Source organism: uncultured Azohydromonas sp. (genome assembly GCF_937926365.1).
Taxonomy (GTDB): domain Bacteria; phylum Pseudomonadota; class Gammaproteobacteria; order Burkholderiales; family Burkholderiaceae_C; genus Azohydromonas.
The window spans coordinates 1-51,180 of the sequence record NZ_CALAOH010000203.1 but is presented as its reverse complement, the minus strand read 5'-3'; the positions used below and the strand labels follow the sequence as shown (position 1 = coordinate 51,180).

41 protein-coding genes are annotated in these 51,180 nt (G+C 70.7%); 23 read left to right on the top strand and 18 right to left on the bottom strand.

All coding sequences use genetic code 11. The features are described from left to right. The coding region (locus tag Q0741_RS21770; RefSeq protein ID WP_298235285.1) for an AMP-binding protein at positions 1-957 on the top strand (957 nt) is incomplete at its 5' end. Positions 958-1,036: 79 nt separating this feature from the next. On the opposite strand, the gene Q0741_RS21765 is transcribed toward Q0741_RS21770, so the two are convergent. The 4 genes from Q0741_RS21765 to Q0741_RS21750 form a co-directional block, all read right to left on the bottom strand. Continuing rightward, positions 1,037-2,113, bottom strand: a complete 1,077-nt coding sequence (locus Q0741_RS21765; RefSeq protein WP_298235284.1) for an ornithine cyclodeaminase — start codon at positions 2,111-2,113, stop codon at positions 1,037-1,039. A 130-nt stretch (positions 2,114-2,243) separates the two neighbouring features. Next, the gene (locus tag Q0741_RS21760) at positions 2,244-3,320 is read right to left on the bottom strand and encodes a hypothetical protein (protein ID WP_298235283.1); all 1,077 of its coding nucleotides are present in this window, start codon (positions 3,318-3,320) and stop codon (positions 2,244-2,246) included. Beyond that, the gene (locus tag Q0741_RS21755; RefSeq protein ID WP_298235282.1) at positions 3,317-4,570 is read right to left on the bottom strand and encodes an MFS transporter; all 1,254 of its coding nucleotides are present in this window, start codon (positions 4,568-4,570) and stop codon (positions 3,317-3,319) included. The genes Q0741_RS21760 and Q0741_RS21755 overlap by 4 nt, the downstream gene beginning before the upstream one ends. Before the next feature lie 272 nt (positions 4,571-4,842). Beyond that, complete coding sequence (locus tag Q0741_RS21750) at positions 4,843-6,228, bottom strand: replication initiation protein (protein WP_298235281.1); 1,386 nt, start codon at positions 6,226-6,228, stop codon at positions 4,843-4,845. A gap of 566 nt (positions 6,229-6,794) precedes the next feature. Between Q0741_RS21750 and Q0741_RS21745 the strand changes: the two genes are divergently transcribed. Together Q0741_RS21745 and Q0741_RS21740 are read left to right on the top strand one after the other, a co-directional pair. Then, positions 6,795-8,048, top strand: coding sequence for an AAA family ATPase (locus tag Q0741_RS21745; RefSeq protein WP_298235280.1), 1,254 nt, complete (start codon positions 6,795-6,797; stop codon positions 8,046-8,048). A 66-nt stretch (positions 8,049-8,114) separates the two neighbouring features. Beyond that, complete coding sequence (locus Q0741_RS21740; protein ID WP_298235279.1) at positions 8,115-9,116, top strand: ParB/RepB/Spo0J family partition protein; 1,002 nt, start codon at positions 8,115-8,117, stop codon at positions 9,114-9,116. A gap of 1,371 nt (positions 9,117-10,487) precedes the next feature. Here Q0741_RS21740 and Q0741_RS21735 read toward each other — a convergent pair. Further along, a complete protein-coding gene (locus Q0741_RS21735) occupies positions 10,488-12,284 on the bottom strand; it encodes a tyrosine-type recombinase/integrase (protein ID WP_298235278.1) in 1,797 nt (598 codons plus the stop codon). An 85-nt stretch (positions 12,285-12,369) separates the two neighbouring features. Then, complete coding sequence (locus Q0741_RS21730) at positions 12,370-13,647, bottom strand: phosphatidylserine/phosphatidylglycerophosphate/cardiolipin synthase family protein (RefSeq protein WP_298235277.1); 1,278 nt, start codon at positions 13,645-13,647, stop codon at positions 12,370-12,372. A 192-nt stretch (positions 13,648-13,839) separates the two neighbouring features. Between Q0741_RS21730 and Q0741_RS21725 the strand changes: the two genes are divergently transcribed. From Q0741_RS21725 to Q0741_RS21675, 11 genes are all read left to right on the top strand, one after another. Beyond that, positions 13,840-14,319, top strand: a complete 480-nt coding sequence (locus tag Q0741_RS21725; protein WP_298235276.1) for a hypothetical protein — start codon at positions 13,840-13,842, stop codon at positions 14,317-14,319. Between the two features lie 116 nt (positions 14,320-14,435). Next, complete coding sequence (locus Q0741_RS21720; protein ID WP_298235275.1) at positions 14,436-15,497, top strand: AI-2E family transporter; 1,062 nt, start codon at positions 14,436-14,438, stop codon at positions 15,495-15,497. Between the two features lie 196 nt (positions 15,498-15,693). After that, positions 15,694-17,247 (top strand): PAS domain-containing methyl-accepting chemotaxis protein, encoded by a 1,554-nt coding sequence (locus Q0741_RS21715; protein ID WP_298235274.1) that lies wholly within the window; start codon positions 15,694-15,696, stop codon positions 17,245-17,247. 243 nt (positions 17,248-17,490) lie between these two features. Then, positions 17,491-18,738 carry a nucleoside recognition domain-containing protein gene (locus Q0741_RS21710; protein WP_298235287.1) on the top strand — a complete coding sequence of 416 codons (1,248 nt, stop codon included), beginning with the start codon at positions 17,491-17,493 and terminating at the stop codon, positions 18,736-18,738. A gap of 130 nt (positions 18,739-18,868) precedes the next feature. Beyond that, complete coding sequence (gene glgB / locus Q0741_RS21705; protein ID WP_298235273.1) at positions 18,869-21,064, top strand: 1,4-alpha-glucan branching protein GlgB; 2,196 nt, start codon at positions 18,869-18,871, stop codon at positions 21,062-21,064. Next, a complete protein-coding gene (glgX, locus tag Q0741_RS21700; protein WP_298235272.1) occupies positions 21,061-23,121 on the top strand; it encodes a glycogen debranching protein GlgX in 2,061 nt (686 codons plus the stop codon). Before glgB ends, glgX begins: the two co-directional genes overlap by 4 nt. Positions 23,122-23,325: 204 nt before the next feature. Next, positions 23,326-24,573, top strand: a complete 1,248-nt coding sequence (gene glgC, locus Q0741_RS21695; protein ID WP_298235271.1) for a glucose-1-phosphate adenylyltransferase — start codon at positions 23,326-23,328, stop codon at positions 24,571-24,573. After that, the gene (gene glgA, locus Q0741_RS21690; RefSeq protein WP_298235270.1) at positions 24,573-26,024 is read left to right on the top strand and encodes a glycogen synthase GlgA; all 1,452 of its coding nucleotides are present in this window, start codon (positions 24,573-24,575) and stop codon (positions 26,022-26,024) included. The genes glgC and glgA overlap by 1 nt, the downstream gene beginning before the upstream one ends. 47 nt (positions 26,025-26,071) lie before the next feature. After that, positions 26,072-28,555 (top strand): glycogen/starch/alpha-glucan phosphorylase, encoded by a 2,484-nt coding sequence (locus Q0741_RS21685; RefSeq protein ID WP_298235269.1) that lies wholly within the window; start codon positions 26,072-26,074, stop codon positions 28,553-28,555. A gap of 316 nt (positions 28,556-28,871) precedes the next feature. Then, complete coding sequence (gene malQ, locus Q0741_RS21680) at positions 28,872-30,392, top strand: 4-alpha-glucanotransferase (protein ID WP_298235268.1); 1,521 nt, start codon at positions 28,872-28,874, stop codon at positions 30,390-30,392. Between the two features lie 196 nt (positions 30,393-30,588). Beyond that, complete coding sequence (locus tag Q0741_RS21675; RefSeq protein WP_298235267.1) at positions 30,589-31,056, top strand: hypothetical protein; 468 nt, start codon at positions 30,589-30,591, stop codon at positions 31,054-31,056. Between the two features lie 80 nt (positions 31,057-31,136). Here the strand turns inward: Q0741_RS21675 and Q0741_RS21670 are convergent, their stop codons facing one another. Together Q0741_RS21670 and Q0741_RS21665 are read right to left on the bottom strand one after the other, a co-directional pair. Next, a complete protein-coding gene (locus Q0741_RS21670; protein ID WP_298235266.1) occupies positions 31,137-32,495 on the bottom strand; it encodes a class II 3-deoxy-7-phosphoheptulonate synthase in 1,359 nt (452 codons plus the stop codon). Positions 32,496-32,666: 171 nt separating this feature from the next. Beyond that, positions 32,667-34,025 (bottom strand): LysR family transcriptional regulator, encoded by a 1,359-nt coding sequence (locus Q0741_RS21665; RefSeq protein WP_298235265.1) that lies wholly within the window; start codon positions 34,023-34,025, stop codon positions 32,667-32,669. 358 nt (positions 34,026-34,383) lie between these two features. Between Q0741_RS21665 and Q0741_RS21660 the strand changes: the two genes are divergently transcribed. Continuing rightward, on the top strand, positions 34,384-34,860 hold the full coding sequence (locus Q0741_RS21660; RefSeq protein ID WP_298235264.1) for an OsmC family protein: 477 nt from the start codon (positions 34,384-34,386) through the stop codon (positions 34,858-34,860). Positions 34,861-34,868: 8 nt separating this feature from the next. Here the strand turns inward: Q0741_RS21660 and Q0741_RS21655 are convergent, their stop codons facing one another. Together Q0741_RS21655 and Q0741_RS21650 are read right to left on the bottom strand one after the other, a co-directional pair. After that, the gene (locus tag Q0741_RS21655) at positions 34,869-35,735 is read right to left on the bottom strand and encodes a shikimate dehydrogenase (protein ID WP_298235263.1); all 867 of its coding nucleotides are present in this window, start codon (positions 35,733-35,735) and stop codon (positions 34,869-34,871) included. Between the two features lie 116 nt (positions 35,736-35,851). Then, positions 35,852-37,150, bottom strand: coding sequence for a gallate dioxygenase (locus Q0741_RS21650; protein WP_298235262.1), 1,299 nt, complete (start codon positions 37,148-37,150; stop codon positions 35,852-35,854). 165 nt (positions 37,151-37,315) lie between these two features. Here Q0741_RS21650 and Q0741_RS21645 point away from each other — a divergent pair, with 165 nt between their 5' ends. Continuing rightward, complete coding sequence (locus Q0741_RS21645) at positions 37,316-38,227, top strand: LysR family transcriptional regulator (protein WP_298235261.1); 912 nt, start codon at positions 37,316-37,318, stop codon at positions 38,225-38,227. Positions 38,228-38,438: 211 nt separating this feature from the next. On the opposite strand, the gene Q0741_RS21640 is transcribed toward Q0741_RS21645, so the two are convergent. Then, on the bottom strand, positions 38,439-39,422 hold the full coding sequence (locus Q0741_RS21640) for a tripartite tricarboxylate transporter substrate binding protein (RefSeq protein ID WP_298235260.1): 984 nt from the start codon (positions 39,420-39,422) through the stop codon (positions 38,439-38,441). A gap of 401 nt (positions 39,423-39,823) precedes the next feature. On the opposite strand from Q0741_RS21640, the gene Q0741_RS21635 reads away from it, so the two are divergent. Further along, complete coding sequence (locus Q0741_RS21635) at positions 39,824-40,285, top strand: MarR family transcriptional regulator (protein ID WP_298235286.1); 462 nt, start codon at positions 39,824-39,826, stop codon at positions 40,283-40,285. A gap of 24 nt (positions 40,286-40,309) precedes the next feature. Here the strand turns inward: Q0741_RS21635 and Q0741_RS21630 are convergent, their stop codons facing one another. After that, a complete protein-coding gene (locus Q0741_RS21630) occupies positions 40,310-41,041 on the bottom strand; it encodes a class II aldolase/adducin family protein (RefSeq protein ID WP_298235259.1) in 732 nt (243 codons plus the stop codon). Between the two features lie 5 nt (positions 41,042-41,046). Beyond that, complete coding sequence (locus Q0741_RS21625; protein WP_298235258.1) at positions 41,047-42,009, bottom strand: tripartite tricarboxylate transporter substrate binding protein; 963 nt, start codon at positions 42,007-42,009, stop codon at positions 41,047-41,049. A gap of 166 nt (positions 42,010-42,175) precedes the next feature. Between Q0741_RS21625 and Q0741_RS21620 the strand changes: the two genes are divergently transcribed. Both Q0741_RS21620 and Q0741_RS21615 read left to right on the top strand, forming a co-directional pair. Next, positions 42,176-42,793, top strand: coding sequence for a fused MFS/spermidine synthase (locus Q0741_RS21620; protein ID WP_298235257.1), 618 nt, complete (start codon positions 42,176-42,178; stop codon positions 42,791-42,793). Beyond that, positions 42,777-43,670 carry a spermidine synthase gene (locus Q0741_RS21615; RefSeq protein ID WP_298235256.1) on the top strand — a complete coding sequence of 298 codons (894 nt, stop codon included), beginning with the start codon at positions 42,777-42,779 and terminating at the stop codon, positions 43,668-43,670. The genes Q0741_RS21620 and Q0741_RS21615 overlap by 17 nt, the downstream gene beginning before the upstream one ends. A gap of 29 nt (positions 43,671-43,699) precedes the next feature. Here Q0741_RS21615 and maiA read toward each other — a convergent pair whose 3' ends face one another. The 5 genes from maiA to Q0741_RS21590 form a co-directional block, all read right to left on the bottom strand. Continuing rightward, positions 43,700-44,338 (bottom strand): maleylacetoacetate isomerase, encoded by a 639-nt coding sequence (gene maiA / locus Q0741_RS21610; protein ID WP_298235255.1) that lies wholly within the window; start codon positions 44,336-44,338, stop codon positions 43,700-43,702. Between the two features lie 16 nt (positions 44,339-44,354). Next, positions 44,355-45,062, bottom strand: coding sequence for a fumarylacetoacetate hydrolase family protein (locus Q0741_RS21605; RefSeq protein ID WP_298235254.1), 708 nt, complete (start codon positions 45,060-45,062; stop codon positions 44,355-44,357). Positions 45,063-45,148: 86 nt separating this feature from the next. Next, positions 45,149-46,186: a cupin domain-containing protein gene (locus tag Q0741_RS21600; RefSeq protein ID WP_298235253.1), complete on the bottom strand. Its 1,038-nt coding sequence runs from the start codon at positions 46,184-46,186 to the stop codon at positions 45,149-45,151. 33 nt (positions 46,187-46,219) lie between these two features. Beyond that, a complete protein-coding gene (locus Q0741_RS21595) occupies positions 46,220-47,422 on the bottom strand; it encodes a 3-hydroxybenzoate 6-monooxygenase (protein ID WP_298235252.1) in 1,203 nt (400 codons plus the stop codon). Positions 47,423-47,581: 159 nt separating this feature from the next. Then, on the bottom strand, positions 47,582-48,070 hold the full coding sequence (locus Q0741_RS21590) for a MarR family winged helix-turn-helix transcriptional regulator (RefSeq protein WP_298235251.1): 489 nt from the start codon (positions 48,068-48,070) through the stop codon (positions 47,582-47,584). Positions 48,071-48,208: 138 nt separating this feature from the next. Here Q0741_RS21590 and Q0741_RS21585 point away from each other — a divergent pair, with 138 nt between their 5' ends. From Q0741_RS21585 to Q0741_RS21570, 4 genes are all read left to right on the top strand, one after another. Next, complete coding sequence (locus tag Q0741_RS21585) at positions 48,209-49,201, top strand: tripartite tricarboxylate transporter substrate binding protein (RefSeq protein ID WP_298235250.1); 993 nt, start codon at positions 48,209-48,211, stop codon at positions 49,199-49,201. A 309-nt stretch (positions 49,202-49,510) separates the two neighbouring features. Further along, complete coding sequence (locus Q0741_RS21580; protein ID WP_298235249.1) at positions 49,511-49,702, top strand: heavy-metal-associated domain-containing protein; 192 nt, start codon at positions 49,511-49,513, stop codon at positions 49,700-49,702. Between the two features lie 96 nt (positions 49,703-49,798). Then, the gene (locus tag Q0741_RS21575; protein WP_298235248.1) at positions 49,799-50,275 is read left to right on the top strand and encodes a hypothetical protein; all 477 of its coding nucleotides are present in this window, start codon (positions 49,799-49,801) and stop codon (positions 50,273-50,275) included. A 134-nt stretch (positions 50,276-50,409) separates the two neighbouring features. Continuing rightward, a partial coding sequence (locus tag Q0741_RS21570; protein ID WP_298235247.1) for a TolC family protein occupies positions 50,410-51,180 on the top strand: 771 nt, incomplete at its 3' end.

Sequence of the window (51,180 nt, the reverse complement as noted above, 5' to 3'; positions counted from 1 at the left end):
CTGTGGACGCTGCCGATGTTCCACTGCAACGGCTGGTGCTTCCCGTGGACGCTGGCGCTGGTGGCGGGCACGAGCGTGTGCCTGCGCAAGGTCGATCCGGCGCTGATCTACCCGCTCATCCGCGAGCACCACGTCACGCACATGTGCGGCGCGCCCATCGTGTACGGGCTGCTGATCCATGCCCCGGCGGCGCTGCGCGAGGGCATCAGGCACGAGATCAAGGGCCTGATCGCCGGCGCGGCGCCGCCGGCGGCGGTGATCGAGGGTTGCGAGCGCATCGGCATCGCCATCACGCACGTGTACGGCCTGACCGAGGTGTACGGCCCGGCGGCGTTGTGCGCGCAACAGGAGGAGTGGAAATCGCTGCCGCTGGCCGAGCGCGCGCGGCTCAACGCGCGCCAGGGCGTGCCCTATCCGCTGCAGCAGGCCGTGACGGTGCTGGACACCGCCACCATGCAGCCCGTGCCCGCGGACGGGCAGACGCTGGGCGAGGTGTGCTTCCGCGGCAACGCGGTGATGAAGGGCTACCTGAAGAACCCGGCGGCCACGCAGGAGGCCTTCGAGGGCGGGTGGTTCCGCACCGGCGACCTGGCGGTGCTGCACCCGGACGGCTACGTGAAGATCACCGACCGCAGCAAGGACGTGATCATCTCCGGCGGCGAGAACATCAGCTCGCTGGAGGTGGAGGACGTGCTGCACCGCCATCCGGACGTGATGCTGGCGGCGGTGGTGGCGCAACCCGATCCGAAGTGGGGCGAGGTGCCCTGCGCCTTCGTGGAGCTGAAGTTGGGCTCCGCGGTGACGGAGGAGGAGCTCATCGAGTTCTGCCGCGCCCACCTGGCGCGCTTCAAGGCGCCCAAGCGCATCGTCTTCGGCGAGCTGCCCAAGACCTCCACCGGCAAGATCCAGAAGTTCATGCTGCGCCAGGCGCTGAAGTCGGCGAGCGCGATCGGGTGAGCGGGTGGGCCGGCGGTGAAGCCGGCCATGAAAAAAAAGCGCGCCGTCGGCGCGCTCTCGGATGAGGCGGAGCCGGCTGTCAGGCCACAACCGCCTTCACCTTCTCCTGCCGCAGCAACCCGAACAAATCCTTCGGATCCTCCTGCGCCGGCACCAGGTCGATGCGCTGGCCGATGCCCTGGGCCAGCGCGGCGTCGTGCACGAAGCACAGCGCCGAGTAGTCCTCCAGCGCGAAGCCGACCGAGTCGAAGAGCGTGACCTCGCCGGCCGAGCGGCGCCCGGCCCGGCGGCCGGCCAGCACCTGCCACAGCTCGGTGACGGGGAAGTCGGCCGGCAGCTGCTGGATCTCGCCCTCCACGCGCGTCTGCGGCTCGAACTCCACGAACACCGAGGCGCGTTCCAGCACGCCGCGGTGCAGCTCCGTCTTGCCGGGGCAGTCGCCGCCCACGGCGTTGAGGTGCATGCCGGGCTCGATCATGTCCGGCGTGAGGATCGTGGCGTTGGTCTTGTCGGCGGTGGCGGTGGTGACGACATCGGCACCCTTCACCGCCTCGGCCGTGCTGGCGCAGACGGTGATGTCGAAGCCTTCACCCTCCAGGTTGGCCACCAGCTTGGCGGTGGCGGCGGGGTCCACGTCGAACAGGCGCAGCTCGCGGATGCCCAGCAGGTCGCGGAAGGCCAGCGCCTGGAACTCGGCCTGCGCGCCGTTGCCGATGAGCGCCATGCGCCGGCTGTCGGGCCGCGCCAGCGCGCGGGCGGCCAGCGCCGAAGTGGCGGCGGTGCGGATGGCGGTGGTGAACGTGAGTTCGCTCAGCAGCCGCGGCGCGCCGGTGGACACGTCGGCCAGCACGCCGAAGGCCATCACGGTGGGCAGGCCCTCGCGGGTGTTCTTCGGGTGGCCGTTGACGTACTTGAAGGCGAAGCGCGCGGCATCGGCCACGGGCATGAGCTCGATCACGCCGTCACGCGAGTGGCTGGCCACGCGCGGCGTCTTCTCGAACGCCTCCCAGCGCAGGAAGTCGCGCCCGATGCGCTCGGCCACGCCGGCGATGCAGGCCGGCAGGCCCAGGCGCTGCACGAGGCGCACCAGGTCGCGCGCGCCGACGTACAGCGTCTCGGTGTGAAGAGTGGTGGTGGGGCTGGTGTTGGCCGCCATGGCTTGTCTCCCGTCAATTCAGTAACAGGAGTCTCGCCAGCAGCCACGACAAGCGGAAGCGCAAGAACTGCCGCGGAACGCCAGCTCCGCTGTACGAAACGGCAGCCTTGGCTGCCGTTGTGTTCAATCTTCAGGGCGTGGTGCGGGCGGTGGAGGCGGAAATGGCGGCGGTTTCGACGCCGCGCTCCACCGCCGGCGAATACGCGTTGCGCAGGTAGAGCACCGGCTCACCGCGGCCGTCCACCGGCGTGGCCCACACCTCGGTGGCGGCACTGCCGTCGGGCGCGGGCAGCGCGTAGAGCACGTGGGCGTCGTCCAGCCACTCGATCTGGTCGTCCACGTTGCGTTTCTCGGCCAGCGGTGTCTCGACGCCGGAGCGCAGGTCCAGCACGTGGAACTGCCACACGATGCGGCCGTCCACGATGAAGCGCTTCTTGTAGGCCACGCGTTGCGCGTCGGGCGACAGCGAGGGGCACTCGACGTTGTCGTGGATCACGCTGGCGCTGCGCGAGGCGATGTCGCCGCGCACCAGGTAGTGCTGGCCGCCGCTGGAGAGCGTGGCGTAGAAGCCGCGCGCATCGGGCGTGAAGGTGACGCCCCAGAAGTTGAAGTCCTGGGCCTTGAAGGGCTGGCCGTCGCGGGTGACGGCGAACTGCTCCAGGTCGGCCAGCACGCGGCCGTCGGCGGTGTCGATGAGCAGCGTCTGGGTGGAGAAGTCGAGGTTGGCGTAGCCGTGGCCGGCGGTGAAGACGGTGAAGGCACCCAGGCGCCCGTCGCGCGACAGCCGGGTGCGGCTCGGGATGCCCTGCAGCGGGATCTCGGCGCGCACGGCGAAGGTGGCAGCGTCGAAGACCTTGGCGCGGTAGGTGGTGACGACGCCGCGCTTGGCCGTGAGGCACAGGCCGCGTCCGCCCGAGGCATGCACCACCTCGCAGGAGAGCTGCTCCACGAAGTGCGCGTCGCCCTGCCCCGCCGCGTCGCGCCAGGCGAGCTGGCCGTGGTGCGCATCGACGCCGGAATGGCGGAAGAACAGGCGGCCGGTGGCGGTCGTGGCCAGCGCGGCGGCGGGCGCCGTCTGCGCCGGCGCCGCCGAGCCGGTGGCCGCCACGCGCTGGCCGGCATGGAACAGGTAGCCGCCCAGCGCCGCCACGGCGGCGACACAAAGGGCGGAGAAGCCGAGTACGCGCTTGTTGGTGGTGGTGGTCATGCTCCGATCCTCCGCAGCCCCTGGTGGGCCGCCAGCAGCGCCAGTCCCAGCGCCGCGATGAACACCGACACGGCGGTGGCCGTGCCCCAGTGCTGCCACAGCGCGCCGAAGAGCACCGAGGACAGCAGCTTCGCGATGCCGACGGCGGTGGCGATGAGCGCCAGGCCGGTGGTGCGGCGCGCGGCCGGCACCTCGGCGCTGGCCAGCGCCATCAACACGCCCTCGGTGCCGGCGTTGAACAGGCCCAGCAGGCACAGGCAGCCGATGACGGCCGCCACGCCCAGGCCGTCCGAGCCCATCAGCACGGCGTACAGGCCGATGAGCACGGCATAGCCACCCAGGAAGATGCGCCCGCGCCCGAAGCGGTCCGCCACGCGGCCGGCCGGGACGGACAGCAGCATGTAGGCCGCGGCCGTGACGACGTAGAACAGCGGGAAGTAGCCGGTGGCCGCCGGGTGGCGCTGCTGCAGCAGCAGATAGATGAAGCCGTCGCTGATGGTGGCCGCCGCCAGCAACGCACCGCAGCCGGTGAGCAGCAGGAAGCGGCGCGTGATCCAGCGCTCCCCGGCCGGCGCGGCGGCCTGTGGCGCCCGGGCCGGTGCCGTCGGCGACGGCGACGGCCTCGGCACGAAGCACCACAGCACCGCCAGGCCCAGCAGCCCGAACACGAAGCTCGTGACCCAGACCGCGTCGAAGGCGCCGGGCAGCTGCGCCAGCAGGATGAAGGCCACCACCGGCCCCAGCAGCGAGCCGCAGGCGTCCAGCGCGCGGTGCACGGCAAAGGCACCGGCGTACTGGCTGGCCGGGGTGTTGAGCGAGATGAGCGCGTCACGCGGCGCGCTGCGCAGGCCCTTGCCGGCGCGGTCCAGACCCACGATCCACAGCAGCGCGCTCCAGCCGCTGGCGGCCAGCAGGAACAGCTTGCACAGCGTGGACAGGCCGTAGCCCACCAGTGCCAGCTCCTTCTGCCGCGCGTGGCGGTCGGCGAGCCAGCCCGCGAGCAGGCTCAGCAGCGCGATGGCAAAGCCGTTGTAGATACCGTCGATGAGCCCGTACTGCGCCGGGCTCAGGTGCAGATGCAGCACCAGGTACACCGGCAGCGTGCTGTTGACCATCTCGGCGGAGACGTCGGTGAGCAAGCTGGTGAAGCCCAGTCCCCACACCACCGGGCTCACGCGCGCGGCCGTGGCCGCGTCCACGCGCGCCGCTTGCCCGAGCTTGACCTGCTCGAACCATTCGAACCTGTACATGGGGTTCCCCTACCCTCGTGTTAGCCCCTTGACTGTTACTGAAACTTGCGAAGGCGGGAACCGCTCACCTCCGTGCAAATGGAGGTTGCCGAGGCATGAAAAAGCCGGCTGGGAGGCCGGTTTCGATGCCGTCATGCCAGTGCTTGGCCGGCTCGGAGGCCCCGCGTCATACCCGCGGAGGCCGCTGTCGGCGGCATCGTGAAACCACCCGGCGCTGGAAACTTGGTTTCCATGGCGCTTGCTGTTCGAGCCGGAGCCTTGCCCGCGGCGTCTCAGCCGAGCTGCAGCATGCCGCGCGCGATGGCGAACTCCAGCAGGTCCTTCTCGGTGGGCTCGGCCAGGAGCCAGCGCCGCACCAGCCAGCGCAGGAACAGCGGGCCGGCGATGCGGCTGGACGGGCCGTCGCGATCCCAGGCGCGCGCGATGGGCGCCATGAGCCCAGGCAGCGCCTCTTCCTGGAAGGCCTGGCGCAGCCGCTCCTGCTCCTCGGCGGGCAGCGCCGCGTAGCGGGCTTCGCAGTCGCGCGCCTGGGCGCGCTCCCATTCCTCGCGGATGCCCTGCACCGAAGCCTGCACCGCCGAGGGTGGCGGCTCGGCGATCGCGACCGGCGGCGGCACCACGCCGGCGTAACCCTTCTTGAGCGCGTCACGCAGGTAGGCCGCGGATGAAGTCAACGGCGGCAGCGCGGTGTTGCGCAGCCGCTGCTCCACGTGCTCGACGGTGGCGCGCAGCAGCCCCTCGTCGGTGCGGGTGTAGAGCAACTCGGCGTCTTCTTCCTTGAGACCAAGCTGGCGCAGCCGCTCCACCAGCTCCAGGTCGAAGGTGTTGCGCGCCTGTGCGACCTCCAGCGGCGGCGGGCTGCGCCGCAGCACGCGGAACTGCAGCTCGGCCACGCGGCGGCCTTCCTTGTGCTCGATGAGCTCCAGCACGAAGTCCTGCTGTAGCGCTTCCACCTCGGCCAGGGCCGGGCGCAGCACGTCGCGCTTGAAGTAGCGGTAGTCCACCTTCTCCACGTCACTGCGGCCGGTGAGCACGGAGGCCCACCAGTGCAGGTCCTCGCGCATGGTCAGGCGCGAGGGGGACGTGAGGTACTGCATGCCGAGCTCGAACAGCACCGCCGCGGCATAGGAGCGCATCTGCGCGCCGACCTCCAGCAGGATGCGGGTGTAGCGGCTGGGCTTGAGCAGCCGCTCGCGCACGCGGTCGGGATAGCTCCAGCTGATGATCACCGGGTAGCCCGGGCCGCGCTCGGCGATCTCCACCGCGCCCAGCAGCTGCGAGGAGGTCCAGCGCTGCTCGCCCGCACCCACCGAGTTCCACTCGATGAGCGTGGTCTGCATCTCCCGGATGTGCTCCTTCAGCAGCGCGACGTTGCGCGAATTGAAGTGCGCATCGCCGATGAGCGTGGCCAGCGGGATGCTGTATTGCCGCTCCTCCACGCCCTGCAACTGGGCGTGATAGAGCAGCGCGTTGTAGATGCGGCGCGACAGCAGGGTCAGGCGCCCCTTCTTGGGTCGGATCGCGATGGACTCGTTGGCCTTTTGCACCACCGTGTCATCGCGGCGCGCCGGCACGCGCGAACGCCGCTCGCGCGCTACACCGCTTCGGCCAGTGGGTGAAGCGGCGTCTTCGCCGTCGGGAGCATTCGTGCTGGTCATCTCAACATCATGCCACGGCTGTGAGCCGTGCCGCTCACAGATGTGAGCCCTTTAACTCACATTTGGCGGCCGACGGGCTGTTGAGTTGATTGAGAAAACCGGATTGAAGCCTTGAAATACATTGAGGCCTCGGCAAGTGACTGTCACTAAACGAGTTTTTAGAAAATGTGTGAGTGGGTTTGGGATTCGATGTGAGCTTTTTTGGTCTCCATCGTGAGTGGACATGGGGTTCGACCTGCGCTTGGTGTGAGCTTTTCTGGTCTGCGTTGTGAGTGGACTTGGGTTTCGCTCGCTTCGGTGTGCGCAAAGCGGCTCCGGGCGCGGTTTTCCGGCGGCGCAGCAGCCGCGAAATGTTCAAAGTGAACGTGTTCCGGCGCCACGTCCGGCGCCGAAATCACAATCTCTCTCACACAACGCGCAAACGGGTTTGAGTCGAGTCCCAACGCCTCTCACACTCGCGCCGCGCTGTCGCCAAAGGGGAACATGCTCCCTGTGCCCGTCTAAAAAGGCTGGCGAGTCAACGGTTTTCTATAAACTGCCCGCATTTCCGTTGACTCATTGAAGAGATGAAGAACGAACAGACGGCAGGGGTTGGAAACCAGGTTTCCACGGCGGCCGCGGCGGTGAGCCGGCCGCCGATCGACATGGCGCGCATCACGAACCTGGCCACCCGAGCCTCGGACATGGTGGAAGGCATCCGCGGGCGGCTGCTGGCGCCCGAGGCGCGCAAGGTGCCGCCCAACTTCACGGCCACGCAGGTGGCGGCGCTGTGCGGCGTGGACAAAGCGCACGTGGCCTACCGCATCACCAAGGGCGACCTGCCGGCCGGGCAGCTCACGCCCACGGGCGGTCGGCGCGAGTTCACGCTGGACGAGGTGCGGCGCTGGACGCGCGAGTACCGCCGCATGGCGATGCGCCCGGCGGGGCAACAGGCCCTGACCATCGCGGTGGGCAACTTCAAGGGTGGGGTGTCCAAGACCACGACCGCGATGATCCTGGCGCAGGGGCTGAGCATGCGCGGGCACCGGGTGCTCGCCATCGACGTGGACCCGCAGGGCTCCTTTTCCACGCTGTTCGGCATCCTGCCGGAGACGGAGGTGGAGGAAGACATGACCATCGTGCCGATCTGCCGCGGCGAGGCCACCGACATCCGCTATGCCATCCAGCCGACCTACTGGCCGGGCATCGACCTGGTACCGGCGGCGCCGCTGCTGTTCCAGGCCGAGTTCAGCTTGCCGGCGATGCAGATGACCGACCCGACGGCGCGCTTCTGGGACGTGCTCAACGCCAGCCTCGAAGGCGTGCGCGAGGAGTACGACGTGATCATCATCGACACGCCGCCCTCGCTGTCCTACGTCACCATCAACGCCTTCATGGCCGCCGACGGCATCCTGGTTCCCGTGCCGCCCTCGGCGCTGGACTTCGCGTCCTCCGCGCAGTTCTGGAGCCTGTTCGCCGACCTGGGCAGCAACCTGGACCTGGCCTCCAAGCGGGGCAAGACCTTCGACTTCCTGCACGTGCTGCTGTCACGGGTGGACCAGTCCGACGTGGCCGCGCCCGCCGTGCGGCAGTGGATCCAGGCCACCTACGGCGAGTACCTGCTGCCGGTGGAGGTGCCCAAGACCACCGTGACCTCGTCCAAGGCGGCCGAGTTCGGCACGGTGTACGACGTGCAGAAGTACGAGGGCGCGGCCAAGACCTACAAGCGCGCCTCCGAGGCCTACGACCGGGTGGTGGAGCTGGTGGAGCAGTCGGTGATCGAAGCCTGGCGCAGCCGCGCGGCGACGGGCGCGGGCGCCCATGCCGGCGCCGCCGCGTGATGCCGTGGAAACCAGGTTTCCACCCCTTGAGCCTCAAGACATGAACCACGAACACAGGAGCGCCACATGAGCAGCATCGGCAAGCGCCTTCTCGCCACCACCGCGGATCTGGCCGCGTCCCTCGAAGCCCGTGCCGCCCACAGCGAAACCGCCAAGCCTCCGCTGCCGCGCACGGCCCCGGGCCAGATGCTGGCCGCGCGCAGCGAGATGCTGGCCATGCAGGGCGAGCTGCAGACGCTGCGCGAGAAGCTGAAATCCTTCGACGGCTCGCTGCCCACGCTCAAGCTCGACCCGAAGCTGGTGGACGCCACGCGCTGGGCCAACCGCCACGCCTCGGCCTTCACCACCGCGGCCTTCGCGCGGCTGAAGTCGAGCATCGAGCTCGCCGGCGGCAACACGCAGCCGATCCTGGTGCGCCGCGCTTCCGAGGCCGGGCGCTACGAGATCGTGTTCGGCCATCGTCGCCACCGCGCCTGCCTGGAACTCGGCCTGCCCGTGCTGGCGGTGGTCTGGGAAGGCGAGATGCCGGACCTGGAGCTGTTCCTGTCCATGGACCGCGAGAACCGCGAGCGCGAGGACCCTTCCGCCTATGAGCAGGGGGTCACGTACCTGGCGGCGCTGGACGCGGGCCTGTTCCCGTCGCAGCGCCGGCTGGCCGAGGCCGTCGGCGTGAGCCACACCTGGGTGCGCAAGGCGACGCTGGTGGCGCAGCTGCCCTCGGCCATCGTGGACACCTTCGCCACGCCGCTGGACATCCAGCCGCGGCACGCCGAGGAAATCACGCAGGCGCTGGAGCTCGACCGCAAGGCGGTGCTGCGCCGGGCCGAGCGCATCCGCCAGATGAGCCGGCGCCCGGGCCCCGGGCAGATCGTGGCCCACCTGGCGGGCCGGGTCGCGGAGAAGAGCGCGCCCGAGAAGATCCACGTTGGCGGCCGCCTGGCCGGCGTGTGGAAGCGCGACAACCGCGGCCGCGCCGTGCTGACGCTGGAGGCGCACGTCGCCGACGAGGCCCTCCTGGCGCAACTGTCCGAGGCGCTGCAGAAGCTGCTGCGCAAGTCGGAAACCTAGTTTCCACGGCGGGCCCGTTCGCACGGATGCGAGCGGGTCCTGCGGGCGCGCCGCACGGCGCGCAGGAGGGAAGTGGAAACCCGGTTTCCAGCGGCAGTCCCCATAGCGGCGCTTGCTGCGTCGCCGGCCGCACCCGGCTCGTCGTGGCGTTGCGGCGCCATCACCCGCTAGAAGGTGCCGGCATGCCGGCGCCTCCCATCGGCCCACGCAGTGCGCTCCCGGTTTTGACAGCCCCACGCAGGCGTGGCGCTGTCCGGGGAAAGCCTCAAACCGGTGCCCCTCGCCGATTGCGGCGCAGCCACCAGCCCAGCAGGTCGTCATCCCGGCGAAAACCGGGATCTATGCGCACAGGGGTCGTGGCGCGGCCGGCGCCGGTACGCTCCTGCGCAAGCCAGGGCGACGTAGCGGCGACCGTGGATCCCGGCTTCCGCCGGGATGACGGCAATTTTTCTACGGCCTGCGCCACGGAACACGCGGCGCTTGGCGCTGTAGGTTTTCCCGCACGGCCGTGCGCCTTCACGGCAATGACGCAGCCGAAGGTGGACTGGCTCGGCTCGTGGGAGGCCGCGACAGCGACCGTTCTTCTGACCGTTGCGCATCTTCACGGGAATGCCGGAGCGGCAGGCACGGCAGGTTCGACCCTGGCTAGTGCTTCCGAGGCTTTGACACGCTGGACGCAGCACGCGAATGCACCATCCAGTCTTCCTCCGGCGGCACATCGCGCCTGGAAACTTGGTTTCCAGACGCGCCTTGGAAAGATGTCGCGAGGACGAGGTGACATGGCCCACTCGACCTCGCAGACCACCACGTTTCCTGGACAGGGAAGGAGCCCCGCCAGGATGAGCAGGCACGTGGTGCAAGCATCCAGACCGGCCCCAGTTCTATATGAAAAGGGATTGCCCGGGCTCCCGCCCGCTGCGAGCAACTACCTGGTTGGCGTGGAAACCAGGTTTCCGGTTGGCCGAAGACCGGGCGCCGGCCGGAAGCAAGGCGGGCAAGGGCGGTGGGAAGCGTTTTCGGCCTTTCACCGGCCCAGCCAGCCCACGCGGCGAGCCGCCCGCAGGCCCTCCGCAAGTCCAACTGTGAGAACGTTTGTGACTCGTTTGGCTCGTCAGTGGAAACCCATCCGCGCCACGGCGAGCGTTCCGCCTGCCTGGGGAAGTCCACGGGAAGCAGCACGCCCCCGTGCGGGACAGGCCGACGGGGCAGCCGATCTGCCTGCTCCGGCTGCCGTGGGGAACGTCAGGCACCACGGCACCGCGGCGCCGCGCCCAGCCGTGGAAACCAGGTTTCCAAGCTCCGTCGTGGCGCGTTGCAGCCGCCGGAGCCGCGGTGGGGCAGTACCGATGAGTTGGCCGGCAGCCTCCCGTCTCAATCTCCGAACGCCTTCTCCATCCCGTCCTGCAGCCGTTGCAGCTGCGCCTTGGCATAGCGCATGGTGGTGCGCGGATCGGCGTGGCCCAGCTGCGCCTGTACGACTTCCAACGGCGCGCCGCGCTCCAGTGCCCGCGTCCCGCAGGTGTGGCGCAGCCAGTGCACCGAAGCCTTGCGTGCGGTCTGCCGCTGCGCGTCGCTCAACTCCGCCCACCGCAGCGCCTGCCGCAGCCACGCGCGAACCGTCTCGTACAGCGACTGGTAGCCGATGCCCACCCCCGGCTCGGTCAGGCTCGCCACCAGCGGCGCGTCACCGGGGGCGCGCTCCAGCGGCGGCAGACCACGGGCCTCCAGGTAGACCTGCAGCGCGCGCAGCGCCTGCGTGGGCACCGCGGCGATGCGCTTCTTCGCGCCCTTGCCCTGCACCTGCATCGCCCAGCGGCCGCCCAAGGGCCGCAAATCGGACAGGCGCGCCGCCGTCAACTCGCTCGCCCGCAGCCCCGTCGCCTCGGTGAAACGCAGCAGGAACAGCATCCGCTCGCGCGAATGTGAGAACGGTTGTGATTCGATCCAGGCCAGCATCGCCGCCCAGACCGCGGGCTCGAAGGCGCGCGAATCCAGCGCGTGCACGCTCATGTCGTCACCGGTGCGGCGGTTCACGAGGTCCCAGGGGTTGTGCACCAGGTAGCCGCCCTTGACCAGCCAGGCGAAGAAACTGGCCACGATCGACACGGCCTGGCGCCGGCTCGCGAGCGTGAGCTGCCCGGCGAACGGCGCCCAGCCCGCGCCCAGCGGCGCAGCGCGGCGGCGCGAGATCCAGCGCTCGGGCACGTGCTCCAGGAAGGTCATGTAGGCCAGGCAGTCCTCGGCCGAGAGCGCGGACAGCGACCGGCCGCGCTCCACCGCCGCCCACAGCCGCAGGCGCTGCGCCTCGCGCCGGTACGCCCGGGCGGTGGCCTGGCTGCCGGCCCGCGCCGCGACCCACTGCTCGATCGCCTGCTCGTCGTCGTCGGCCGTGATGGCGGTGCCGGCGAAGTCCGCGCGGTTGTGGCCCGACGGCAGCGCCGCCACCAGGTCGAAGCGCGGGCGGCGATCCACGCCGGGCACGGCCTGTAGCGCGCCCGCGGCCAACACCAGGGAAGGCAACGCTTCCGAAACGGCCGAAGCCCCGGGCAACAGCTGCTGCAGGTAGCCCTCGATGCGCCGCGCCTTGGTGACGCCGATGGCCCCGATGTCGCGCCACCAGCAGCCGCCACGCGCCACCACGGTCTGCAGGTCCTGCAGCAGCAGCAGCCCGTGGGATTGCAGCCGCTGCGCCAGGCGTGGATCGAACCACGCCGCGATCGCGTCCGAGGCCTTGGGCGCCTCCGCTGCCAGTTGCTCCAGCGCCCGCAGCGCCTCGATCTGGCGCTGGCGCAGCCGCTGGTTGCGCGCGCTGCGCCGCTCCGCGGGAAAGGCCTGGCGGTACAGCTCCTGCAATTCCGCCTCGCTCCAGCCCTCCAGTCCGTTGGCCGCGGCCCAGTCGGCCAGGACAGGGCGCTCGTCGCCTTCGATGCCGCGGATCACCAGCCCTACCAGGCGCCAGCGCGGATCGCCCGCGCGCCGGGCGATGGAGCGCAGCCGCTGCACCACGGCCTGGTGCGCCGCCAGCGCCGCGTTGCCGTGCTCCACGCCCAGGTAGCGCTGCGCCGAGGCCTGGATCGATAGCCCGTCCGCCACGGCGCGCAGGTGCGCGAAGTGATGCGGACCCAGGCGGCGCTGGTAAGTGCTTGTGGCGTCGGGAGAAGCGGACATCGGCACGGAAGACGGCAAAATTGATGAACCGAATTGTGCCTTTGATTAGTTCGATTATCCGTGGGAAAAAACAGCTTTCCGCGGTTCAAAGCTGTTCTTTCAGGAGGTAGCACGCCCGGTCCAGCAGCTTGTGCCCGGCGCTGCGCCGCTGCCAAGACGCCAAGTCGAGCTCGGCGCATTCGCGCATGTCGCGCTCGAAGATCGCTTCCAGCCGCCGCGCCAGCACCGTGTCCGCCACGCCCAGCGTGATCTCGTCGTTGATCTCGAAGGAGCGGTCGTCGAAGTTGCTCGACCCGATGGCGCACCACAGGCCGTCGATGGTCATGACCTTCTGGTGCAGCAGCGTGCTCGGGTACTCGAACACCCGCACGCCCGCGGCCAGCAGGCGCGAGAAGTTGTGGTGGGCGGCGTGCTGCACGATGGGCATGTCCGACGCGTCGGCCGAGGGCACCATCACCCGCACGTCCACGTCGCGCCGCACCGCCGCGGCCAGCGCCTTGACGGCCTTGTCCTGCGGCAGGAAATAGGGGTTCTGGATCCACAGCCGCCGCTGCGCCGCGCACAGCACCAGGTGGTGCAGGATTTTCACCGCCGGCGCCGCGCGCTCGGGCTTGGCGCGGGCGATGTGCAGCGTGGTGTCCCCCGCGGGCTCCAGCGCCGGGAACACGTCGTCGCCCACGAACAGCTCGCCGCACTCGGCCACCCAGTTCTCGCTGAAGGCCGACTGCACCGCGTGCACCCCGGGGCCGCGCAGGCGCACGCCGAGGTCGTGGAACGGCGGACGGCCCTTCATGCCTTCGTAGAGCCAGTGATCGACGATGCAGTGGCCCCCCACCAGCGCCACGCGCCCGTCGGCCACGCATACCTTGCGGTGGTCGCGCCGGTTGAGCATGCCCAGGTTGCGCAGCCGCGGCGCGTGATAGCGCACCAGCCTGCACCCGGCCTCGGTCATCAGGCGCGAGGCGGCCTCGCCCATCTTGTTGCAGCCGCGCGCGTCCAGCAGCACGCGCACCTGCACGCCGGCCCGGGCGCGCCCGGCCAGCGCCGCGGCCAGCCTCGCGCCCAGGCGGCCTTCCTTCCACAGGAAGGTTTCGAAGTGCAGCGAGCAGCGCGCCGCGGCGATCTCCTCGAACAGCGCCTCGAAGAAGGTGCCGTTCTCCAGCAACTCCACCGCGTTGCCCCCGAGCAGCGAGGCATGCGTGAGGCCGCTCACCGAGGGCAGCACCCGGTCCAGCGGCTGGTTGCAGTCGAGGGACAGCTCCGGGTCGCGGTGGCGCTTGATGGACCAGATGACGATGCCCAGCAGCACCACCAGCACCAGCAGTGCCAGCGCCACTTTCATCAGCGTGTCGGCTTGCCACATGCGCGGGATTCGACCATGCGGACCCGCTGGCGGCGACACCACACCACGGCGGATGAGCCGTGGGTGACTTGGCGGCACCCCTGAAGCCCGTTGCGGGCCGGGCTCAACTGCCGCGCCGTTCTGCCGATGAATGCACTCCCTTGGACCACCGGTGCGCGCAGCCTTCCCGGCTTGCATCCTTCTTCGTTTCGCATGATCAGCCAGCTCACCCGGCATACCGCGCTGACCGTGGCGCTCGCAACGCTCGCGTTCGCGACCCGCGCGGACGTCTCGGAGGGCCGGTTTTCATCCTACGAGCCCAGCACCTTCTCCTCCCTGCCCGTGTCCGAGGTCCAGATCCTCGATCAGGAGCCGCCGCCGGACTATGTGGCCGTCGGCACCGTCGAGGCCCATGGCAAGGACGAGACGGAGGTCGAGATCCTGGAGCAGGTGAACGGATTGCGGCCGCCCGGCCCGCTGTCCCTCTTCAAGTCCCCGGCGCCGCGCGCCGACGACGCCAGCCTGGCGCTGCATGCCCTGAAGATGGTGGCCGCCCGGTACGGGGTGCAGGCGCTGCTCATCGTCGAGTCGGGCCGCGTCCAGATCCGGCGCGACATGGTGGGACACCGCATCGTCGCCAAGGCCTTCCGCCGCAAGGCGCGCCTGGAGCACCGGCCGAACTCGCCGAAATAGGCAGGCCATCGCTGCCCGCACGGGCACCGCGATCTTGTGGCACGGCTGGTTGCGGGCCGCAATCTTGCTGAGCGCGGCGCACCGCCACTGTCACGGCCGCCCGCCGTACCACTGCGATGTCCGAACGCCCGCCGTCCCTGCGCGACTTCACGCTGCGCGTGCTGGTGCTGCTGGCGCTCGTGGTGCTGGCGCTGTTCCTGTGGCGGGTGCTGGACGTGCTGCTGCTGGGCTTCGCCTCGGTGCTGGCGGCGATCCTGCTGCGGGCGCTGGCCGAGCCGATCGCCCGCCGCCTGGGCGTACCGGACGGCGTGGCGTTGGGCCTGGCGGTGCTGCTGGTGCTGGCGCTGCTGGGCGCGGTGCTGTGGCTGTTCGGGGCGGAGGTGGCGTCCCAGGCCACGCAGCTCATCGACCAGCTGCCCCGCGCCTGGGAGGCGCTGCGCCAGGTGATCGAGCGCAGCCAGCTCGGGGCGATGCTGCTGGCCGGCATGAAGGAGGCCGGCCCGAACCTGGGCCCGCTGCTGACCCAGCTCTCGCATGCCACGGCCGCCACGTCCGGCGCACTGGTGGGCCTGCTGCTGGTGGCCTTCGGCGGCGTGTACCTGGCGGGCAATCCGGGCCTGTACCGGCGCGGCCTGCTCAAGCTGTTCCCGCGCGCGGCGCGCACGCAGGTGGATGCCGTGATCGACAGCAGCGGGCAGGCGCTGCGGCTGTGGCTCGTAGGGCAGCTGGCCGTCATGGTGGCCGTGGGGTTGCTCACCGGGCTGGGGCTGTGGCTGATCGGGATGCCGGCGCCGCTGGCGCTGGGCCTGCTGGCCGGGCTGGCGGAGTTCGTGCCCTACGTGGGCCCGATCGCGGCGGCGCTGCCGGGGCTGCTGCTGGCCCTGACGCTCGGCCCCGAGTTGGGGCTGTACGCGCTGGCGGTGTACGTGGTGGTGCAGCAGCTCGAAAGCAACGTCATCACGCCGCTGGTGGCGCGGCGGATGCTGGAGCTGCCGCCGGCGCTGGTGCTGTTCTCGGTGGTGGCCCTGGGGCTGGTGCTCGGTCCGCTGGGGCTGGTCCTGGCCGCGCCGCTGACGGTGGTACTGGCGGTGGCCGTGGCCCAGCTCTACGTGCGCGAGACCTTGGACACGCCCGTGCAGGTGCCGGGCCAGGACGCCGCGCAGCCCCGCGCGGACTGAGCCGCCTGCCCGGCTCGCGCGCCCGCGGACCTGTCACGAGTCTTGCTACGTTTCGTTGCAGCGCGACAAAAGCGACACGAGCGGCCCGGCATCCCGGGGCGCCGTTCCATGTTTTGCCGTGTTTGTCGCGTTCCCGACCGTGCAGGGATTCGCCGCTCAAGGTCTTCCGTCTTTGTATTGACCGCCAGGAACTGTCATGAAAACCCATCTTCCAGTCACCGGTCGTGAATACACGCTCCCGCCAGGCGTGACGCTGATGTCCACCACCGACCTGGACAGCCGCATCCGCTATGCCAACGCCGCCTTCGTCGAGGCCAGCGGCTTCAGCCACAAGGAGCTGACAGGCCAGCCGCACAACATGGTGCGCCACCCGGACATGCCGCCGCAGGCCTTTGCCGACATGTGGAAGACGCTGCAGGACGGCCTGTCGTGGGCCGCCGTGGTGAAGAACCGCCGCAAGGACGGCGATCACTACTGGGTGCTGGCCAATGCCACCCCCATGCGCCGCAACGGCCAGGTGGTGGGCTACATGTCGGTGCGCACGCCGGCCAGCCCGCAGCAGGCGCAGCAGGCCGAGCGGCTGTACGCCGACCTGCGCGAGGGCCGCGCCAATGGGCGGCGCATCCATCGCGGGCTGGTGGTGCAGTCGGGCTGGCGCGCGCCGCTGTCGCTGTTCCAACTCATGCCGCTGCGCGCCCGCGTGGCCCTGGGCGTGGGTTTAGGCGGTGCCGTGGCGGCCCTGCCGGCGCTGCTGTCGGCCGCTTCGCCACTGCAACTGCTGGGCACGGCGGCGGCCTGGGCGGGCGGCGTCGCGCTGGGCAGCCTCTTCCTGGGGCGGCAGGTGGTGAAGCCGGTGCAAACCATGCTCCACCACGCCAACCAGGTGGCCAGCGGCGAGGCCGCGCCCGCGCTGGCCATGAACCGCGTGGACGAGATCGGGCTGCTCATGCGCGCGATCAACCAGGCCGGGCTGAACCTGCGCGCGCTGGTGGACGACGTGGCCGAGCAGGTCGGCGGCGTGGCCGTGGCCAGCCGCCAGATCGCCTCCGGCAGCAGCGACCTCAGCGGCCGCACCGAGCAGACCGCGGCCAGCCTGCAGCAGACCGCCGCCTCCATGGAGCAGATGACGCAGACCGTGCAACAGAACTCCGCCACCTCGGCCCAGGCGCGCACGCTGGCGGAGCAGGCGTCCGAGGCGGCGAGCCTGGGCGGCTCGGTGATGCACCAGGTGCGCGAGCAGATGAACGACATCCAAGACCACGGCACGCGCATCGCCGACATCATCGGCGTCATCGATGGCATCGCGTTCCAGACCAACATCCTGGCGCTCAACGCCGCGGTGGAGGCCGCGCGCGCGGGCGAGGCCGGCCGCGGCTTTGCCGTGGTGGCGGGCGAGGTGCGGGCGCTGGCGCAGCGCTCGGCCACGGCGGCGCGAGAGATCAAGACGCTGATCCAGGAGTCGGTGCAGCGCGTCGATGCCGGCAACCGCCACGTCGAGCAGGCAGGCCAGACCATCCAGCAGATCATCGACCGCGTGCGCCAGGTGACGGCGCTGGTCGCCGAGATCTCGCAGGCCTCGCAGCAGCAGGGCCAGGGCGTGGAGCAGGTGCACCAGGCCATTGCCGCCCTGGACGGCACCACGCAGCACAACGCCGCGCTGGTGGAGCAGAGCGCCGCCGCGGCGCAGTCGCTGGACCACCGCGCGCGCCGCCTGTCCGACGCCATCAACGTCTACCGCACGGCGGGCTGAGCCAGTGCGCGATTGCCAGTGAAGTCATTCCGTCATGCCCGCGAAGCCTGTCCCCGCGCAGGCGGGGAGCGGGCATCCACGCTGGCCGGGAGGCTGCCCGGAGTTCGTGGACACCCGCCTCCGCGGGTGTGACGGGATTCTTCAAGTCGGCATCAAGAACTGGCGTGAGCCCGCGCGGACGGGCGTGGGCCGTCGCTTATGCTGCGCCGCCCTTTGTCAACCGCCGTCCGCGCCCGCTCCTCGATGATCCTGAACCACGTCTGGGTTGCCTTCATCCTGCTGGGCTTCGCCTCGGCGCTGGTGCAGCTGGCGCAGGGCGACCTGGGCGTGTTCGGCCGCGTCATGTCGGGCATCTTCGACATGGCCAAGACCGGCTTCGACATCTCGCTGGGCCTGGTGGGCGTGATGAGCCTGTGGCTGGGCGTGATGCGCATCGGCGAGCAGGCCGGCGTGATCCAGCTCTTCGCGCGCGCGCTGGCGCCCTTCTTCGCGCGGCTGTTTCCCGAGATCCCGCGCGGCCACCCGGCCGGCGGCAGCATCGTCATGAACCTCAGCGCCAACATGCTGGGGCTGGACAACGCCGCCACGCCGCTGGGCCTCAAGGCCATGCGCGAGCTGCAGGAGCTCAACCCGCGCAAGGACACGGCCAGCAACGCCATGGTGACCTTCCTGGTGCTCAACACCGCGGGCATCACGCTGATCCCGACCTCGGTCATCGCGCTGCGCCAGTCCATCGCCGTGGAGCAGGGCCTGACTCACTTCAACGGCGCCGACATCTTCCTGCCCACCCTGATCGCCACCTTCATCTCCTTCAGCGCGGGGCTGGTGGCGGTGGCGGCGTGGCAGCGCATCAACCTGCTGTGCGCGCCGGTGCTGCTGTTCTTCGCCGGCTTCATCGGGTTGACCGGCGGTCTCTACGCCTGGTTGAGCCAGTATCCGCCGGCGCGCATGGCGGAGCTGGTGGGGCTGCTGGGCAGCATGGCGGTGGTGTCGGTGATCGTGCTGTTCGTGGCCGCGGGCGCGTGGCGGCGCCTGAACGTCTACGAGGCTTTCGTCGAGGGCGCCAAGGAGGGCTTCGAGGTCGCGGTGCGGATCATTCCGTACCTGGTCGCCATCCTGGTGGCGATCTCGGTGTTCCGCAGCACAGGCGGGATGGATGCGCTCGTCAACCTCATCGGCCGCGGCGTCGCGGCGCTGGGCCTGGACACCGATTTCGTGCCGGCGCTGCCCGTGGGGCTGATGAAGACGCTCTCGGGCAGCGGCGCGCGCGGGCTGATGGTGGACGTGCTCAAGACCTACGGCGTGGACTCCTTCCAGGGCCGTCTGGCATCGATCATCCAGGGCTCGACCGAGACCACCTTCTACGTGCTGGCCGTGTACTTCGGCAGCGTGGACATCAAGAAGACCCGCCACGCGCTGGCCTGCGGGCTCATCGCCGATGCGGTCGGGCTGGCGGGGGCCATCGGGGTGGCGTACCTGTTCTATCGCTGAGGCGTGACGCCTGGCACGTGGCGGCGCGGCGCGCGGCGCCAGGCCGGCCGGGAGCGGCAGTTACATTCCCGGAAGGCCCCCGTGGCCGCCTGAAGTCCGCAGCACCCGCAGTAGGAAGAGACCCGTCCCGATGCTCCATGACGACACCGTCCAGGCGCTGATGCGCGCCGAACATGGCGACCCCTTTGCCGTGCTGGGACTGCACGGCCCCATCGACGGCGCCTGGACCTTGCGCGCGCTGCTGCCCGGCGCGCGGCGGGTGTGGGCCCTGGCCGGGAACGGCCGCGAGCTCGCCGAGCTGCGGCGCATCGAGGGCAGCGACCTGTTCGAGGTCGAGCTCGCCGGCCCGCGCGAGCGCTTCGCCTACCGCTGGCGTGTGGACTGGGGCCATGCCCAGTCCGAGCTGGAGGACCCCTACCGCTTCCCGCCGCTGCTGGGCGAGCTGGACCTGTGGCTGCTGGGCGAGGGCACGCACCAGCGGCCCTTCGAGGCGCTGGGCGCACACCCGCTGGCGGTGGAAGGCGTGGAGGGCGTGCGCTTCGCCGTCTGGGCGCCCAACGCGCGGCGCGTGTCGGTGGTGGGCGACTTCAACCAGTGGGACGGCCGGCGCCATGCCATGCGGCTGCGGCGCGAGGCCGGCGTGTGGGAGATCTTCGTCCCCGGGCTGGGCCCCGGCGCGCTCTACAAGTTCGAGCTGCTGGATGCCCAGGGCGAGGTGGCCCTGCGCGCCGACCCCTGCGCCTTCGCCGCCGAAGTGCGTCCGGGCACCGCCTCGCGCGTGGCGGCGCTGCCGCCGCGGCGGGCCATGGCGGCCGAGCGCGCCGCGGCCAATGCCTTCGACGCACCCATGAGCATCTACGAGGTGCACCTGGGTTCCTGGCGCCGCGGGGGTGGCGGGCGTTGGCTCGGCTACCGCGAGCTGGCGGCGCAACTCGTGCCGTATGCGCGCGAGATGGGCTTCACGCACCTGGAGCTGCTGCCGGTGCACGAGCATCCTTTCGACGGCTCCTGGGGCTACCAGCCCACCGGTCTGTACGCGCCCACCTCGCGCTTTGGCACACCACGGGATTTCGCCTTCTTCGTCGATGCCGCGCACGCCGCCGGGCTGGGCGTGATCCTGGACTGGGTGCCGGGCCACTTCCCGACCGACGCCTTTGCGCTGTCGCACTTCGACGGCACGCACCTGTACGAGCACGCCGACCCGCGCGAAGGCTTCCACCCGGACTGGAACACGCTCATCTACAACTTCGGCCGCGCGGAGGTGCGCAACTTCCTGATCGGCAACGCGCTGTACTGGCTGGAGCGCTTCGGCATCGACGGGCTGCGGGTGGATGCCGTGGCCTCCATGCTCTACCGCGACTACAGCCGCGCCGAAGGGCAGTGGCTGCCCAACCGCCATGGCGGGCGCGAGAATCTGGAGGCCATCGACTTCCTGCGCCGCATGAACTTCGTGGTGGGCACCGAGCGGCCGGGCGCCGTCACCATTGCCGAGGAATCCACCGCCTGGCCCGGCGTGAGCCGCCCGCCCGGCGGCGACGGCCTGCAGGGCCTGGGCTTCCACTACAAGTGGAACATGGGCTGGATGCACGACACCCTGGGCTACCTGGGCCGCGAGACGGTGCACCGGCGCTGGCACCACGACCAGCTGCGCTTCAGCTTCATGTACGCCTGGAACGAGAACTACGTGCTCCCGCTCTCGCACGACGAGGTGGTGCACGGCAAGCACTCCCTGATTGGCCGGATGCCGGGCGATGACTGGCAGCGCTTCGCCAACCTGCGCGCGGGCTACGGTTGGATGTGGGCGCACCCGGGCAAGAAGCTGCTGTTCATGGGCGGCGAGTTCGCGCAGGAGCGTGAATGGAATTTCGACGCCGGCCTGGACTGGCACCTGATGGAGCAAGGGCCCAACGCGGCGCGGCACCGCGGCGTGCAGCGCCTGGTGCGGGACCTCAACGCGGTGTACCGCCACTTCGGCGCGCTGCACCGGCGCGACGTGCACGCCGATGGCTTCGAGTGGATCCGCCACGACGACAAGGAGCACTCGGTCTTCGCGTTCCAGCGCCGCAGCGGCTGCGAAGACGGCGAGGGCGGCGTGGTGGTGGCGGTGGCGAACTTCACGCCGGCGGTGCGCCATGGCTGGCGCATCGGCGTGCCGCGGCCCGGCGCCTGGCGCGAGATCATCAACACGGACCTCGCCATCTACGGCGGCAGCGGCGTGGCCAACGGTCTGCGCCACGCCGAGCCCGTGCCCTGCGACGGCCACGCGCACTCCATCCTCATCGACATCCCGCCGCTGGCGACGCTGCTGTGGGCGCCCGGGGAATGAACGATCCGGCCGCGCTGGGCCCTGGCCGCCCCTGGCCGCTGGGCGCTAGCGCGCTCGACGGCGGGCTGAACTTCGCCCTGGCCGCGCCCGATGCCACGCGCGTGGAGCTGTGCCTCTTCGATGCCGAGGGCCGCTCCGAGCTGCGGCGGCTGGCGCTGCCGCGCCGCACGCACGGCATCTGGCACGGGCACCTGCCCGGCGCCGGCGTGGGCCAGGTGTACGGCTGGCGCGTGCATGGGCCGTGGAACCCGGCGCACGGGCACCGCTTCAACCCGGCGAAAGTGCTGCTCGACCCCTATGCGCGCGAGGTGGTGGGGCGCTACGACGGCGACGATCTCTTCCTCGGCCATGACCCGGCGCATGCGCAGCGCCCGGACGGGCATGACAACGCAGCCGTCGCGCTCAAGGCGCGCGTGGTGGCGGAGCCGCCGCCGCTGGCGCCGCAGGCGCACGTGCACGTCCCGGCCGAGGACACGGTGCTGTACGAATTGCACCTGCGTGGTGCAACGATGCGGCATCCGGCCGTGCCGGCCGAGTTGCGCGGCAGCTACCTGGGCCTGGTGCAGCCGGCCGTGCTCGATCACCTTCAGCGCCTGGGCGTGACCACGCTGAGCCTGATGCCGCTGGCGCACCGCGCCGACGAAGCCCGGCTGCTGAGGCTGGGCCTGTCCAACTACTGGGGCTACAGCCCCGTTGCCTGGTTCGCGCCCGAAGCGCGCTACGCCAGCGCGCGGCCCGGCGCGAGCGCGCTGGCCGAATGCCGCGAGATGGTCGATGGGCTGCACGCGCGCGGCTTCGAGGTGCTGGTGGACGTGGTGTTCAACCACAGCGCCGAGCTCGACGAGCACGGCCCCACGCTGAGCCTGCGCGGTATCGCCAACCGGCGCGCGTACCACCTGCGCCACGGCGACGCGGCCCACTACGAAAACTGGAGCGGCTGCGGCAACTGCCTGAACCTTTCCGATCCGCTGGTCCTGCGCCTGGTGATGGACGCGCTGCGGTACTGGGTGCAGCACATCGGCGTGGACGGTTTTCGCTTCGACCTCGCGCCCATCCTGGGCCGCGACGCGCACGGCTTCTCACAGCGGGCTGCCTTCTTCGCTGCCGTGGCGCAGGACCCGGTGCTGGCGCCGGTGAAGCTCATCGCGGAGCCCTGGGACATCGGTCCGGGCGGCTACCAGCTGGGCCACTTTCCGGCGCCGTGGCAGGAGTGGAACGACCGCTACCGCGACACGATGCGCGCCTGGTGGCTGACCGGCGGCATGGCGCGCGGCGGCTTCGTGCATGCGCTGGCGGGCTCGCACGGGGTGTTCGGCCCGTCGGGGCGCGGGCCGCTGGCGGGGGTGAACTTCATCACCGCGCACGACGGCTTCAACCTGCGCGACCTGGTGAGCTACCGCCAGCGCCACAACCAGGCCAACGGCGAGCACAACCGCGACGGGCATGCGCACAACCTGAGCACCAACGCCGGCGCGGAAGGCGAGAGCCGCGACCCGGCCGTGCTGGCGCTGCGCCTGCGGCTGCGCCGCGCGCTGCTGGCGACGCTGGCGCTGTCGCTGGGCACGCCGATGCTGCTGGCCGGCGACGAGATCGGCCATACCCAGCGCGGCAACAACAACGCCTATTGCCAGGACAACGAGACGACCTGGCTGGACTGGAGCGGCGCCGAAGACGGCCTGGCGGACTACGTGGCCCGCTGCCTGGCGCTGCGCCGCCGCCACGCGCGGCTGCGGCAGGACCGCTGGCTGCACGACGACGAGGTGCGCTGGCTCTATCCCGAGGGCGACCCGCTGGCGCCGCCCGATTGGGAGCGGGTGGACAAGCGCGCCTTCGCCGCCTGGCTGCCGGACGGGGGCGCGGGCTGCGAGCTGCTGCTGATGTTCAACCCCGACTCCACACCGCACCGCTTCACGCTGCCCGAGGGCGAAGGCGCCTGGCGGCTGGTGCTGCGCAGCGACCTGGACCCGGTGTCCAGCGTGCTGGGCGACGACGTCACGCTGCCCGCGCACAGCCTGTGGGTGGCCGAGCGCGATGGGGGCGCGGCGCTGTTGGCTTGAAGCAACCGGGGCGCCCAAGGAGCGCCCCAAAATGAGGCATGCTGAGTCCGGCCGCCGGGGATTGGGCTTGCCCAACCAAGGCACGAAGCTTGCGAACGCATCTTCCTGTCGGTCCAGCCCAGCCCCGCGCCGCGACGGCGGCAGGCCCACCGATGTAACAACCGCAGTAAGAGGACCGAGGTGACAACTTCCATGGAGCGGCCGATGCATTCGGCCCAACTCGTGCGCAAGACCATTGCGCTGGTGCTGGCGGGCGGCCGAGGCTCGCGCCTGAAGCAGCTCACGGACCGGCGGGCCAAGCCCGCGGTCTATTTCGGCGGTAAGTTCCGCATCATCGACTTCGCGCTGTCCAACTGCATCAACTCCGGCATCCGCCGCATCGGCGTGATCACGCAGTACAAGTCGCACTCGCTGCTGCGGCACCTTCAGCGCGGCTGGAGTTTTCTGCGCGGCGAGATGAGCGAGATGCTGGACCTGCTGCCGGCGCAGCAGCGCATCGACGAGGAACACTGGTACCGCGGCACGGCGGACGCCGTCTACCAGAACCTGGACATCATCGCCTCGGGCAAGCCCGAGTACGTCGTGGTGCTGGCCGGGGACCACGTCTACAAGATGGACTACTCCATCATGCTCAAGGACCACGTGGAAAGCGGCGCGGGCTGCACCGTGGGCTGCATCGAGGTGCCGCGTGGCGAGGCCAGCGCCTTCGGCGTGATGGCGGTGGACGATCAGCGGCGCGTCACCAGCTTTGTCGAGAAGCCCAAGGACCCGCCGCCCATGCCTGGGAGCGATGACGTGTCGCTGGCGAGCATGGGCATCTACATCTTCAACGCCGATTACCTGTACCGGCTGCTGGAGGAGGAGATGGCCCGGCCCGGGTCGAGCCTGGACTTCGGCAAGGACATCATCCCGCGCACGGTGGCCGAGGGGCGGGCGCTGGCGCACCCCTTCTCCATGAGTTGCGTGCGAAACCGGGGCAGCAACCAGTCCTACTGGCGCGACGTGGGCACCATCGACGCCTTCTTCGCCGCCAACCTCGACCTGGCCAGCATCTCGCCCGAGCTTGACCTCTACGACGAAGACTGGCCGATCTGGACCTACCAGCGCCAGCTCCCGCCGGCCAAGTTCATTCCCGACCGCGACGGGCACCATGGCCTGACGGTCAACACCATGGTGTCGGGTGGTTGCATCGTCAGCGGCTCGCACGTGAGCAACTCGGTGCTGTTCTCCAACGTGCGCATCCACTCCTTCTGCCATGTGGACGAGGCGGTGATCCTGCCCGGCGTGACGGTGGAGCGCGGCTGCGTGCTCAAGCGCGTGGTGATCGACCGCGCCTGCGTGATCCCGGCGGGCATGGTCATCGGCGAGGACCCGGAGCTGGATGCGCAGCGCTTCGAACGCAGCGAAGGCGGCGTGGTGCTGGTCACGCGTGAAATGCTGGCGCGGCTGTGATGCGGATCCTGCAAGTCAGCGCCGAGATCTTTCCGCTGCTCAAGACCGGTGGGCTGGCGGACGTCGCCGGCGCGCTGCCCGGCGCCCTGGCGCGCGCCGGTGCCGAGGTCCGCGTCCTGCTGCCGGGCTTCCCGGCGCTGCGCGAGGGCTTGGGCGACGCCGCCACGGTGGCCGAGTTCCACGCGCCCTGGGGCGAGCCGGCGCGGCTGCTGTTCGGGCACCTGGCGGCGCTGGGTGGACAGCCGGCCTACGTGGTGGAGGCGCCGGCGCTCTACGAGCGTCCCGGCAACCCCTACCAGGACGAGCGCGGCCATCCCTATGCCGACAACCACCGCCGCTTCGCGCTGCTGGGCTTCGCCGCGGCGCGGCTGGCCGAGGGGCTGGATCCGTGGTGGACGCCGGGCGTGGTGCACAGCCACGACTGGCACGCGGCGCTGGTCAACGCGTACCTCGCCTTCAGCCCGCACCGGCCGCCGGTGCGTACGGTCTACACGGTGCACAACCTGGCCTACCAGGGGCTGTGCGGGGCGCAGCATCTGCACGAGCTGGGGCTGCCGGGCCAGGCCTTCGCGGTGGAGGGGCTGGAGTTCCACGGCCAGCTCTCGTTCATGAAGGCGGGGCTGTTCTACGCCGACCACGTCACCACGGTCAGCCCCACCTACGCACACGAGATCCAGACGCCGCAGCAGGGCTGCGGGCTGCAGGGGCTGCTGCGCCGGCGCGCCGCCGGCGGCAGCCTCTCGGGCATCCTCAACGGCGTGGACCAGCGCGTGTGGAACCCGGCGGCCGATCCGCTCATCGCCCGGCGCTTTGATGCCGCCAAGCTCGCCGGCAAGGCCCATTGCCGCACCGCGCTGCAGAAGGAGATGGGCCTGGAGCAGCGTCCGGGGCCGCTGTTCGGCATGGTCAGCCGCCTGGCGGAGCAGAAGGGCCTGCCGCTGCTGGTGGCGCTGCTGCCCGAGCTGGTGGCGCGCGGTGGGCAGCTGGTCACGCTGGGCTCGGGCGACGCGGGCATCGAGGCCGCACTGCGCGAGGCGGCGGCGGCGCATCCGGAGGCGGTGGCGATCCGCGTGGGCTACGACGAGGCGCTGGCGCACCGCATCTTCGCCGGCAGCGATGTCACGCTGGTGCCCTCGCTGTACGAACCTTGCGGCCTCACCCAACTCTACGGCCTGCGCTACGGCAGCCTGCCGCTGGTGCGCCGCGTCGGCGGCCTGGCCGACACCGTGGTGGATTGCACGCTCGAAGACCTCGTCGAGCAAAAGTCCACCGGATTCGTCTTCGATGCGTTTGATGCGGGGGATATGCGGCGTGCACTTAGACGCGCGTTCGCGCTATTTGCGCGCCAAGCCGATTGGAAAGCGGTACAGCGGCGCGCAATGGCGCAACACTTTGGCTGGGACGACGCGGCCGAGCAGTATCTGGCCTTGTACCGATCGCTCGGCGCCTAGACTCTTCTTCAGGACCACACAGAACGGATCAGCCGGGAGATCAGGCGATGAGCCTCGACGATTTCACCTACGACCACCCCGACCGGGACGTTGCCTTCTTCAAGCGCGCCATCGCCAACAAGCTGATCTACGCGGTCGGCAAGGACCCGGTGGCCGCGCGCAAGGAGGACTGGCTGCATGCCGTTGCCCTGGCCGTGCGCGACCAACTCGTGGAGCGCTGGATGCGCACCACGCGCGCGCAGTACCAGCAGGACGTCAAGCGCGCCTACTACCTCTCGGCCGAGTTCCTCGTCGGACGCACCTTCACCAACGCGCTGCTGGCGCTGGAGATCATGGCGCCGGTGAAGCAGGCGCTCGCCGACTTCGAGGTGGACTTCGACTCGCTGGCCGACCTGGAGCCCGATGCGGCGCTGGGCAACGGCGGCCTGGGCCGGCTGGCCGCGTGCTTCCTCGACAGCATGGCCACGCTGGGCGTGCCGGGCTTCGGCTACGGCATCCGCTACGAGTACGGCATGTTCCGCCAGACCATCGTCGATGGCCGCCAGGTGGAGGTGCCCGATTACTGGCTCTCGCACGGCAACCCGTGGGAGTTCCCGCGGCCCGAGGTGCGCTATCGCGTGTGCTTCGGCGGCCATGTCGAAGGGCAGGGCATGCAGCGGCGCTGGGTGCCGGCCGAGGACGTCGAGGCCATGGCCTACGACACCATCATCCCGGGTTACGGCACGCAGGCCACCAACACGCTGCGGTTGTGGCGCGCGCTGGCCACGGAGGAGATGAACCTCTCCGCCTTCAACCAGGGCAACTACTTCGCGGCGGTGGAGCGCAAGAACAACAGCGAGAACGTCTCGCGCGTGCTCTATCCCGACGACAGCACGCTCTCGGGGCGCGAACTGCGCCTGCGCCAGGAATACTTCTTCTGCAGCGCCAGCCTGCAGGACCTGGTGCACCGCTTCCTGCGCTCGCACAAGGACTTCAACCGCCTGCCCGAAAAGGTGAGCATTCACCTCAACGACACGCACCCGGTGCTGGCGGTGCCGGAGCTGATGCGGCTGCTGGTGGACGAGCACGGCATCCCGTGGGCCGCGGCCTGGGACCTGACGCAGCGCATCTTCAGCTACACCAACCACACGCTGATGCACGAGGCGTTGGAGACCTGGCCGGTGTCCATGCTCGCGCGCGTGCTGCCGCGGCACCTGCAGATCATCTACGACATCAACGCCGAATTCCTCAAGCGCGTGACGGAGACGCACGGCCACGACGTGGAGCTGCTGCGCCGCATGTCGCTGATCGACGAATCCGGCGAGCGCCGCGTGCGCATGGCCTACCTGGCGGTGGTGGCCAGCCACAGCATCAACGGCGTGTCGCAGCTGCACTCGGACCTGATGCAGCAGAGCATCTTTGCCGACTTCGCGAAGATGTGGCCGCAACGGTTCAACAACAAGACCAACGGCATCACGCCGCGGCGCTGGCTGTCGCAGGCCAATCCGCGGCTGGCCGCGCTGCTCGACGGCCGCATCGGCCGCGGCTGGCGGCGCGAGCTCGACCAGCTCGCGGTGCTGCGAAAGATGGCCGACCAGCCCGCCTTCGTGCAGGCCTTCGCGCTGGCCAAGCGCCACAACAAGGAGCGCCTGGCGCAGTGGATCGCCACGCACCTGCCTCACCTGAAGCTGGAGCTCGACCCCGATGCGCTGTTCGACGTGCAGGTCAAGCGCATCCACGAGTACAAGCGCCAGCTGCTGAACCTGCTGCACGTGGTCACGCGCTACCACCGCATGGTGGACGCGCCCGAGCGCGACTGGGTGCCGCGCGTGGTGGTGTTCGCCGGCAAGGCCGCCAGCGCCTACCACATGGCCAAGCAGATCATCCACCTGGCCAACGACGTGGCGCGCATCATCAATGCCGACCCGCGCACGCGCGGACGGCTCAAGGTGGTGTTCCTGCCCAACTACTCGGTGAGCCTGGCCGAGGTCGTGATTCCCGCGGCCGACCTCTCGGAGCAGATCTCCACCGCCGGCACCGAGGCCTCGGGCACGGGCAACATGAAGCTCGCGCTCAACGGCGCGCTGACCATCGGCACGCTCGATGGCGCCAACATCGAGATCCGCCAGAACGTGGGCGAGGACAACATCTTCATCTTCGGCCACACCACGGCCGAGGTGCAGGCGCTGCGCGCCCACGGCTACCAGCCGCGCGAGTACTACGAGCGCGACGCGGAGCTCAAGCGCGCGCTGGACGCGATCCGTGACGGCGTCTTCAGCCCCGAGGAGCCCGGCCGCTACCGCCAGGTCTTCGACACGCTGGTGAACTGGGGCGACCATTACCTGCTGCTGGCCGACTACCGCAGCTACGTGGACACGCAGGACCGCGTCGATGCGCTCTACCGCGACCACGAGGCCTGGACGCGCAAGGCGATCCTCAACGTCGCCGGCATGGGGCCCTTCTCCTCGGACCGCACCATCGCCGAGTACGCGCGCGAGATCTGGCACACGACGCCGGTGAAGTTGGCGGCCGGCAAGGCCGGCGGCGGTTGACGCGGGGCGTGCCGGCAGCTCTGCGGCCACGGCTCGCTTGTGAGTCGTAGGCCTGCGGCGGCATAGGCCGAAGAAGAGGCGTCGTCATCCCGGCGAAAGCCGGGATCCACGATCGCTGCCATGCCGCCCTGGCCTGCGTGGGCGCGTGCCGACGGCGGCCACGCCACGCCTCGGCGCGCGTTGGATTCCGGCTTTCGCCGGAATGACGACGTAGGGGCTGGCGGGCTGCGCTGCAGGGCTCGATGTGGATGCACCCGCCTTCCCGCATCCACTGCGGCGCCTGCCTGTCTACAACTCCAATAACCAAAGACTCCCCATGCCCCTCGCCCAACGCTTCCCCCGCGGCAGCGGTGTCGTGCTGCATCCCACCTCGCTGCCCGGCCCGCACGGCTCGGGCGATTTCGGCGCCGGCGCCTATCACTTCGTGGACTGGCTGGCCGCTGGCGCGCAGACGCTGTGGCAGATGCTGCCCCTGGGCAACGTGGGGCTGGGCCACTCGCCCTACATGAGCAGCTCGGCCTTCGCCGGCAACGTGCTGCTCATCGACCTGCACGAGCTGCAGCGCCGCGGCTGGCTGGAGCCCGAGGAAGTCGCCGCGCCAGCGGACTTCGAGGCCCGGCGCGTGGATTACGGGCGCGTCATCCCCTGGCGCATGTCGCGGCTGGCGAGCGCGGCCCGGCGCTTCGCCGAGCAGGCCACGCCGGCCGAGCGCGAGGAGCTGGCGTCCTTCCGCGCGGCGCAGGCCGACTGGCTGCCGGACTACGCGCTGTTCATGGCGCTGGCCGAGGCGTACCCGCAAAGCGACTGGACCGGCTGGCCCGCCGCGCTGGCCTGGCGCGAGGAGGCGGCGCTGCGCGCGGCGCGCGAGGCGCTGCGCGAGCGCATCGCCTTCTGGGAGTTCGCACAGTGGTGCTTCCGCCGCCAGTGGGCGTCCCTGCACCGCTACGCGCGCGAGCGCGGCGTGCGCCTCGTGGGCGACATGCCCATCTTCATCGCGCTGCACAGCGCCGACGTCTGGACGCACCCCGAGCTGTTCGAGCTCGACGCCCAGGGCCGCCAGACCGTGGTGGCCGGCGTGCCGCCGGACTTCTTCAGCGCCGAAGGCCAGCGATGGGGCAACCCGCTCTACCGCTGGAGCGCGCACGCGGAGTCCGGCTACGCCTGGTGGACCGAGCGGCTGCGCCGCACGCTGGAGCTGGTGGACATCGTGCGCATCGACCATTTCCGCGGCTTCGCCGGCTACTGGGAGATCCCGGCCGAGGAGCCGACCGCGCTCAACGGCCGCTGGCGTCCCGGCCCGGGGGCGGCGCCGTTCGAGGCGGCGGCGCGCGCGCTGGGCGAACTGCCCGTGATCGCCGAGGACCTGGGCGTGATCACGCCCGACGTGGAGGCGCTGCGCCGGCAGCTGGGCTTTCCCGGCATGCGCGTGCTGCAGTTCGCCTGGGGCGAGCCGGCGGCGGGCGGTGAGCCGCGCTTCCTGCCGCATGCGCACAGCGCGGACTCGGTGGTCTACACCGGCACGCACGACAACGACACCACGCCGGGCTGGTGGGCCAGCGCCGGCGAGGAACTGCGCCACCACCTGCGCGAATACCTGGCCACCGACGGCCGCGCCATCCACTGGGACCTGATCCGCGCCGCCATGGCCAGCGTCGCGGACCTGGCGCTGTTCCCGATGCAGGACGCGCTGGGCCTGCCCACCGAGCACCGCATGAACCGTCCGGGCACGGCCGAGGGCAACTGGGCCTGGCGCTTCGACTGGCCGCTGGTGCCGCCCGACACCGCCGCGCGGCTGCGGCGCATGGCGCAGCTGTACGGGCGCATGCCGGGGCGCTGACCCAGCGTCCCGGCCCTGCATGAGCTTTCTGTCCCCCGCCTGCCGTGACAAAAGTCCCGGTTCAACCCCTTGACATGTCCCTGGCGCGGGAGCTGAAAGATGGAGACGATGGAGTCTCGATGCACCCCTGGCGACGGGCCGCCGTGGCGGCCCCGCTCACCGGATGCGTGGGTCTTCATTCCAGTGGAGGGAATTCATGCAGCGTCTGTTCCACACCATTGCCTTCGGTTGCTGTCTGGGCGCCGTGCTCGCGGCCTGCGCAGGTGCGGGCATCAGCAGCAGCGGCGATACCGCGGTGAAGGCCGAGGAGCCCCGGGGCACGGGCCAGGGCCTGTCGCTGGTGGTTGACACGGAGAACGCCGGCCAGGACCCCGGGCAGATCGTCCTCACGCTGCGCAACGAGGGCGTGGAAACCGCCACCAACCTCCAGCCGATGCTGCTGCCCTTCCACTTCCGGATGGTGCACGACGGCTGCTCGGCCGAGCCGCTGCCTTCGGCAGCGAGCTGCAGCTACAAGCTGGCGCTGCAGGACAACGGTCCGCGCACCGGGACGCTGGCGGTGAGCGTGCGCTACGACTACGCCGACGTGCTCGACCGCAGCGCCCGCGTGCAGCTGGCCTATCCGGTGGCGCTCGACCCGGTGGCGGTGGCCCGGGTCCATTGACCCGGCGTTCCTGAAGCGCTCCGTTCGCCCTGGCCGCCGATGGGGCAGGGCGAACGGAGCGGTTCTTCCCCGCAACGAGATCAGGCCGGCGGCGCCCGCCGCGCGCGCAGCATCTGCGCGATCAGGAAGGCCAGCTCCAGGCTCTGCGAGCCGTTGAGCCGCGGGTCGCAGGCGGTGAGGTAGCGCGCCGCCAACCCCTCGTCGGTGAGCGCCTGCGCCCCGCCGCGGCACTCGGTGACGTCCTGTCCCGTCATCTCGAAATGCACGCCACCGGCGTGCGTCCCTTCTTGCGCGTGCACCTCGAAGAACTCGCGCACCTCCTGCAGGATGCGCGTGAAGTCGCGCGTCTTGAAGCCGGTGGAGGCGCTGACGGTGTTGCCGTGCATGGGGTCGCAGCACCACACCACGGCGCGGCCGGCGCCGCGCACCGCACGCAGCAGCGGCGGCAGCCGGTCGGCTACCGCGCCCGCTCCCATGCGGCTGATGAGCACCATGCGCCCGGGCTCGTTGTCGGGGTCCAGCACGTCGAGCAGCCGCAGCACGTCGTCCGGCTGCGCCGTCGGGCCCAGCTTCACGCCCAGGGCGTTGTCCAGCCCGCGCAGGAACTCCACGTGCGCGCCGCCCGGGTCGCGCGTGCGCTCGCCCAGCCACAGCATGTGCGCCGATCCGCCGTACCAGCGTCCGTTTTCGCCGCGGCGCACGAGTGCTTGCTCGTAGTGCAGGTGCAGCGCCTCGTGCGAGGTGTGGAACTCCACCTCGCGCAGCTGCGGCGTGAGCGCGGCGTCGAAGCCGCAGGCTTCCATGAAGGCCAGCGAGTCGGTGATGCGGTCGGCCAGCTCCTCGAAGCGCTCGCCCTGCGGGCTGGCCTTGACGAAATCGGCGGTCCAGCGGTGCACCTGGTGCAGGTCGGCGAAGCCGCCGTGGGAGAGGGCGCGCAGCAGGTTGAGCGTGGTGGCCGAGTGGCTGTAGGCCGCCAGCAGCCGCCGCGGGTCGGGCCGGCGCGCGTCCTCGGAGAAGGCGGCGGCGTTGATGATGTCGCCGCGGTACGAGGGCAGCGCCAGGCCGTCGCGGGTCTCGGTGTCGGAGGAGCGCGGCTTGGCGAACTGCCCGGCGATGCGCCCGACCTTCACCACCGGGCACTTGGCGGCGTAGGTCAGCACCACGGCCATCTGCAGGATGACGCGGAAGGTGTCGCGCACCGTGGCCTCGCTGAGCTCGTCGAAGCTCTCGGCGCAGTCGCCGCCCTGCAGCAGGAAGGCCTCGCCGCGCGCCACGGCCGCCAGGCGCTGGCGCAACGCGGCGATCTCGCCGGCAAAGATCAGCGGCGGGCTGCCGGCGAGCTGGCGCTCGGCGGCCTCCAGCGCCGCGGTGTCGGGATAGGCCGGGAGCTGGCGCGCCGGGCGCTGGCGCCAGCTGGCGGGGGACCAGGCTGTGGTCATGGCGGGAGTCCTCCAAAACGGTCCGATGGCGGCGCCATCAAGGCATGCGCCGGTCCAGGGGCCGGGCGCTGCATGGACAGTGCAGGGTAGCGCGGCCCGCGAACGACCCGGCCAGGAACACCGTGTGCGCATCGAGAGCGCTGCAGGCGCTGGCGGCTGGCCGTGGTTGCCCTAGCGGTCCTGCCGATGCCCGCCCGGCGCCACGGCGGGGTCCGCTTCCGCAGCCTTCGCGTCGCCGTGCAGGAACGCCGGCACCGCCGCCGCGCAGGCCTGCAGGAAGCGCTGCAGCTCCGGCGCGGGCTCGCTCAGGGCGCGCACCGCCGTGCCGATACGCCGCCGGGTGCCCGGCAGTGCCACCGGCACCAGGCACAGCGGCCCCTCGCGCTCGGCCAGCGCCTGCCCGCGCGAGGCCAGCGCCAGGCGGCCGGTCTGCTGGATGAAGGCCTGCGTCAGCGTCGGGCTGCCGGCCTGCAGCCGGCCGCGCGGCGGCGGCAGGCCCTGCTCGCCAAACACCCGTGCCAGCGCCGCCGCGGCCGGCGAGCCGGGCAGCGGAATCACCCAATCCCAGCGCAGCAGGTCGCGCAGCGTGGGCGCGGGCAGCGCCAGGCACGGGTGGCCGCGCTGCGCCACCACCGCCAACTCGTCCTCGAACAGGCATTGCTGCCGCACTTCGGGCGGCGGCGCCTCGGCGCGCAGCGCGCCGGCGATGACGTCGATGTCCGCCCCCAGCAGCTGCTGCAGCAGGCTGTCGTAGGTGCCGTCCACCACCTGCACCTCCACGCTGGGATGCGCCTGCAGCAGCGCCTCCACCGCGCGCGGCAGGAACAGCGGCACCGACAGCGGCAGCACGCCCACCACCACGCGGCCCCGGATCTCGCCGCGCCAGGCGGCGATGTCGCCCTCGATGGCGCGGATCTCCGAGAACGCCAGCTTCACGCGCCGCAGCAGCGCCTGTCCCGAGGGCGTGAGCCGCGTCCCCTGCGCCGATTTGTAGAACAGCCGCAGCCCCAGCAGGTGCTCCAGCGCCTGCAGCGCGGCGTGCACCGCCGGCTGCGTCACGCCCAGCGCCTGCGCCGCGCGGGCCTCGCTGCCCTGCGCCGCGACCGCCGTCAGCGCCTTGAGGCTGCCGATGGACACGGCGGCGGCGAAGCGCTCGGGCTGCACGGGCCGCAGCGCCTCGCCCGGAGCGGCCGTCAGGGCCTCGGAGGCGCCGTAGGCCAAGACCAGGAACACCGTGTCCGCGCGCTGCCCCACGCGCGCGCCCGCCGGCGTGGGCACCATGCCGCGCGCGCCGCGCACGAACAGGGGGGTCTGGCAGGCGCGCTCCAGCTCCAGCACCGCGCGCGTCACCGCCGGCTGCGACAGGTGGATGGCCTCGGCCGCGCGCACCGCGCTGCCATGGCGTACCACGGCCTGCAGCACGCGCAGCGCCTTGAGCCGCTCGGCCAGCGGCGGCAGGCCGGTGTGGTCGGCGCCGGCCCCCCAGGCTTCGGGCGCCAGGGCCGGCTCAACGCCGATGGATCGCTCCATGGCCGGTCCCCAGTCCGGGGCCGGGATGGGTGCTTCCGGCCATCGGCACCGGGCCTGTCCCGGCCGGGCATCGGCAGGGGTGTGGCGCAGGACAACCGGCCGTCCCTGAGTTCGTGCCGGCGCGGGGCCGGGTGGCAGGCAAGGGCATGGCGGGCGGAAGGAACTTCGAAGAGGGCTTTGCAGTGATGGCAATTGACGCGCCGCCATGCGGCGAGCCGGCGGCGTGGAGGACCGAGGGCGAGGCCCGGCCAGAATCCGGGCCAGCGCGAGACACCGAGTCCCGGGCATGGCCGGCGGCCCGAGGCCGGCATGGCAGGCCCGGCGCCGTCCGCGCGTTGAGACCACGGAAAGAGGAGCCATGCATACCTACACCGCCCACGTCCACTGGAGCCGCGGCGACCAGGACTTCCTGGACAACCGCTACAGCCGCCGCCACCTCATCGAGTTCGACGGCGGCGTGGTGCTGCCGGGCTCGTCCTCGCCGCACGTGGTGCGGGTGCCGCTGTCCGACCCGGCCGCGGTCGATCCGGAAGAGAGCTTCGTGGCCTCGCTGTCGAGCTGCCACATGCTGTGGTTCCTCTCCCTGGCCGCGGCGCGGGGGTTCCGCGTGGACCGCTACGCCGACCGCGCCGAGGGCGTGATGGCGAAGAACGCGCGCGGCAAGCTCTATGTGTCCACCGTCACGCTGCGCCCGCAAGTGAGCTTCTCCGGCGAGCGGCTGCCCAGCCCGGAGGAATTCCAGGCCCTGCACCACGAGGCGCACGAGGAGTGCTTCATCGCCAACTCGGTGCTGACCGAGGTGCGCTGCGAGCCGGTGCTCAGAGGGGATAGATGAAGCCGCGCTCACGACCTGGCGCTTGCGGGCTGCAGGAGCGCGCGCAGCTCGCCAAGGTCGCCCTGCAGCGTTTGAGCCAGGTCGTCGAAGCCGAAGAAGCGCAGGAACTCCGGCACCTGCTGCACCAGCATCTCGTAGCCGGGCTCGGCCTGCAGGCCGCGGGCGCGGCAGGCGCGCAGCAGCGGCGTGGGGTCGCGGCTCATGATGATGTCCACCACCGCGGCCCGCGGGTCCAGGCGTGCCGGGTCGAAGGGCAGCGGGTCCTCGGCCTGTAGGCCCAGCGGTGTGCAGTTGACGACCAGGTTGAAACCCGCCGGGTCGGCGCTGCCGGCCACCTCGGCGGCGGTGCCCGTGAGGGAACGCAGCCGCTGCACCAGGCCCTGAGCGCGCTCGGCCGAGCGGCTGAACACCGCCAGCCGTGCCGGCGCGCGCTGCGCCAGGGCCGCCGCCACCGCGTGCGCGCCGCCGCCGGCGCCCACCACCAGCACGCGCCGGTTGCGGACATCGATGCCGAAGTGGTCCAGCCCCTTGACGAAGCCGATGCCGTCGAAGAGCGCCGCCTCCAGGCGGCCGTTGTCGCAGCGACGCACCGCGTTGACCGCGCCGGCGACGGCGGCCACCGGCTCCTCGGGCTTCAGCAGCGCCGCCAGCGCGGCGTTGTGCGGGATGGTGGCCCAGAACCCGCCGACGTTCTCCGCCGCCATGCCGTGCTGCAGGAAGCCCGGCAGCGCCGCGGCCGGCAGCTTCAGCGGCACGACCACGGCGTCGATGCCATGGCGCTGGAACAGCGGGTTGTAGACCTCGGGGGTGCGCACCTGCGCCACCGGGTCGCCGAGGATGTAGAAGACGCGGGTGGTTCCGGTGATGGACGGCATGGCGGGTGTCTCCGGTGTCGGGTGGGACCTGCGTGACGATGGCATATGGCGGGCCAGCGCCGTCCCGGCATCCGGTTCACGCCCTTGGCACGGCCCACTCGCCGGGACGGTGGGCCTCAGGCCTTGGCGGGCTGGGCATCCCAGCTCAAGGCGCCGGCCTCCTTGCCCGCCACCGAGTACAGCGCGCCCGGCGCGTTGCGCGTGGCCTGGAACTGCTCCAGCGTCTCGCCACGCATGGCAGCGTAGATGTGCAGGTTCGAGACGCCCACCACCGCGCCGAGCTTCTCCAGCACGAAGAAGGAGGCGCCGTACCGGACCAGCTCGCGCCAGTCGCGGCGGCGCACCATGTCGCGCTCCTCGTCGCTCAGGCCCGCGTCGGCGAACGCGGCTTCGGGCTCCTGCAGGAAGCGCGCGCGCTGCGCCGGGACGATGAGGTCGTGCAGGAAGCGGTTCAGGCGGTAAGCCTTGACGCTGCGCTCGATCGTGAACGGGTAGGTGCCCTGCAGTGCCTCTGCCCCCTGGAGCTGCTGGCCCATGGCCTCGCGGTGGCGTGCCAGCACGGCGTCGGGCAGCGGGCCGGCCGCGCACTCGAAGATGGCGGTGGCGATGCCCGTCATCGAGGGCAGGTAGTAGCTGCGATGCTTGCACTGCACCTTCGCGCCCAGCGCGCCGCGCATGGTCAGCCACATGATCACCTCCGCGCCTTCCATGCCGCCCAGCGCGGCGTACTCGGCGTGCGTCATGTCGGCCAGCTGCTCGGGGTCGTTCTCGAACAGGTCCAGGAACCGGTGGTCCCACGCCACGTTGTTGAAGCCCGCGCGCTCGCCGTGCACCTGATGCGACAGGCCGCCGGTGGCCACCACCGCCACGCGCAGGTCCTCGGGGTAGCTCTCGATGGCGCGGCGCAATGCCTGGCCGAGCTTGTAGAAGCGGCGCGCCGTCGGGATGGGGAACTGCAGCACGCCCATCTGCAGCGGCACCAGCTTCGCGGGCCAGTCGGGCTTGTGCTCGCACAACATGGACAGCGGCGAGAAGCAGCCATGGTCCAGCGGCTTGTCCTGGAAGCAGGAGAGGTCGAACTCCTCGCACACCAGCGACTGCGCGATGTGCGCCGCGAACCGCGGGTGCCCGCCGATGGGCGGCAGGTCGCGCGCGCCGCCCCCCTCGTCGGCCACGCGCCACTCCTGGCCGATGCCCAGCGCGAAGGCGGAGTAGTGGTCGAAGAAGAAGGAGGTGATGTGGTCGTTGTAGGTCAGCAGCAGCACGTCGGGGCGCTGGTCCTTGATCCACTGGCGCACCGGGTCGAAGGCCTCGAACACCGGCTGCCAGGCCGGATCGTTGCGCTTGTCGCGGTCGAAGGCGAAGCCGATGGTGGGCGTGTGCGATGCGGCGATGCCGCCAATGATGGTTGCCATGAAAACCTCCTCTTTGAATGCGTGATGCGCCGGCCGCGCGGGCGGGCCCCGGGACGGGCTGGGTGCTGGACCTGCGTCGCGAAGCCGCGACTCTAGGGACGCAGGGGCGGCTCCGTAAGATGACAATTGGCAAGGCGCGATAACCAGCAGGAATAGGGGAAAACAATGAAGCTGCAGTCGCTGCGCGCGTTGCTGGCGGCCGTGGAAACGGGCAGCCTGCGCAACGCGGCGCGCAAGCTGGGCGTGTCGCAGCCCGCGCTGACCAAGGCCATCCGCGAGCTGGAGCTGGAGCTGGGCGCACCGCTGCTGCTGCGCTCCAACACCGGCGTGGCCACCACGGCGCAGGGGCGCGTGCTGGTCGATCGGGCCAGGACGGTGGAGCGCGAGCTGGCCGCGGCGGTGGACCAGATCCGCCAGCTCAGCGGCGAGATGGTGGGCAGCCTGCACGTCGCGGCGGTGCCACTGGCGCTGATGCTGCTGGTGCCCGAGGCGCTGCGCACCTTCAGCGCCAGCTATCCCGGCATCCGGCTGCGCATCGACGAGGAGCTGTACATGGCGCAGCTCACGCGGCTGCGCGCGGGCGAGGTGGAGGTGTGCGTGGGCCCGGTGCCGGCGGGGCTGCCCGCGGGCGAGCTGGTGATCGAACCGCTGATGCCGATCCAGATGGTGGTGGTCGCGAGCAAGTACTCGCAGCATGCCAAGGCGCGGTCGCTGGCCGAGCTGGCGGATGCGCGCTGGGTCTTCACGGGGACCTCGGCCGACGCGGGCTACGCGACGCACCTGTTCGCCGAGCACGGCCTGCCCGTGCCCAGGGCGAGCGCGGTTGTGAACTCAACGCTCGGCCTGGTGGCGCTGATCTCGGGCGGCGACTTCGTGGGCCTGATGCCCCGGCAGATCGCCGCGCACCCGACGGCCGCGGCCTACATGCGGACGGTGCCGGTCCAGGAAGGGCCTCTGCGGGCCGAAATGGCGGCCATGACGCGGCCCGAGAGCACCCTGGTGCCGGCGGTGCGGCACTTCATCGCGCACCTCAGCCGCGCGGCGCATCACTTCGGCGGACTGGAGGTGGTGGGTTGATGTCCAGTTCTTGACACGGACTCCAAGAACTGCGTCACACCCGCGAAGGCGGGTGTCCACGGCCTCCGGGCGGCATCCCGGTCAGCGTGGATGCCCGCCTTCGCGGGCATGACGAGGAAATATTTCAGCTTCGATCGAGAACTGGAATGAGACCGCCGGGGGGGGGGAAACACGCTTGTTCCGCCGGCCCCGGCGGGAACGGCCGGTGGCCTCAGTCCAGCGCCACCTTCGCGCGCTTGATCACGTCGGCGTACTTGGCCGACTCGGCGGCGACGAAGGCGTTGAACTGCTCGCGCGTGGCGGGAAAGGGCTCGTAGCCGAAGGTGGCGTAGCGTTGCTTGATCTCCGGGTCGGCCAGCGCCTCGTTGACGTCCTTCTGGATCTTGTCCGCTACCGGCTTGGGCAGGCCCTTGGGCGCGGCGATCACGGTCCAGCCCGTGACCTCGTAGCCCGCCGGGCCGCCGGACTCGGCCACCGTGGGCACGTCGGGGAAGGCCGGGTGGCGCTTCGGCCCGGTCACGGCGATGAACTTGATCTTGCCCGAGCGCTGCAGCGGGCCGGCCGTGGCCAGCGAGCCCAGCGACCAGTCGAGCTCGCCCGTGGCCACCGCGGTGTAGAGCTGCGAGGTTTCCTTGTAGACCACGTGCTGCATCTGCGTGGTGGTCATCGACTCCAGCAGCGCCGACCCCAGGTGCACCGGATTGCCCACCGACCAGGAGCCGTAGTTGAGCGCACCCGGACGTGCCTTGGCGTCGGCCACGATGTCGCCCACCGCCTTGTACTTGCTGTGGGCGCCCACGCCGACGAAGAAGTAGTTGCGGAACAGCGGCGCGGCAACGTCGAAGTCCTTGGCCGCGTCGTAGGGCAGCTTCTTGAACAGGTGCGGGTAGGCGGCCAGGTGGACGTTGTCGAGCTGGATCAGGTCGTGGCCGTCGGTGGCGCCGCGCTTGAAGGCGTCGATGGCGATGAAGCCGTTGGCGCCGGGCTTGTTCTCGACGATCACCGGCTTGCCCCACTTCTTCTGCAGCCTCTCGGCCACCAGGCGCAGCACGGTTTCGGGGCCCGCACCGGCCGGGAAGGGCGTAAGGATGCGCACGGGCCTGGTCGGGAACTCCTGCGCGTGCGCCGCACCGGCGCCGAACAGGGACAGCGTGGCCAGCGTGGTGCCGGCCAGCAGGGCAAGGGTCTTCTTCATGGGTGTCTTCTTGATATGGGGTGGGACAGGGCCGCGGACGAACCCTGGCGCGGCAGTGCCCCAGCGCAAGCACACCGCGGTGCGCCGGCTGGTTGATCTGCGTCACGAGGCCGCGACTCTAGGCAGGCAATGCCTGGTCGGTAAGATGACAAAACGCAAGGCGCGATAACCGTCCGGAATCGGGGTAAACGCGGGGGTTTTCACCGCATGCGGGGCGGCGTCACCGTTGAGCGCTCATCCAGCGGCGCAGGCTGTGCGAGCCTCTGGCCGGGCTCCGGCGCACGACTTGGCACGGGGGTTTCCAGTGCGCGGCTGCGAAAATCGGGCATTCCACTACTCCGCCCGCTGCCGTGCCTGCTTCCAAAGTCGCCGAGGAACGTGAAAAAGAGATCGCCCGCCGCGTGCTGCGCCACTGGCACGAGGCCGTGCCCAACGACCGCATGGCGCACCTGATCAAGGACACGATGCGCGCCTTCGACCGCTCCTTGCGCGTGCGCCTGGCGCGGCACGAGGTGCAGATGGGCCACTGGGTGTACCTGCGCATCCTGTGGGAGCGCGACGGCCTGACCAAGCGCGAGCTCAGCATCGAGGCCGGCGTGGCCGAGCCCACCACCTTCATCGCGCTGCGCGCCATGGAGTCGCTGGGCTACGTCACGCTGGAGCAGCGGGCCGACAACCGCAAGAACGTCTACGTGTTCCTCACGCCCAAGGGGCGCAAGCTCAAGCGGCAGCTGGTGCCGCTGGCCGAGGAGGTCAACGCCATGGCGCTGCAGGGGCTGCAGCAGGAGGACGTGGCCGCGGTGCGCCGCGCGCTGCTGACGATGCTGGACAACCTGGCGCGCGACGAGGCGCTGGGGGAGTAGGGCGCGGCAGCGCCCATCATCGCTTCAGTCCCGGCCCGCCCGCGCCTCGCGCGCCTGCTGCTTCCACAAGTTCCACGGCCGGTCCACCTGGCCCTCCGTGGTGTGGCCGGCGGCGGCCTCTTCCGGCGTGAGGTACTGCACCTCGCCCAGGGGCAGCGCCTGCAGCAGCAGCTTGGCGTTCACCTCGGTATAGACCGCGCGGTACACCGCCAACCGCAGCGTGTTGGCCACCACCGTGCAGCCGTGCCCGCGCATGAGCACCACGCGCTCCTGGCCCAGCGAGCGCGCCAGCGCGGTGCCCAGCTCGCGGCTGCGGATCAGCAGGTCGGTGGCGGCGCCGGCGTGGTCGCGGATCTCGAACACCGGCGGCCCCTCGCCCAGGAAGCCGCACATGTGGCAGGCCGGGCGCAGCCGCGCACCCTTGACGATGCCGAAGGGCAGCACGGCCGGCGAGTGGTTGTGCACCACCGCCATCACGTCCGGGCGGGCCTTGTAGATCTCGCTGTGGATGAAGCGCTCCAGGTACGGGCGCGGCGCGTCGGGGTCCAGCGCCTCGCCGCTGTCCACCGCGTACTCCACGATGTCGGCCGCGCTGACCTGCGCCGGCGCCATGTTGCGCGCCAGCAGGAAGCGGCCGGGGTCCTTGTCGTGGCGCACGCTGACGTGGCCGAAGGCGTCCACGATGCCCTGGTGGAACAGGATGTGGTTGGCATCGACCAGGTCGGCGATGAGATCGGGATGGGCATTGCTGCTCATGCGGCTCACTCCGGCTGGATGTTGTGGGCCTTGATGAAGCTGCCCCAGTTCTGCTGCTCCTCCTTGAGCGAGGCGGCGAACTGCTCGGGCGTGTCCGCCACGGGGATCAGCGCCTGCTGCTCCAGCTTCTGCACCAGGGCCGGGTCCTTCATCGCCTTCTGGATCTCGCCGGCGATGCGCTTGACCAGCGCCGGCGGCGTCTTGGCCGGCACCATCACCGAGAAGGCGGTGAAGGCCTTGATGCCCGGCACGCCGGCCTCGGCCAGCGTGGGCACCTTGGGCAGCAGCTGGCTCTTGTCGGTGATGGCCAGCGCCTGCACCTTGCCCGAGTCCACGTACTGCCGCACGCTGGCCAGGTCGGTCAGCATGAACTGCACGCGCCCGCCCAGCAGGTCCTGGTAGGCCGGGCCCACGCCCTTGTACGGGATGTGGTTGAACTGCGCGCCGGTGGACGCCTCGATCATGCGCACGCCGATGTACAGCGGGCTGCCCACGCCGGCCGTGCCGTAGAACAGCGCGCCCGGCTCGCGCTTGCCGCGCTCCACCAGCTCGCGCAGCGTCTTCACGTTGGCGCTCGGGTTGGCGACGATGACCATGGGCGCGATCACGCCGCGCGTCACCGGCGCGAAGTCGCGGAACACGTCATAGGTCAAGCTCTTGTACAGCGCCGGGTTGATGCCCAGCGAGGAGTTCGAGGCCACCAGCAGCGTGTAGCCGTCAGCAGCTGCCTTGGCGACATGGGTCGCGCCGATGGCGCCGCTGGCGCCGGGCTTGTTGTCCACCACGAAGCTCTGCTTGAGCTGCTCCGTCAGCGCCTGCGCCAGCAGCCGGCCATAGGTGTCGGTACCGCCGCCGGGCGAGGAGGGCACCACCACCGTCACCGGCTTGGCGGGCCAGTCGCCCTGCGCCACCGCCACGGTCGCGCTCGCCGCCAGCAGCAGCGTGACACAGGCCTTCATGCTCTTCATCGAGTTGTCTCCACGAGAATCAAAAAACATAGCTTTCTAAGAATAATGGATTGGGCGCGGCCTGCGCACGGTGGCTTACCCTGTGGCGCGCAAGGTTTGCGGCAGCCTCGGCTGCTAAGGTGCTCGCGGTGCGGCCCGGGGCGCCGCGTGCGCTGTGGGAGCTGCGGTGAAACTTGAGAGGTTGTGCGTGTACCTGCTGGCCTTCTGGTCCGGCTGTTTCGTGATGGCACTGGAGTTGCTGGGTGCGCGGGCGCTGAGCCCTTTCTTCGGTTCGGGCATCTACGTCTGGGGCGCCGTGATCACGCTGTTCATGCTCTCGCTGTCCTTGGGCTACCTCATCGGCGGCAGCCTCTCGGCGCACGAGCCCAGCCTGGCGCGGCTCAGCGCGCTGGTGCTGCTGGCGATGGCCGCGGCGCTGCCCTGCGCGCTGGCGCAGGAGCCCATCCTGGAAGCCGTGGCCGCGCGCGTGGAGGACGCCCGCTACGGTGCGCTGGCGGGCTCGGTGGCGCTGTTTTTCCTGCCCATCACGGTCTCGGGCGCGGTGTCGCCCTACGCGGTGCGGCTGCTGGTGGACCGCCTGGGCTCGGCCGGCCGCGTGGCGGGCTGGGTGTTCTTCGTCTCCACGCTGGGCAGCACGCTGGGGACGCTGGCGACGTCGTTCTACCTGGTGCTGATCTTCGACCTGGACCAGATCATGGCCGGGCTGCTGGCGACCTCGGCCATCGTCGGCGTGGGTGGGCTGTTGGTTGCGCGCGGAGGGCGGGGCCATGCGGCGGCGGCTTGAGGCACTGGCGCTGGCAGCGGCGCTGTTGGGCAGCGGCGCGGCCTGGGCCGAGCGCGTGGTCCACACCGAGAAATCGGCCTACCGCAACATCCTCGTGGTCGAGGACGACGACCGGCGCTGCCTGCGGTTCGGGCGCGACGCGCGGGTGGCGCAGACCTGCGTCTCGCTCGCCAACCCGGACGAGCTGCGCTTCGACTACTACCGCATGCTCTTGGGCGCCCTCTACCTCGGGCCGGCGCCGCGGCGCGTGCTGGTGATGGGATTAGGCGGCGGCGTGATGGTGTCGGTGCTGCAGAAGCTGCTGCCGCAGGCGCAGATCGACTGCGTGGAGATCGACCCGGCGGTGGTGCGCGTGGCCGGCAGCCATTTCAACTTCGTGCCCGGGCCGCGGACCCAGGTCTTCACCGAGGACGGCCGGGTCTTCATCAAGCGCGCGCTGCGCCAGGGGCGGCAGTACGAGCTGATCCTGCACGACGTGTTCGATCACTCCTACATTCCCGAGCACATGGTGACCAAGGAGTACTTCACCGAGCTGCACGGCGTGCTGGCGCCGCAGGGCGTGATCGCCACCAACACCTTCTCCTGGTCCAGCCTCTACGCCTCGGAGTCGGCCACGCATCACAGCGTGTTCGGGCCCTTCTTCAACCTGGTGAACCCGAAGCGGCACAACCGCGTGATCCTGGCGCGCAAGGGCGGCTTGCCGCCCATGGCGCAGGTGCAGGCGCGCGCCCGCGAGCTCGACGGCCCGCTGCGCCGCTTCGGCGTGACGCCGGAGTGGCTGCTGCCGCTGTTCGATGCCGACACCCGCTGGCCCGAGGGCACGCGGGTGCTGACGGACAAGTTCGCGCCGGCGAACCTGATGAACGCGCGGCCCTGAGGCCGTGCCGCGCCTTCGGGGCGCGCCACTCAACCCGCGTCCGGCTGCACCCCCGGCGCCGCGCGCCTGAACGCGTCCAGCTCGCCGCAGGCCGCGTCCACGGCGCGGATCAGCGGGTAGGGCGCGAGATCCACCTTGAAGCGCCGGGCGCTTTCCACCTGCGGCACCAGGTACACGTCGGCCAGCGTGGGCGCGCGGCCGAAGCAGAAGTCGCCGCGCTCCTTGTCGGCCGCCAGCAGCGCCTCGATGGCGTCGAAGCCGGCCGTGATCCAGGTGCCGCACCAGGCGTTGACCGCGGCCTCGTCCTGGCCCAGTTGCTTGCGCAAGTACTCCAGGATGCGGCGGTTGTTGATGGGGTGGATGTCGCAGCCCACGATCGCCGCCAGCGCGCGCACGCGGGCCCGCGCCTGCGCATCGCGCGGCAGCAGCGGCGGCTCGGGATGGCGTTCCTCCAGCCACTCGATGATGGCCGGGGACTGGATCAAGACTTCACCATCCACCTCCAGCGCCGGCACCAGCCCCTGCGGGTTGAGCGCGAGGAAGGCCTCGCCCAGGTGCTCCTCGCGGCGCAGGTCCACCGGCACGTACTGCGCCTCCAGCCCCTTGAGGTTGAGTGCGATGCGCAGCCGGTGCGAGGTGCCGCTGCGGAAGAAGTTGTAGAGCTTCATCGCGCGTGCCCCGGCGTCACTCGGCCGGGCCGATGTTCAGCGCGATCTCGCCCACGCCCTCGACGTGGCCGGTGATGCGGTCGCCGCTGACCACCGCGCCCACGCCCTCGGGCGTGCCGGTGTAGATCAGGTCGCCGGGCTGCAGGTGATAGAACAACGACAGGTCGGCAATGATCTCGCGGATGTTCCAGATCAGCTTGTCCACATTGGACTGCTGCTTGGTCTGGCCGTTGACGGCCAGCGCGATCTCGCCGCGCTCGATGACCACGCCCGGCATGGGCACGATCTCGCTGCACACGGAGGAGTTCTCCACGTCCTTGCCCAGGTCCCAGGGGCGGCCCTTGTCGCGCGCCACCAGCTGCAGGTCGCGCCGCGTCATGTCCAGGCCGCAGGCGTAGCCGTAGATGATCTCGTGCGCGTCCTCGGCCTTGACGCGGAAGCCCGGCTTGCCGACCACCAGCACCAGCTCCATCTCGAAATGGAAGTTCTTGGTCTCGCTGGGGTAGGGCACGGTGGCGCCGGACTCCACCAGCGTCTGGGGCGCCTTGGTGAAGTAGAACGGGCGCTCGGCCGACTTGTCCACCGGCTTGCCCATCTCGGCGGCATGCGCGTGGTAGTTGCGGCCCACGAAGAACAGGCGGTTCACCGGCAGCCGGGCGGACTCGCCACGCACGGGCAGCGAGGCGACGGGGGGCGGGTTCCAGAGATAGGTGGATTGGGTCATGGGAGGTCCTTCCAGACGTGAGGGTTGCGCGGGCCGCCACGCGGCGGCCCGAGGGATGGGGCCTTGCTGAGGCTGAAGAAGTGGTTTCAGCCCCGGTTCTCGAACACGCCCAGCTTCTGGTGCAGCGGCGTCTCGTCGGCGATGAAGAGGAAGGCGGGTTCGCTGGCGGAGCCGTTCACGAGGCTGACCTCGCTGTAGCCCGGCGCGCAGCAGGTGTCGGCCTCGGCGAGAGTAAAACTCTCGCCCTCGATGCGCGCCTGCGCGGCGCCCTCGATGAGGTGGAACACGCAGGCCGGCGAGCGCACCGCCAGCCGCAGCGTCTGGCCCGGGCGCAGCATCAGCGCGTAGAAGCCCAGGATGTTCTCGGCCGGCGCGCCCGTCTCCGGGTTCACGTAGCCCACCTGCACGGCTTCGAGCTCGGGCTGGTCGGCGGCCAGCGCCTGCAGCGCCGCGCGCGTCTCGGTCCAGGGGTAGCGCAGCATCGGGTAGGCCTTGCCGGAGCGCTCGAACACCGGCATGGGCACCACGCCGCTGCGCGTCCAGGCGCGCTCGCCGTTGCCCTGCTTCACCGACTGGCGCGCGCCGTCGATGTGGTAGCTGGCCTCCATGTAATAGACCAGCGGCAGGTCCAGCACGTCCAGCCACACCACGGGCTCGTTGCCGTCATGGCCGTGCTCGTGCCACAGCCCGGTGGGCGTGAGGATCAGGTCGCCCCGGCTCATCACGCACTTCTCGCCGTCCACCGTGGTCCAGGCGCCCTTGCCCTCCACCACCATGCGCACCGCGTTGGGCGTGTGGCGGTGCGAAGGCGCCCACTCGCCGGGCAGCAGCAGCTGCATGCCCAGGTACATGGCGGCGCTGGCCTGCATCTTCTCCAGCCCGTGGCCCGGGTTGGCCAGCACCAGCACGCGGCGCTCGGCCTTCTCGATGGGCGTGAGCTCCCCGGCCTGCAGCAGCAGCGGGCGCAGCGCCTGGTACGACCAGTGCGTGGGCCGCGTGTTCGGGCGCGGCTTGCCCGGGGGCAGCACGGCGCGCAGGCTGGGCCACAGCGGCACCAGGTTCTGTTCCTTGAGCGCCTGCAGGTACTCCGCGGGCAGGTCTTCCAGGCGACCGAGTTCGTTCATCAGTTGTCTCCTCGGGAATTGGGATGGCGGCGATCAGCGATCCGCCAGGCAGTTGTCCACGTTCCAGCCGTAGAGCCATTCCATGGCGTCGTAGAAGCGCTCGGGCGTGCGGCCCTTCCACAGCTCGTTGCGCACCAGACGTTCCACGCCCTTGGCGTGGTAGATGCGGCCCATCTCGCGCGAGGACAGCACGATGCGCGCCGTGCGCGCCACGCGCGAGCGCTGGTACAGGTCGAAGGCCTTGGCGATGTCGTTGTCGTGCGCGCGCAGCGCCTCGCCCAGCGTCACCGCGTCCTCCATCGCCATGCACGCGCCCTGCGCCATGTACTGCGTGGTCGGGTGCGCGGCGTCGCCCAGCAGCGTGACGCGGCCGTAGGTCCACTGGCCGATGGGCTCGCGGTCGGCCGTGGCCCAGCGCTTCCAGCTCTTGGGCAGGTCGATGAGTTGGCGCGCCTTCGGGCAGATGCCCTGGAAGTAGCTCTGCACCTCCTCCTTGCTGCCCTCGCGCACGCCCCACTCCTCCTGCTCGCGGCTGTGGAAGGTCACGACCACGTTGTACTGCTCGCCCCCGCGCAGCGGGTAGTGCACCAGGTGGCAGTTGGGGCCGACCCAGATGCTGGCGGCGTTCCACTGCAGGTCTTGCGGGAAGTCCTTCTTGTCCACCACCGCGCGGTACACCACGTGGCCGGTGACGCGCGCCGGGTCGCCCACGTACTGCTGGCGCACCACCGACTTCACGCCGTCGGCGCCGATCAGCGCGATGCCGCGGTGGGCGTTGCCCTTCTGGTCATAGGCCGTGACGCCCTGCGCGTCCTGCTCGATGCGCTCGATGCGGGTGGAGGTCAGGAACTCCACACGGCCGGTTTCCTGCGCACCTTCCAGCAGCGACAGGTGCACGTCCACGCGGTGGATCACGGCGTAGGGATTGCCGAAACGCTTGCGGAACGCCTCCCCGGTGGGGATGTGGCCGACCCGGTACTCGTCCAGCGCGTCGTGCATGACCATGTAGTCGGTGTAGACGGCACGCCCGCGCGCCTTCTCCCCCACGCCCAGCGCGTCGAAGGCGTGGAAGGCATTGGGGCCGAGCTGGATGCCGGCGCCGATCTCGCCGATCTCCGGCGCCTGCTCCATCACCTTCACCCTGAAGCCGCGGCGCACCAGTGCCAGCGCCGCCGCCAGGCCCCCGATGCCGCCCCCGGCCACCAGGATGGGAAGTTCCGTGCTCGTCGTGCCCATGCTTGTCTCCTGTCAAAGAACGCTGAAAGTCAGCACACTGAAAATTAGTGTAGGTTCGATTGTTTTGGATCAAATCCGGGTAAACCCGGGTAGGGCTTGATGCGGCGGATGACAGCGCGCTGCTGGCCCGCCCGCATTCACGGCGCCGGCGCGACGGCCTCAGCGCCCTTCAGGCAACCCCCGCGGCGCGCGGCTGAGCTCGTTGTTGGCGTCCACCAGCGTGCGCAGCATGCGCAGGAACAGCGGCCGCTCCTCCGGCGGCAGCGGCGCCAGGATGCGCTGCTGCACCGTCTCCACGGCCGGGCCGATCTCGTCGAGCAGCGCGCGGCCGGCCTCGGTGATGCCCAGCAGCCGCACGCGCCGGTCCGCCGGTGAGGGCTTGCGCACCAGCAGGCCCTGGCGCTCCAGCCGGTCCACCACGCCGCCGGTGGTGGAGGTGTCGAAGCCGATGGCCCGCGCCAGCGCACCCTGCTCGATGTCGGGCATGCGCGCCGCGGCATTGAGCGCCGCGTACTGCACCGGCGTCAGCCCCCAGTCCTTGAGCTCGTCCATGAACAGCGCCACCGCGATCTGCTGCAGGCGGCGAATGAAGTGGCCCGGCAGGTCGTCCAAGGGGGGCAGGGGAAGTGGTGCAAGCTCGGTCTTCATGGCATCGATCGGCATAAACCCGCAATGATCCACGTCAAAATTTCCACTATGCTGAATGTAAGCATGCTGATGATAGGCATGCGTACAAACAAGGCATCAGGGTAATCCCGCCACCGAAATTCTTTAATGGAGAGACGCATGAATTCCACCTTCTTCACGCCCAAGCGCCGCCGCGTGGTGCTGGCCGCCGCCGGTGCGCTGCTGGCCGCCACGGCGCAGGCGCAGCCCGCGGGCTACCCGAGCAAGCCGGTGACCATCTTCACCGCCTTTGCCCCGGGCAGCGGCCCGGACGCCGTGCTGCGCCTGGTGAGCGAGAAGCTGAGCAAGACCTGGAACCAGCGCGTGCTGGTGGAGAACCGCCCGGGCGGCGGCGGCTTCATCGCCATCGATGCCGTCAAGAACAAGCCGGCCGACGGCTACACGCTGCTGCAGCTCGACTCCGAACACCTGGCCGCGCTGCCGTACCTGTACAAGTCGCGCAACTTCGAGACGCTCAAGACCTTCGACCCCACGGCCATCCTGTTCCGCACGCCTTTCCTGCTGGCCGTGGCGGCCGACTCGAAGTGGAAGACCGTCACTGACGTGGTGGCCGCGGCCAAGGCCGGGCCGGGCAGTGTGAGCTACGGCTCCTGGGGCGTGGGCAGCCCGGGCCACCTGGGCGGCGAGGAACTGCAGATGCGCACCGGCGTCGAGATGCAGCACGTGCCCTACCGCGAGGTGTCGCAGCTGTTCACCTCCGTGGGCTCGGGCGACGTGTCCTGGAGCTTCGGTACGCTGCCGTCGAGCCAGGGCCCCTACAAGGCCGGCAAGCTGCGCTACATCGCCATCGCGGCTCCGAAGCGCATCCCGCAGATGCCCGACGTGCCCACCATGGCCGAAGCCGGCGGCCCGGCCATGGACGTGAACTCCTTCGTCGTGCTGGTGGCGCCGCGCGGGCTGCCCGCGGCCGTGCGCGACAAGATCAACGCCGATGTGGCCAAGGCCGTGGCCGAGCCCGACGTGCAGGCCCGCTTCAACACCTTCGCCTTCGAGACGCTGAACTGGTCGCCCGAGGAGATCGGCCGCCAGGCCGCGGTCAAGTCGAAGATCTACGGCGAGCTGACCCGGCGCAAGAACATCAGCCTGGAGTGACGGCCCTCGTCCCGAGCATGGCCTGCCGTCCCCCGGCAGGCGTTTCCGTCCCATTCGGCACCACGCTGGTGCGTGCCGCGCTCGATCTGCCCACGGATTGAGCACGCTAAGCCGGCGCCAAGCCCGACAGCAGCTTGGCGCCCTTCTCATCAGCTTTCCCACAGGCTTATCCACAGATCCTGGGGGAAACCCGGGGTGGCGCTGGCCTGTCCGGACGGCGGTGCGCGCCCGGTTCGTGCGTGCACCCGCTTGACCTTGCCACGGTGGGAAGCTTGAGACTGCAGTCCTCAACTCCCGGGAGCCCCCACCATGATCGAGTTCATTCTCCCCACCATGACCTGCGGCCACTGCGTCGGCGCCGTCACCCAGGCGCTGCAGGCCGTGGCGCCGCAGGCGCGCGTGCGGATCGACCTGCCCAGCCACCAGGTGCAGGTCGAGGGCGCGACGGATCGCGAGACCCTGGCCCGGGCGCTGGCCGACGCGGGCTACGACCCGGCGTGACAGGCGGCACGGTTGGCTTGACCCTTCCTGAGGCCGGCCCTGCCGCCGCAGCGCCTAAACTTCCAGCTGATCCCGCCCGCTGTTTCTCCTCCTCCCGTGCGCCGCTCCATCGCCATCGTCCTGATGCTCCTGCTGCCGATCCAGTCGGCGTGGGCGCTGGTGGCCATGCCGTGCCGCGGGCACGTGAGCCTGCAGGGCGACAGGGCGGCCGTGATGGCAATGGCCGTGGCGCATGAGGCCCATGCCGGCCACCACGCCGCGCTGGCGGACCACGGGCACCACGCCGGCCACGGCGACGCGCACGCGCCGGCGCATGAGCACCACGCCCACCACGACGCCGCACCGCCCGCCGGCCACGATCCGGGCGACGGCGGCATCGCCAGCGAGGGCCAGGACCCGTGCAGCGGCTCCGCCGCCTGCATGAGCCTGCACTCCCCGCCGCTGGCGGCCGGCTTCGATGCCGGTTTGCCGGCACTGAAACTCTCCAGCCAGCTGCGTCCCGCCGGGGGCGAGCGTTTCAGCTCGGTGCCGCCGCAACGGCTGCAACGGCCCCCCATAGGCCTCGCCGCCTGAAGCGGCGGCAAGGTCTTTCCCACCGAATCCCGGACCTCGACGAGGCCGCTGCCTGCGCAGCGGCAGCGCGGCCTCGGCGCCCGCCGCTTCTTCCGCATACGCCATGCATCCGCATCGTTGTCGAGGAAGCCTTGATGAAGCATCTGATCGTGTCGGCAGGGCTCGCGGCCGTCCTGGCCGCGCACGCCGCCGACGCGCCCACGCCGGCCACACACGTCGCACCGGTCGCACCGGTCGCACCGGCGCCTGCCGGTATTCCCTGGTCCGACGCCGGTAGTGTCCCGGCGCCGGCCGACGCGCCGGACAGCCTGCGGGCCGCGCTGGCGCTGGCCTGGGCGCGCTCGCCCGCGGGCCAGGCGCTGCCGGCGCGCGCCGAGCAGGCGCAGGCCACCGCGGCGCTGGCGCGCACCCTGTTCGCCGACGCACCGCGTATTGGCCTGAGCGCGCTGGATGACCGCCTGAACCGCCGCGCCGGGCGCCGCGAGCTGGAAGCCGAGATTGGCGTGCCGCTGTGGCTGCCCGGGCAGCGCGGCGCGCGGCAGTCGCTGGCGTTGGCGCAGCTCCAGGGGCTGGAGGACGACACCCTGGCGCGCCGGCTGCAGCTCGCCGGCGAACTGCGCGAGGCCTGGTGGGCGCTGGCCCTGTCGCGCGAGGACGTGGCGCTGCAGCGCAGCCGGCTGGAATCCGCCCGCGCGCTGCAGGCCGACGTGGAGCGCCGCCTGCGCGCGGGCGAGCTGGCCCGTACCGACGCCAACGTCGCCGCCGCCGAGACCCAGGGCGCCGAGGCCATGCTCGCCGACGCCCTGCTGCTGGAACACCTGGCCGCCGACCGCCTGCGCGCGCTCACCGGCGCGCCGGCCCCGGCCGCGCTGCGCGCCGAAGGGCCCGTCGCCGTGGAGGAGCGC

Coding starts and splice junctions, on each gene's coding strand:
- Q0741_RS21585 (WP_298235250.1), top strand. CDS start 48,209: ATGAATTCCACCTTCTTCACGCCCAAGCGCCGCCGCGTGGTGCTGGCC.
- Q0741_RS21765 (WP_298235284.1), bottom strand. CDS start 2,113: ATGGCGGCCAACACCAGCCCCACCACCACTCTTCACACCGAGACGCTG.
- Q0741_RS21710 (WP_298235287.1), top strand. CDS start 17,491: ATGATCCTGAACCACGTCTGGGTTGCCTTCATCCTGCTGGGCTTCGCC.
- Q0741_RS21625 (WP_298235258.1), bottom strand. CDS start 42,009: ATGAAGAGCATGAAGGCCTGTGTCACGCTGCTGCTGGCGGCGAGCGCG.
- Q0741_RS21655 (WP_298235263.1), bottom strand. CDS start 35,735: ATGCCGTCCATCACCGGAACCACCCGCGTCTTCTACATCCTCGGCGAC.
- Q0741_RS21715 (WP_298235274.1), top strand. CDS start 15,694: ATGAAAACCCATCTTCCAGTCACCGGTCGTGAATACACGCTCCCGCCA.
- Q0741_RS21670 (WP_298235266.1), bottom strand. CDS start 32,495: ATGACCACAGCCTGGTCCCCCGCCAGCTGGCGCCAGCGCCCGGCGCGC.
- Q0741_RS21580 (WP_298235249.1), top strand. CDS start 49,511: ATGATCGAGTTCATTCTCCCCACCATGACCTGCGGCCACTGCGTCGGC.
- Q0741_RS21750 (WP_298235281.1), bottom strand. CDS start 6,228: ATGACCAGCACGAATGCTCCCGACGGCGAAGACGCCGCTTCACCCACT.
- Q0741_RS21600 (WP_298235253.1), bottom strand. CDS start 46,186: ATGAACGAACTCGGTCGCCTGGAAGACCTGCCCGCGGAGTACCTGCAG.
- Q0741_RS21740 (WP_298235279.1), top strand. CDS start 8,115: ATGAGCAGCATCGGCAAGCGCCTTCTCGCCACCACCGCGGATCTGGCC.
- Q0741_RS21685 (WP_298235269.1), top strand. CDS start 26,072: ATGAGCCTCGACGATTTCACCTACGACCACCCCGACCGGGACGTTGCC.
- maiA (WP_298235255.1), bottom strand. CDS start 44,338: ATGAAGCTCTACAACTTCTTCCGCAGCGGCACCTCGCACCGGCTGCGC.
- Q0741_RS21650 (WP_298235262.1), bottom strand. CDS start 37,150: ATGGCAACCATCATTGGCGGCATCGCCGCATCGCACACGCCCACCATC.
- Q0741_RS21725 (WP_298235276.1), top strand. CDS start 13,840: ATGATCAGCCAGCTCACCCGGCATACCGCGCTGACCGTGGCGCTCGCA.
- Q0741_RS21660 (WP_298235264.1), top strand. CDS start 34,384: ATGCATACCTACACCGCCCACGTCCACTGGAGCCGCGGCGACCAGGAC.
- Q0741_RS21675 (WP_298235267.1), top strand. CDS start 30,589: ATGCAGCGTCTGTTCCACACCATTGCCTTCGGTTGCTGTCTGGGCGCC.
- Q0741_RS21720 (WP_298235275.1), top strand. CDS start 14,436: ATGTCCGAACGCCCGCCGTCCCTGCGCGACTTCACGCTGCGCGTGCTG.
- Q0741_RS21605 (WP_298235254.1), bottom strand. CDS start 45,062: ATGACCCAATCCACCTATCTCTGGAACCCGCCCCCCGTCGCCTCGCTG.
- Q0741_RS21730 (WP_298235277.1), bottom strand. CDS start 13,647: ATGTGGCAAGCCGACACGCTGATGAAAGTGGCGCTGGCACTGCTGGTG.
- Q0741_RS21595 (WP_298235252.1), bottom strand. CDS start 47,422: ATGGGCACGACGAGCACGGAACTTCCCATCCTGGTGGCCGGGGGCGGC.
- Q0741_RS21615 (WP_298235256.1), top strand. CDS start 42,777: ATGCGGCGGCGGCTTGAGGCACTGGCGCTGGCAGCGGCGCTGTTGGGC.
- glgA (WP_298235270.1), top strand. CDS start 24,573: ATGCGGATCCTGCAAGTCAGCGCCGAGATCTTTCCGCTGCTCAAGACC.
- Q0741_RS21760 (WP_298235283.1), bottom strand. CDS start 3,320: ATGACCACCACCACCAACAAGCGCGTACTCGGCTTCTCCGCCCTTTGT.
- glgC (WP_298235271.1), top strand. CDS start 23,326: ATGCATTCGGCCCAACTCGTGCGCAAGACCATTGCGCTGGTGCTGGCG.
- glgX (WP_298235272.1), top strand. CDS start 21,061: ATGAACGATCCGGCCGCGCTGGGCCCTGGCCGCCCCTGGCCGCTGGGC.
- Q0741_RS21665 (WP_298235265.1), bottom strand. CDS start 34,025: ATGGAGCGATCCATCGGCGTTGAGCCGGCCCTGGCGCCCGAAGCCTGG.
- Q0741_RS21645 (WP_298235261.1), top strand. CDS start 37,316: ATGAAGCTGCAGTCGCTGCGCGCGTTGCTGGCGGCCGTGGAAACGGGC.
- Q0741_RS21755 (WP_298235282.1), bottom strand. CDS start 4,570: ATGTACAGGTTCGAATGGTTCGAGCAGGTCAAGCTCGGGCAAGCGGCG.
- malQ (WP_298235268.1), top strand. CDS start 28,872: ATGCCCCTCGCCCAACGCTTCCCCCGCGGCAGCGGTGTCGTGCTGCAT.
- glgB (WP_298235273.1), top strand. CDS start 18,869: ATGCTCCATGACGACACCGTCCAGGCGCTGATGCGCGCCGAACATGGC.
- Q0741_RS21735 (WP_298235278.1), bottom strand. CDS start 12,284: ATGTCCGCTTCTCCCGACGCCACAAGCACTTACCAGCGCCGCCTGGGT.
- Q0741_RS21640 (WP_298235260.1), bottom strand. CDS start 39,422: ATGAAGAAGACCCTTGCCCTGCTGGCCGGCACCACGCTGGCCACGCTG.
- Q0741_RS21630 (WP_298235259.1), bottom strand. CDS start 41,041: ATGAGCAGCAATGCCCATCCCGATCTCATCGCCGACCTGGTCGATGCC.
- Q0741_RS21590 (WP_298235251.1), bottom strand. CDS start 48,070: ATGAAGACCGAGCTTGCACCACTTCCCCTGCCCCCCTTGGACGACCTG.
- Q0741_RS21745 (WP_298235280.1), top strand. CDS start 6,795: ATGAAGAACGAACAGACGGCAGGGGTTGGAAACCAGGTTTCCACGGCG.